Genomic DNA, 57,479 nt, shown 5'->3' with positions numbered 1-57,479 from the left:
CCGGGAGGTTGTCGTAGTTCTTGCGATCCTGGTGGTTTCCGCCATGATCATGATCCTCAATGAGACGATCCTGTCGGTGGCGTTGCCGGCCATCATGGAGGATTTCCAGATCCCGGAGACCACCGCCCAGTGGTTGACCACTGGTTTCATGCTCACCATGGCGGTGGTCATCCCGACCACCGGTTATCTGCTGGACCGTTTCAGCACCAAGACCATCTTCGTCACGGCATTGCTGTTCTTCCTGGTGGGTACCCTCGTGGCGGCCCTGGCACCGACTTTCGCCGTCCTGTTGACAGCCCGCATCATACAGGCGGTGGGCACCGCCCTGATCATGCCGTTGCTGATGACCGTCACCCTCACCGTGGTGCCGATGGAACGTCGTGGCGCGGTGATGGGCATCATCTCGATCGTCATCTCGGTGGCACCTGCCTTGGGGCCGACGGTCTCCGGTTTCATCCTCAATTCCCTGACCTGGCACTGGCTGTTCTGGATCATGCTCCCGATCGTCGCGGTGGCGTTCATCGTGGGCACCCTCCTGATTGAGAACATCGGCGAGAACAGGATCTCCCCGCTGGATATCCCGTCCGTGCTGTTGTCCGCGGTTGCCTTCGGTGGTCTGGTTTATGGGTTCAGTTCCATCGGCGCGGTCCTCAACGGCGACAGCACGACAGGCATTGTCGTCATCATCGTCGATGCCCTCGCCCTGGCCATCTTCATCCGTCGTCAGCTCCAGCTTGGTAGGCAGGATCGCGCACTGATGGACCTGCGCCCATTCCGCATCCGCAACTTCACCTTCGCCCTGGTGGCGATTCTGCTGGCTTTCGGTGCGATGCTGGGAACCGTGATGGTACTGCCGATCTACCTGCAGACCTCGCTGGGTGTCACGGCACTGGTCACCGGCCTGGTGGTCATGCCCGGTGGTCTGCTGCAGGGGTTGGTCGCCCCGTTCATCGGACGCTTCTACGACAAGGTCGGCCCACGCCCGCTGCTTATCCCGGGCGCCATCCTGCTCACCGCAGCCGCCTGGTCCTTCGCCCTGGTGACCAGCTCCACCCCGGTGGGAATGGTCGTCGGGCTGCACATCGTGTTCTCCATCGGTATGTGTCTGATGATGACCCCGCTGATGACCACCGCGCTGGGCTCACTGCCCCGGATCCTCTATGGACACGGTTCGGCGATCCTCAACACCCTGCAGCAGCTCGCCGGTGCCGCCGGTACCGCCATCATGATCGCGGCCCTGTCCCTGGGCACCGCACTGGCCGGCGGTGCCGAAGCCGAGGCGGTGGCCGCCGGTGCGCGTACCGCGTTTGTCGCGGGGGCGATCATTGCCACGATCGCGCTGGTCGCCTCACTGTTTGTGACCCGGGTGGAAGAAACCTAGCGCGACGCCCGTGGCTTGCCCTCGGCGTAGCCTTCAGTGGACTGCACACCCACCACGGCACGTTCCGCAAACGACGGGATGGAGTCCGCGCCCGCGTAGGTGAAGGCGGAGCGCACACCGGCGATGATGTCGTCCACCAGATCCTCCACACCACCGTTCTTCTCGTCGATGTAGATGCGGGCGGTGGAGATGCCCTCCTCGAACATGGCGCGCCGGGCCTTCTCGAAGGCCTCGACCTTCTGGTTGCGGTTCTCCACCGCGCGGCGCGAGGCCATGCCGAAGGATTCCTTGTACATCCGGCCGTCGGATTCCACGTGCAGGTCACCGGGGGATTCATAGGTGCCGGAGAACCAGGACCCGACCATCACATTCGAGGCTCCCGCGGCCAGGGCCAGCGCCACATCACGGGGATCACGCACGCCACCGTCGGCCCACACATGCGCGCCCAGCTCGCGGGCCGCGGCAGCACATTCCAGCACCGCGCTGAACTGGGGGCGGCCGACGCCGGTCTGCATGCGGGTGGTGCACATGGCACCCGGGCCGACGCCCACCTTCACGATGTCCGCGCCGGCCGCCACCAGGTCGCGCACACCAGCGGCGGTGACCACGTTGCCGGCGACCACGGGGACGTCGACGCCGACGGCACGGACGCGTCGTAAAGCATCGATCATGCCCTCCTGGTGCCCGTGGGCGGTGTCGACGACGAGGACGTCCGCACCGGCGTCGATAAGCGTGCGGGTACGCCCCTCGATGTCGCCGTTGATGCCGATCGCGGCGCCCACCCGGAGCCTGCCGGAGGAGTCGACCGCGGGGTCGTACATGGTGGCGCGCAGGGCGCCCGCGCGGGTGAGGATGCCGCGCAGACGGCCGCTGGAGGAGACGACGGGCGCGAGTTTGCGGCTCGCGCCGTGCAGGATCCCGAAGGCCTCCTCGGGGGCGATGTCATCGGGCAGGGTGAGCAGCGAGGTGCTCATCAGCGTGCCCACCTGCGTGAAATTATCCACCGCACGCAGGTCCTTGTCGGTGATCAGGCCGATCGGGGTCTCGCCCTCCACCACGATCGCGGCGCCGTGGGCGCGCTTGTGCAGCAGATTGCGCGCGTAACCGACGGTGTGGTGCGGCTTGATGGTGATCGGGGTGTCGAACACCAGATCCGCCTCCTTGACCTTCCCGATCGTCTCCGCGGCGATCTCGGCGGGTACATCCTGCGGCAGGATCGCGATGCCACCACGACGCGCAATCGTCTCCGCCATGCGTCGCCCGGCAACCGCGGTCATGTTCGACACCACCAGCGGGATCGTGGTGCCGGTGCCGTCCACGGTGCGCAGGTCAACCGACATCCGGGACCCCACATCGGAGCGCGACGGGACCATGAACACATCCGCGTAGGTCAGTTCATACGGCGGCGTGGAATCGTTGAGAAAACGCATGGTGCAAGCTCCCTGGGGTCGTCGGTCAGAACGCCCGCTAGGATACCCGCTCCCGCCGTTTTTGCTTGTCGACGCCCGCCCGAATCCCCGTACCCGACGTTGTTCGCTACAGGCGTACAGGGCCAAAACCCCTCAGGAAACACCACCTGACCTGCCAATACGGACGTTCTGTCCGGTCGTTGCACTCCTGCGTGGACAAAACAGGGGAAGTTTTGTCCGGTCCCCGCGTTAGAGTGGGTGAAAGTTAAAATTAGAGGAAATAAGTAAGGGGAGAACATGTTCGAAAGGTTTACCGATCGTGCACGCCGCGTGATTGTGCTCGCGCAGGAAGAGGCGCGCATGCTCAACCACAATTACATCGGCACCGAACACATCCTTCTTGGTCTCATCCATGAGGGTGAGGGTGTAGCAGCGAAGGCCCTGGAATCCATGGGCATTTCTCTCGATGCTGTTCGCCAGGAGGTCGAGGAGATCATCGGTCACGGCTCCAAGCCGACCACCGGTCACATCCCCTTTACCCCGCGTGCCAAGAAGGTCCTGGAGCTCTCCCTGCGTGAGGGGCTCCAGATGGGCCACAAGTACATCGGCACCGAGTTCCTGCTCCTCGGTCTCATCCGCGAGGGTGAGGGCGTGGCAGCCCAGGTGCTGGTCAAGCTCGGCGCTGATCTGCCGCGCGTGCGCCAGCAGGTTATCCAGCTTCTCTCCGGCTACGAGGGTGGCCAGGGTGGATCCCCGGATAGCCCGCAGGGTGGACAGGGTGGCGACGCTGTCGGCGCCGGTTCCGCCCCCGGTGGCCGCGCCACGGGCAGCGGTGCCGGTGAGCGTTCCAATTCGCTGGTCCTCGACCAGTTCGGCCGTAACCTGACCCAGGCCGCCAAGGACGGCAAGCTGGATCCGGTGGTGGGTCGTGACAAGGAGATCGAGCGCATCATGCAGGTGCTCTCGCGTCGTACCAAGAACAACCCGGTGCTCATCGGTGAGCCCGGTGTGGGTAAGACCGCCGTGGTCGAGGGCCTGGCCCTGGATATTGTCAACGGCAAGGTCCCGGAGACCCTGAAGGACAAGCAGGTCTACTCACTGGACCTTGGTTCCCTGGTCGCCGGTTCCCGTTACCGCGGTGACTTCGAGGAGCGTCTGAAGAAGGTGCTCAAGGAGATCAACCAGCGCGGCGATATCATCCTGTTCATCGATGAGATCCACACCCTCGTCGGTGCCGGTGCCGCCGAAGGCGCCATCGACGCGGCCTCGCTGCTGAAGCCGAAGCTGGCGCGTGGTGAGCTGCAGACCATCGGTGCCACCACCCTGGATGAGTACCGCAAGCACATCGAGAAGGACGCCGCCCTGGAGCGTCGTTTCCAGCCGGTGCAGGTTCCGGAGCCCTCGGTCGAGCTGTCCATCGAGATCCTCAAGGGTCTGCGTGACCGCTACGAGGCCCACCACCGGGTGTCCATCACCGATGGTGCCCTGGTCGCCGCAGCGCAGCTGTCGGACCGTTACATCAACGACCGTTTCCTGCCGGACAAGGCTGTCGACCTCATCGATGAGGCCGGCGCCCGCATGCGCATCAAGCGCATGACCGCCCCTGAATCCCTGCGTGAGGTCGACGAGCGTATCGCCGATGTCCGCCGTGAGAAGGAGGCGGCCATCGACGCCCAGGACTTCGAGAAGGCCGCCGGTCTGCGCGACAAGGAGCGCAAGCTGGGGGAGGAGCGCGCTGAGAAGGAGAAGCAGTGGCGTTCCGGTGATCTCGAGGAGATCGCGGAGGTCGGCGAGGAGCAGATCGCCGAGGTGCTGGCCACCTGGACCGGCATCCCGGTGTTCAAGCTGACCGAGGCCGAGTCCTCGCGTCTGCTCAACATGGAGGAGGAGCTGCACAAGCGCATCATCGGTCAGGACGAGGCCGTCAAGGCTGTCTCCCGTGCGATCCGCCGCACCCGCGCAGGTCTGAAGGACCCGAAGCGTCCGTCCGGATCCTTCATCTTCGCCGGCCCGTCCGGTGTGGGTAAGACCGAGCTGTCCAAGGCACTGGCCGAGTTCCTGTTCGGCGACGATGACTCCCTCATCCAGATCGACATGGGCGAGTTCCACGACCGCTTCACCGCCTCCCGTCTCTTCGGTGCACCTCCCGGATACGTCGGCTACGAGGAGGGCGGCCAGCTCACCGAGAAGGTCCGCCGCAAGCCGTTCTCGGTTGTGCTTTTCGACGAGATCGAGAAGGCCCACAAGGAGATCTACAACACCCTCCTGCAGGTGCTCGAGGATGGTCGTCTCACCGACGGCCAGGGCCGCATTGTGGACTTCAAGAACACCGTGCTCATCTTCACCTCGAACCTGGGCACCCAGGACATCTCCAAGGCTGTCGGCCTGGGCTTCAGCGGAAGCAACGAAACCGATTCCGATGCCCAGTACGACCGCATGAAGAACAAGGTCCACGACGAGCTGAAGAAGCACTTCCGCCCCGAGTTCCTCAACCGTATCGACGAGATCGTGGTATTCCACCAGCTGACCCGCGAACAGATCATCCAGATGGTGGAGCTGCTCATCGGCCGTGTCTCCCGCGCCCTGGCGGACAAGGACATGGGCATCGAGCTCACCGACAAGGCCAAGGCACTGCTGGCCTCCCGCGGTTTCGATCCGGTACTGGGTGCACGACCACTGCGTCGTACCATCCAGCGTGAGATCGAGGACGCCATGTCGGAGAAGATCCTCTTCGGCGAGATCGGTGCCGGCGAGATCGTCACCGTTGACGTCGACGGCTGGGATGGCGAGTCGAAGAACACCGACGGAGCGACCTTTACCTTCACCCCGCGCCCGAAGCCACTGCCGGACGGTAAGTTCTCCGAGATCTCCGTCGAGGCGGCCGAGGCCATCCAGGATGTCGACTCCGCAGCCGACGGCGATGTCCCGGAGACCGGTTCCCTCGATGGCATCGACCCGGAGACCCTCCGCGAGCTGGATGAGGATGCCTCCTCCAACCCCACGGAATCCGAGCGTGTCACCGGTGACTACTACGGCACCGATGACCAGCCGGGTGGTGCTGCACCACAGCGCGAGCAGTAGACCGCTTCACGACGAAACCCCGCATCGCTGGATGCGGGGTTTTGTTGTGCCGTAGCCACATTCACCGACGCCGAATCTTAACCCAGAGATCCTGTCTCCAGAGAGCACCAGTGATCTCTGGGTTAAGTATTGCGGTTTCTGGAAACAGGATCTCTGGGTTAACGCGGCAGGTGGAAGTTCCCGTCGGCGTCCTGCTCTGCGAGGCCATCGGACAACAGGGAGAACAGCGCCCGGGAGCGTTGTGCCTCGTCGGGCCAGACCACGTCGATGGCTGATTTCGCCACGGGTGCCTCGGCGCCGCGCAGCACATCCATGATCAGGCCACGTACCTGCCGGTCGGTTCCGGTGAATTTCTGCACGCGTTTCTTCGCGGAGGCGAGTTCCTCCTCGGAGGGGGCGGGGCAGTCCAGGCGTTGCCATTCGCACAGTTCCAACAGTGGGCACGAAGCACATTTCGGTGAGGTGGCAGTGCAGATCAGTGCGCCCAGTTCCATGATCCCGGCGGAGAATTCGGGGCCGGAGTCGGCGGGGAGAATGGCGGCGACGTCGACAAGCTCCTTTTTGGAGGCGGTTCCCTGCAGGAAGCGGCCCTCGACCGCGCGCCTGTACACGCGGCGCACGTTGGTGTCCACGACCGGAACATTCTGCCCGAACGCGAACGCCGCCACGGCGCGCGCGGTGTAGTCTCCGATGCCGGGCAGGGCGAGCAGTTCGTCGACGGTGTCCGGTACCCGGCCACCATGCTTGTCGACGATCACCCTCGCACACTCCAGCAACCGCAGGGCCCTACGCGGATACCCCAGTTTCCCCCAGGCGCGCAGCACCTCATCGGTGGAGGCCTCCGCGAACGCCTGCGGGGTGGGCCAGGTTGCCATCCATTCCAGCCAGATCGGCTCGACGCGGGCGACAGGGGTCTGTTGGCTCATCACCTCGGAGAGTAGGATTCCCCAGGCAGGGGTGTCGGGATCACGCCACGCCAGGTCGCGGGCGTTGAGGCGGAACCACCGGAGGACAGAAGACTGGAGAGCGTTATATGACATGTCCCCGAAAATTCTAATGCATGGGTCGGTTCGCATCCCAAACATCCATGATGGAAGAATAGAACCCATGCCATTGCGAAATGTAGAACGTACCCCCACGGGCGTCTGGGAGGCGCTGCAGGCCGGTAATCAGCGATTCATGGACCACCGGGGTGACCACCCCAACCAGGATGCCCCCCGCCGTGCGGCGCTGCGTGACGGTCAGAAACCCTCCGCCGTTGTCATCTCCTGCTCCGATTCCCGCGTTCCGGTTGAGATCATCTTCGACGTCGGACTGGGTGACCTCTTCGTGGTCCGCACCGCCGGGGAGATCCTCGACCAGGCTGTTTTCGGTTCCATCGAATACGCCATCGAAGCCCTCGATGTGCCACTGGTTGTCGTCATGGGACACGAGTCCTGTGGTGCTGTCGCCGCCACCGCCGCGGCTCTCGACGGCGGGGAGATCCCGGGTGGGTACCAGCGTGTGCTGATTGAGAAGGTCGCCCCCTCCATCCTGGAGGCACGGGGCCTGGGTAAGTCCACCGCTGAAGAGTACGAAGGCCATCACGTGCTGGCCACCGTGAACCAGATCCTGTCCCGCTCCCCGGAGATCGCCGAACGTGTTGAACAGGGCAAGGTGGGCATCGTCGGCCTGCGCTACCGTCTCTCCGACGGCTTCACCGAGCCTGTGATTACCCGCAACGTGGATTAACAGTAGGGGGTGAAAACCAACACGTTCACGTGTTGGTGCATCCCCGGTGGGTGAGCAAGGAATATGCTGATGCCTGTGGGAACTCCGAGACACAACGAAGTCATCTACAGGCGCCGTCGTATCGCCGCGCTTGTCATTCTGCTGGTCGTGATCGCCCTGGCCATCTGGGGTCTGACCTCCCTGGGTGGGGAGGAGACAGACACCGACCCCGCCGCGGCCACCACCACCTTGGACAACTCCGTGGATCTCACCCCGGAGACCACGACAGAGGAAACCACAGAAAAAACCACCGCAGCCTCCTCCAGCCCGGAAGATGCAGCCGGTTCCTCGGTGTCAGCCGCCGAGGGCACCACGGAGGAATCCCCGGAGCCGACCGGCGCGCCGAAGGACTCCTGCGAACTGTCGGATCTGATCATCACCGCCGGCAGTAACAAACCGAACTTCGCCCCCGGTGAGGAACCACAGCTGTACATGACGGTGGAGAACCCCACCGCCGCCGACTGCGAGGTCGACCTGGATGACGAGGTCCTGCGCTTCGAGGTCTATGACCTGGCCACCAACGCCCGTGTGTGGGCGGATGTGGACTGCAACCCGGCGGTGGAAACCGGCACCCGGGTCTTCCCTGCAGGCGAGGAGCGTTATTTCCAGGCCATCTGGTCACGCACCACCTCCGCACCGGAGCGGTGCTCCGACCGCCAGCCGGTGCCCGCGGGTGCCTACTTCCTGCACACCGTCATCGGGGACAACCCCTCCCAGGCACTGACCTTCAACCTGGGTTAGGTCAACCGGGCCAGCCCATCGGTGATGTGACGGGCCCACAGCGATCCGACACCGTCCACGGCACTGATCTCCTCCACGGAGGCGCTGGTCAGGGCATGCAGGTTGCCGAATTCGCCCACGAGTTTGTCCATGAGGAATTTCTGCACGCGGGGCACCCGGTTGAGGGTGCGGTAACCGCGGGGCACCACCGGTTCATCGAGTGCCTCCTCGGTGGGGGGAAGGCCGAGGATGCGGGCGATGTTGGAGGGCTTCATCAGGGATTTGTCATCGAGACCGGACACCGCCTCCAGAGCCTCGGTGATCGTCTCATCGGTGGGGATACCGTCGGTGACCAGGTAATCGGCGATGATGTAACCGCGTTCGCGGTCGTTATCGCCGCGCAGTTCGGTGAGCTGAATCTGGATCTGTTTGGCCTCCCGGCCCAGTTCGAGCACATTCGTGTCGATGGTCTCGCCGACACGGCGCAGCATCTCCTCACGCTGGATCACGGAGACCACATCGATCACCGTGGCGTAGTTGTGCAGCTCCGCCATGTGGAGCCGGGTGTTGACCTGATCGAGGCGGTCACGGTACCGCTCCATGGTGCCCAGCGCCTGATTCGCCCGGTTGAGCAGGGTGGAGGGCTCCTCCAGGATGTGGGACTTGCCCTCGACGTACAGGGTGATGGTGTTCTGGGATTCTGACACGGCGATCACCGGCACACCGGTCTGCAGGGCGGTGCGCTCCGCGGACCTGTGGCGGGTGCCTGATTCCTGGGTGGGCCAGGACGGCGAGGGGATCAGCTGCACATTGGCGCGTTTGATGCGTTCGCCATCCGAGGACAGGACCACGGCGCCGTCCATCTTGCACAGTTCGCGCAGGCGGGTGGCGGCGAAGGTGACATCGAATTCGAAGCCGCCGTCGCAGATGGAGGTGACATTCTCCTCATCGCCGAGAACGATGAGGGCGCCGGTGTGGCCACGGACGATACGGTCCAGGCCGTCGCGCAGTGGGGTGCCGGGTGCGAGACGTTGCAGGGTGTCACGCATGGTGTGGACATCCGGGAGGATATCGGTGGTGGTGCTCATGAATCACAACTTTACAGCTGCCAGGGCATCGACCAGCGTTGATGTCTCCATAACCTGCAGACCCGTCTTCTTCACCCCGGAACCCGCAGGTACAACGGCTTTTTCATATCCCAGGCGCTCAGCCTCCGCCAGGCGGCGTTCCACGTTGGGCACCCTTCTGATCTCACCGGCCAGACCAACTTCACCGAGCACCACCGTCTTGTCCGGAAGTGGTTTCTTGGCCAGCGCGGAGGCGGTCGCCAGCGCCACCGCGAGATCGGTGGCGGGTTCCCCTACCTTCATGCCACCGACGGTGGCCACATACGCGTCCTTGCCCTGGGTGGCGCGCCCGGCGCGCGCGGAGAGCACCGCCAGCACCATCGGAACCCGGTTGGCGTCGAGCCCCGTGACCACGCGTCGGGGGTTCTTGGAGGGGGCGTCGACAAGCAGGCTCTGCACCTCGGCCAACAGCGGGCGCACACCGTCCATGGCGACCGTCACGGCCGTGCCATCGGGGGTGGAACCGCGGTGGGAGAGGAACAATCCGGAGGGATCCGGGACCTCCTTGATGCCATCGGACTGCTGCTCGAAACAGCCCACCTCATCCGTGGCACCGAAGCGGTTCTTGATGCCGCGGAGCATGCGTAACGACGAATGCCGGTCACCCTCGAAGTTGAGCACCACATCCACCAGGTGCTCCAGCACGCGGGGGCCGGCGACATTGCCGTCCTTGGTCACGTGACCCACCAGCAGGATCGGCACCCCGGAGGTCTTGGCCAGGGTAGTCAGGGCAGCTGTGACGGCACGCGACTGGGCGACACCGCCCGCCACACCCTCCACGCCGGCGGCGTGCATGGTCTGCACCGAGTCGACGATGAGCAGGCTGGGTTTGAGCTGGTTGACATGTCCGAACACCACATCCAGATTCGATTCCGCCGCCAGGTACAGGGTGTCCTTGACCGCATTGGTGCGTTCCGCGCGCAGACGTACCTGGCCTGCGGATTCCTCGGCCGTGACATAGAGGGCGGTGCGGGTGCCATCCCCCTCCTTCATCGACGACCACCGGCTGGCCACCTCCAGCAGGAGCGTGGACTTACCCACGCCGGGCTCACCGGCCATGAGCACCACCGAACCCGGGACGATACCGCTGCCGAGCACGCGGTCGAGCTCCCCGATGCCGGTGGAGATGCTGGTGGCTGTGGACGCGACGATCCTACCGATCGGTACCGCCGGGGAGGTGGGTGTCAGGCCGGTGGGGGCGGCCCCGGACACAGCTGCCTTCGCGGCACCGGTGGTGGCGCCGACAGTGCGTTCCTCCATGGAACCCCAGGAACCACATTCCGGGCAGCGACCCAGCCACTTCGGACTGGAGTAACCACATTCGGAGCATTCATGCACACTGCGTGCCTTTTTAACCATGGCCACATCCTAAACGGTGGCCCGGACAAAAACATGTTCGAAAAGCACAAAACCCAGGCCGGAGCCTGGGGATCGTAGGATGTGGGAGCTCTAGTGGGAGCCCTCGTGTGCGCCGCCCTCACCCTGTTCACGGTTGAAGGTGCCGGACTCCAGCGGAGGTGCGGAGATGGCGGCATTAACGGTGATGGTGCCGGTGTCGAAGACGAACTCGACGGGCAGGTTACCGCCGTAGGCGAAGCCGGGGTTCTCCAGGGAGGTGGCCACGTGCTCGATGCAACCGACTTCCGGCTCGACGAGCTTGTCCAGCTCCTCCTGAATATCAGCGACGAGTACGCATTCGCGCTCCAGCGGAGATGGGTCATCCATCTCGACCTCAATGCCGTCAACGGTGACGCTCTCGAGGGTGTGGGTGGTGTGGCTGGTGTCCTGGTTGATGGCGGTGAACTTCAGGCCGGCCTCACCGTCTTCGGTGACATGGATGGTGACGTCGCGGACGGCGATCTCGCCATTTTCCGTGTCGGCGTTAGCGCCGTCAACAGCGGCTACCTGGGTCGAGGTCTGGGTGACCTGTCCTGCACTGCAGGAAGCAAGCGCAAGCGCCGACAGTGCAGCAACAGTCATGATCGCGCCGCGACGGGCAGCTGAATTCAGGGACTTCACGGATTCGTCCTCCACTTGGGTCTATATTCCAGGAACCATCCAGAAAAAACTGGATATGCTGCAGACAACCCTAGTCCGTTTCATCTGGTTCACACAGTTGGTTGGTTTAACCGAGGGTGTAAACGGGGGCAAACTAAAGGGGCATGTTCCGGAGCCCTGGGTGGATTGAGGTGGAAGGGTGCGGTGGCATTCCTGCTGTGTGGTTGCCCGTTCAGCCGTGACGTACCTAATTGGAAATACAAGACCATTTCAATGGAATTTGTCTGTGAGCTGCGTGGCAGTAGGCTGGGTGTTAGATTTCTTTCTGTGAAAAAATTCAAGCTCAGAACCGCTTATCTCTCAGGGATAGTCGCAATATCTTTAGTATTTGGTCAGGCCCAACCGGTGGCGGCGCAACCTATCCCCGAGGTTTCGAGTAGTGCGGTAGATGGTGTCTCTGCTCCCTCGATCGTGCCCCGGATTGAAAACGGCACACTGGTTATTGCTGGAAATCGTATTCCGCTGGCGCATCTCGGTTTTGCTGCAGGTGCCATCGCTGCTCTTGTCGCCGCACTATCTGGTTTAGGCGGTTCAAGTGGACGATCATCCACCCCGGAAGCAGATCCCCCTGAGGAAGAGCCGGATTGGTTGCCAAGTCGCCCCCTGGAGAACCGTGCGGTACCCAAGGAAGACACTGTCATCGCCGAACCCGGAGCGGTGCTGCATGTGTCGGCGGGCGTGGACCATCCCAAAATTGTTCTCATGAACCCGGAAATCATGACTGCGCCGGACGTTGGTGAAATTCTCGTCGTCAATGTCACTGCCAGCACGCCCATCGGAGTGGTTGGAAGAGTTACCCGTTCAGTAGTCCTGGACAACGGCCTGGTTGAACTCACGGTCGAGGCGGTATCCCTGGAAGATGCCTATGATGATTTTTCCTTCGATGTTGATTTCACGCTCCGGGATGCGATCATCTACGATGCCGGCGATGTGGCGGCTAACGCCCTACGACTGTTTGCTCGAGCGGCCGCGTCGCCATCCACCATGAACATTTCCCCCACTCAATCGATGTGGGAATGCGAGAGTAAGGCTCAGCCACGTGTGGAGATGGGTTCCGTCATGGAGCTCACCGGAAAGGCACAGTTTGATCTCTGGGATAGATACGCCAAAGTTGAAATCGAGCAGAAAAACGAGCTCTATCTCCAGATTCTCGGTGCACTGGAGGAAGAATGTGAGCTGGGAGAGCACATCCTTCCCCGTGTCTGGATTCCTATCTGGGGGCCACTGGGGCTCGAATTGGGACCCGAGGTTACCATCGCATTATCAGCGACAGGTGGTGCGACATTCTCCGTGGCTACTGAGACGACAGTAGGGGCAATTTTCGACGGGAACCAATCCAAGCCGATTTTTGAGCATAAGAATGAGCCCTTTGCTCCCGCAATGGAGGCGAATGTGGCTGCGGATGTCTTCGTGGGCATCAAGGGTGCTCTGAAGGGTGAGATCGGCGTGGCCGATGCAGGTCTCTTCGTGGAAGGTGGCCCTGGGGTGTCTGCTGAGGCCACCGTGAGCTCCACCCTGGAGGATAACTGTATTGAGGCATACCTTTATGGCGTGCTCAACGCGGGTATCGAGGCAGAGGTTTCGATGCTCTGGGATTGGGAGGCGAAACTTCCTGGGACCACAATTGCGAAATTTTCGATCTACGAACATTGCGTGGAAGTAGACAATCCTGACGGTGGTTCCGGTGAGGTAAGCCAGCCGACCCGGCCTCTACCACCGGTAGGTGAGTTTTATACCCGTCCGGGCGAACTGACCAACCTCACCATCTCTCCTCAACTGGCAACCCGCATCGACTCTGTCGAAGATGGGCGCAGTGTGTATTTCCAGAATTTCTGGGCTGGAACGAATCTGTTTGTGGGGGGCCGTTCCTATGGCGTGGCCGCTGACTGGATCAATAAGGAAAACGGTTTTGAGGTTGTCTCCGGGCCGGTGATAACGGGAACGGGGAGCGCCTGGGATCCCTTTGTTGTGAAGACATCAGTACGGGCTGGGGATTCCGGATTGCTTATTGAACAGTTGGATGTGTTTGAAGATCTGAATGGCCGCTATCACACCGCCATTTCCGTCACGAACACTTCTGAGAATGCCCACGATTTTGTGCTCTATCGGGGCGCTGACTGTTATCTCAACCGTGATGATTACGGGACCGGTGAGGTTTTTGACGGGGGTGCTTCATGCGTGGCATCCGACGGTCGACGGATCACACTCACTGACAACTCCGGCGATGTCAGGGCTGCAGCTGGCCGGTACCTCGATATCTGGCGCACCATCGTCGACGGCTCTGAATTCAATGATACGGCTGCGCCAGGTCGTTATGATAACGGCATGGGAATCAGCTGGTCCCGCACAGTCAATTCGGGCGAAACCCTCAGTTTTATTTCCACCTTCCAGCTGGAGGAGCCAGCTGGCCGGTGATGAGGGGACCTGTCCATCCGTGCCCCGTTTTGGCTGTTCATGCTAGAATCTGTGTGGTTAAGGTCTGTGCTCTGGCGCCTGAATTGGTTCGCCCGGGCGATGACATGGCTTAAGTGCCATGAAGAGGAGTGGGAATGGATTTCAAGGTCGGCGATACCGTCGTCTATCCGCATCACGGTGCTGCGATGATCACAGCCCTGGAACAGCGTGAGCTGAACGGTGAGACGATGGACTATCTGGTTCTCAAGATCAACCAGTCCGATCTCGTTGTCCGCGTTCCGGCCAAGAACGCCGAGCTCGTCGGTGTGCGTGATGTGGTCGGCGAGGAGGGCCTGCAGAAGGTCTTCTCCGTGCTGCGTGAAACCGATGTGGAGGAGGCCGGTAACTGGTCACGCCGCTACAAGGCGAACCAGGAGCGTCTGGCCTCCGGTGACGTGAACAAGGTGGCCGAGGTTGTGCGTGACCTGTGGCGTCGTGATCAGGACCGTGGCCTGTCCGCCGGTGAGAAGCGCATGCTGGCCAAGGCCCGTCAGGTGCTCGTCGGTGAGCTGGCACTGGCGGAGACGGTGGATGAGGCCAAGGCGGATGCCTTCCTCGCGGAGGTCGATGAGACCATCGCCCGCCACCGCGCTGATCTCCTCGGTGATGATGAGGAGAAGAAGGACGCGTTCGATGACTTCGATGATTCCGATGTGGATCTCGATGATCTGAGCTTCGACGACGAAGACTAGAACTTCCATGTCCAGGCTCCCCGTGGTCGCCCTCCTTGCGGCGGCCGGTCGAGGTACCCGGTTGGGTGGCCCGATCCCCAAGGCGTTCGTGACGCTGCGGGGCAGGTCACTGGTGGAACGCTCCCTCCGGGCGATGCTCACCTCGGAGGTGGTGGATGAGGTCATCATCCTGGTCAGCCCCGATATGGAGGACTACGCCCGGGAGCTGTTGACCCGACGTGGCCTGCTCAACGATCCGGAAGGTGTGCGCGTCCGCCTGGTTCACGGTGGTGGCGAACGCGCGGACTCCGTGTGGGCGGGTCTGCAGGCCATCGATCATGATGATGCGATCGTGCTCATCCATGACAGTGCCCGCGCCCTGACCCCTCCGGGGATGATCGCGCGGGTCGCGCGGATGGTTGCGGACGGTGCGCCCGCGGTGATCCCGGTGGTGCCGGTCGCCGATACGATCAAGCGTGTCGACGGATCGACAGTCGTCGACACGCCCAACAGGGCGGACCTCCGTGCGGTGCAGACCCCGCAGGGTTTCCTCCTGTCCCGGTTGCGCGCCGCCAACGAGAAATTCTTCGCCACCCCGGATCCGGGTTTCATCCCCACTGATGATGCCAGTCTGATGGAGTGGTACGGCGTGGAGGTCACCTGCGTGCAGGGCGATCCGATGGCTTTCAAGGTGACCACGCCGATTGACATGATGCTTGCCCAGCGGATCACCGATGAGGCAGAACCGACGATTTTTGAGGTGCCAGGTGACTGAACAGATCATCCCCCGGGTGGGAATCGCCTCCGATGCCCACCAGATCGAGGCAGGCAAACCGTGCTGGATCGCCTGTCTGCTTTTCGACGGCGTCGACGGCTGCGAGGGACACTCCGACGGTGATGTGGTCGCCCATGCCATCGTGGATGCCCTGCTGTCGGCCTCCGGACTGGGTGATCTCGGTTCCTTCGTCGGGGTGGGACGCCCCGAATATGACGGTGTCTCCGGAACACAGCTGCTCATCGAGGTACGGGAGCTTCTGATCACCCGTGGTTTCACCATCGGCAATGTGGCCGCGCAGCTGGTGGGGCAGACCCCGAAGTTCGGCCCGCGCCGGGAGGAGGCGCAGCAGGTGATCTCCGATATCCTCGGTGCCCCGTGCTTCCTGTCGGCCACCACCACCGATCACATGGGGTTCACCGGCCGCGGTGAGGGCAGGGCCGCGCTGGCCACCGCGGTGGTGTGGACCGGGTAGGGTTCTCACCCCCGTTTCGGTGTTCACAGTGTTTTCCTGCGTCCCACGGCCTAACTTGAATAACAACCAGTGGGATAACAGAAGGGCAGTGCCATGACTATAGCGCGCAGGCCATCGCGTTCCAGGTCCACCACCCAGGAGGCGGTGGCGGGTATCAAACGCTACATCCGGGAACAGGGGCTCCGGCGGGGTGACATGCTGCCGTCGGAAACCGTGTTGTGTGCGGTGATCGGATGCTCCCGGTCGGCGATCAGGGAGGCCATCAGGTCCCTGGTCACCCTGGACATTGTCGAGGTACGTCATGGTTACGGCACCTTCGTGTCTGATATGTCCCTGGAACCCCTGATCAACGGCATGGTCTTCCGGACCATCCTGAACACGGACACCTCCCTGAAGAATCTGCTGCATGTGGTTGAGACGAGGGAGATCCTCGACCTGGCCCTGGGTACGGAGTTGTTGCGCACCTTTGACGGGCAGCTGCGCAATGACCTGCTGGGGTACGTGGACCGCATGCGTGAGCACAGTGAGAAGGGGGAGTCCTTTGCGGCGGAGGACCGTTCCTTCCACCTGACGCTGGCGTCGAAGGTGGGGAACCCCCTGATCCGGGAACTCAATGACGCATTCTGGCGTATCCAGGCGGAATCACAGCCTCTGCTGAGTCTGCCGATGCCGGCTGATATCCACCAGACCATCGATGCCCACCAGGAGATTGTGGAGGCGTTGAACGCCGCGGATCCGGAGAGGTACGAGGCTGCGGTGAAGAATCACTATGCACCTTTCCGCAGGTTGCTCGCGCAGAAACTGGGGATGGAGTAGTCCGCGGGGATCATCATTCAACCCCGTATGCCCGCTGAAATATTGTGGTTGGGCAGCCAGGTGGCAGAATTAGGCGGGTTGTGGATCAAGCGAATCCACCCGAGACTTAAAAGGATTTCGAACATGGACATCATCATTCGGGCGGATGCCCAGGAGGTCGGCAAGGAAGCTGCGGCAATCATGGCACCCTTCATCAAACAGGGGCGCACCATCGGTCTTGCTACGGGATCATCCCCGCTGACCACCTACCGGGAACTGATCCGCATGTATGAGTCGGGGGAACTGACCTTCAAGACCATCCAGGCATTCCTGCTGGATGAGTATGTGGGTTTGGCCCGCGACGATAAGAACAGCTACTTCCGCACCATCCGCGATGAGTTCACCGCCCATGTCGATTTCGTGGATGCCAACGTCCACAGCCCGGACAGCACCGACCCGGATCCCTACCACGCCGCCGCCCTCTATGAGCAGAAGATCATCGACACCGGTGTTGCGATCCAGCTGCTCGGCGTGGGTGTGAACGGCCATATCGGTTTCAACGAACCGACCTCCGCGCTGCAGGGACCGACCAAGGTGCAGGCCCTGCACCCGCAGACCATCAAGGACAATGCGCGCTTCTTCAATGACTGCATTGAGAATGTGCCCACCCACGCCATGACCCAGGGGCTGGGAACCATCACCCGCGCCGAGAACATCATCATGGTGGCCACCGGCGAGGCCAAGGCCGATGCCATCCACCGCATCGTGGAGGGCCCGCTGACCGCCCTGTGCCCTGGTTCCGTGCTGCAACTGCACGCGGATGTCACCATCGTGGTGGACGAGGCGGCGGCCTCGAAGCTGGAACACGCGGATTACTACCGCACCATGGAGCGGATCCGCCTCTAGATAAAATCGGCCTTCCTGATCAGTCCGTGGACACCGGTCGTGCGGTCCACCACCTGTGAGATGGTGAAATCCGCGGCTGCAGACAGGTATGCATAAGCGACCGACCTGGTTATGTTCAGGTCAGATTCTAGGAAATCCAGCGCGTTGACGACTGCCCTGCGCATGGCCACGTTGAGATCACTGTTCTGGCCGCCTCCCTGTGAGCCGTCCGGGTCGGACAATCCAATTGGGATCCAGTGCTCATCGGTTTCCCCGAATGGATAGTTGAAGGCGATTGAGGGGGCATCGCCACTGCCGGGCTTGCAGACGGTGAGCTTGAAGGTGGTTCGTAGAGAACCCTCCATAGCGGTCAGTGCGACTTCGCCGTCACCCATCCCCATATGCGGATCGCCGGTATAGAACAGGGCTCCCTCCGTATTCACAGGTAGGTAGAAGGCAGAGCCGGCAGACAGGTGGCGAATGTCAATGTTGCCTCCACCCAGGGTCGGTGGAATGGAGTTGAGTTGTGGAGCGGTGGGATCCCCGTCTGCAAAAGCCACCCCCATCATGCCCATGAAAGGCCGAAGTGGAAAGCGGATCTTTGACTCCCCTCCATCCATGATCCCGTGGCCATCCTCCACGGGCGTGTAGACGGAGATATTCCCGTAGTCGGTGGGGATCCCGGTCTCGCGACCGTCAGTGTGAGTGGGGGGCATGACCTCCGAAATGTGGATTCCGGCCGGTGGGGTGCCGTCCGGTTTGATCCCGAGTGCACCCTTGCCGTGTCGACTGGAAACCACCCCGTACGGCACGCGTAGATCGGTTTGGAGCGTTTCCACTTTGAGTACGTCGCCGGGTTGTGCGCCTTCAACGAAAATCGGTCCGGTGACAACATGGGGCCCGTCGAGATCGAAGTCGCGGGGTGTACGCGAATAGGACGCTGCGATATCTTTAGCATCCTCCAGCACTTCCGAGGAAGCTACTCCATGGTGACCAAAAAACGTCTCTGGGTCTCTGCCCTGATCCTCCAGGAGTCCCTCGTGACTGACGGTGTCCACTGTGACCGTCTCTCCCGAACGGATTTGCAAGGTGGGTGGTGTGTGCAGACCCGGCACGTAGCCCCATAGAACCGTGTCCGGAGTGGAAGAGAGGTAGTGGTCTCCGGGGATCGGTCCCATGCCAGCATTGAGAATGCCTGCGGCGACGCTGCTTCGCGCGGGGGTAGCGTGTGAGCTGCAGCCACTAACCGCGCCAGCTGCGCCGAGGGCGAGGACTGCCTGAAGGAAATTGCGCCTTCCGAGCTTGAAACTGATGAGATCTGATATTTCCCTGCTAGTCATAAAACGCCTTTTCTATCGACTTATAGAAACTGTACCAGGGGGGATTCTATAACTCTATAGAATTGCAATGCAAGCATCCCTGGTGGAAATATTCAGAGGTGGGTGGTGGCCAGCTAGACTGAGGGGCGTGACTCTACGCATCTTTGACACCGCTACCCGTACGCTCCGAGAATTCATCCCGTTGAAGCCGGGACATGCCTCCGTGTACCTGTGTGGTGCCACCCCGCAGGCGCAGCCCCACATCGGCCATGTCCGCTCCGGGGTGGCCTTTGATATCCTGCGTCGTTGGCTGCTGGCCAAGGGGCTGGATGTGGCCTTCGTCCGGAATGTCACCGATATCGATGACAAGATCCTCACCAAGGCCGCTGAGCATGGTCGGCCATGGTGGGAGTGGGTGTCCACCTATGAGCGTGAGTTCACCTGGGCGTACAACACCCTGGGTGTGCTGCCTCCGAGCGTGGAACCACGCGCCACCGGCCATGTCACCCAGATGGTGCAGTACATGCAGAGGCTCATCGACAATGGTTTCGCCTATGAGGTCAACGGATCCGTCTACTTCGATGTCACCGCCTGGGTGGCGGCGGAGGGCTCCGATTATGGTTCCCTCTCCGGCAACCGGGTGGAGGACATGGAGCAGGGGGAGACCGACAACTTCGGTAAGCGTGGCCCCCAGGACTTCGCGCTCTGGAAGGCCGCCAAGCCGGGGGAGCCGTCCTGGCCCACCCCGTGGGGTGAGGGACGGCCCGGTTGGCACCTGGAATGCTCCGCCATGGCCACCTACTACCTGGGTGCGGAGTTCGATATCCACTGTGGTGGCCTGGACCTGCAGTTCCCCCACCATGAAAACGAGATCGCCCAGGCCCATGCTGCCGGTGATGGTTTCGCCCGGTACTGGATGCACAACCACTGGGTGACCATGGCGGGGGAGAAGATGTCGAAGTCCCTGGGCAATGTCCTCTCCGTCCCGAACATGCTGGAGAAGGTCCGCCCCGTCGAGCTGCGTTACTATCTCGGTTCCGCCCACTACCGCAGTGTCCTCGAGTACTCCGAGGGTGCACTGACCGAGGCGGCTGCCGGTTACCGTCGCATTGAGGCGTTCGTGGACCGGGTCGGTGAGGTGGAGGTGGGCACCTGGACCGCTGGTTTCGAGGCCGCCATGGATGAGGATCTGGCGGTGCCGAAGGCGCTGGCGGAGATCCACAACGCGGTGCGTGAGGGCAACAGTGCCCTGGCGGCCGGGGAAATGGAGAAGGCACGTGAGCTGGCTGGTGCTGTCCGGGCCATGACCGGTGTGCTCGGGTTTGATCCGGTGGAGTGGGGCACCCAGACCGATGACTCCGCGGCCCATGAGGCCCTGGAGGTGCTGGTCCATGCCGAACTGGAGCGCCGGGCCACAGCGCGGGCGGAGAAGGACTGGGCGGTAGCAGACGAGGTACGTGACCGCCTCGCGGCCGCTGGTATCGAGGTGGTGGACACCGCTGATGGCGTGTCCTGGAAACTGCAGTAGAGTGTGAGACTTCTAGGAAGGGAATTTTTTCACCATGGCAGGAAATGACGGCCGCCACGGCGGTGTGCGCAAGACAAACAAGAAGGGCGCCCAGAAGGGCAGTGGCGGCCAGATCCGGCGTGGCCTGAGGGGCAAGGGCCCGACCCCCAAGGCGGAGGACCGCGTCTACCACGCGGCACACAAGCGCAAGCTGGAACGACAGCGCCGGGAAAAGGGCCGTCACCAGCGGGAACAGACTGAACTGGTGGTGGGTCGCAACCCGGTCCTGGAGTGCCTCCACGCCCGGGTCCCGTCCACCGCACTGTATGTTGCGGAAGGTGCCGCCAATGATGAACGTCTGAGTGAATCGGTCCGTCTCGCAGCTGACCGTTCCATTCCGGTGCTCGAGGTGAACAAGCTGGAGCTTGATCGCATGACCGGTAACGGCATGCACCAGGGTATCGGCCTGGCCATCCCACCGTTCGAGTATGCGGACATCCACGACCTGCTTGCCGACGCAGCACAGTCCCCGAAGCCCGGCATGTTCGTCATCCTGGACAACATCACCGACCCCCGTAACCTCGGTGCGGTCATCCGCTCCGTGGGCGCCTTCGGTGGCAACGGTGTGATCATCCCGGAACGTCGGTCCGCATCGGTGACCGCCGTGGCATGGCGCACCTCCGCGGGTACCGCGGCGCGTGTCCCGGTGGCCAAGGAAACCAACATGACCCGCACCATCAAGGAGTTCCAGAAGAACGGCTACCAGGTCGTCGGTCTGGATGCCGGTGGGGACCACACCCTGGACACCTACGACGGCACCGACAATGTGGTCATCGTGGTCGGTTCCGAGGGCAAGGGCATCTCACGCCTGGTCCGTGAGAACTGCGACACCATCATGTCCATCCCCACCGAGCCGTGGGTGGAATCCCTCAACGCCTCGGTGGCGGCAGGTGTGGTGCTGTCGGAGTTCGCCCGTCAGCGCCGTCTGGCGCAGTAGAACCCTAGATGGAGGCGTGGAGCAGGCGGCGTCGATAAGCATCCTCGTCGCGCTGCGCCCCGCGCCCGCGCCACCAGCCGATCACCCTGCACACCAGGTAGATGATGAAGGAGATGGTGGTGACGAATACGCTCACCGGCAGTCCCGGCGCGAGGGAGAGCAGCAGGCCACCCACGGCCGCCACCTCCGCGAAGATCAGCGACAGGACCACCGCCGTGATCGGGTTGGATGTCACCTGCACCGCGGCCGCGCCGGGCACGATGAGCAGTGACATCACCAGCAGCGCGCCGACGATCTGAACGGACTGGGAGGTGGCCAGTCCCATGAGCACGGCGAAGCCGATGGCGATCATCCGCACGTTCAGCCCCGAGGCCCGCGCCAAGACCGGGTCCACGGAGGCGAACAGCAGCGGGCGCCAGAAGATGGCCACCGCCCCCACCACGATGACCGTCACCGCCACCAGGATCCACAGGGAGGCGGAGGACACGCCCACGATCTGACCTGTCAACAGGGAGAATGCCGTGGAGCTGCGCCCCGGGTAGAGGTGGATGAACAGCACGGCCAGACCGAGACCGAAGCTCATCACCACACCCACCGCGGCGTCCTGTTGTTTCATGCCCAGGACCGCCAGCAGGATGGCGGTGAGTACGGATCCGATGATCGCCCCGCCCCCGACGTTGAAGCCGAAGAGCAGTGCGGCGGCACCACCCATGAGGGCGAGTTCGGCGGTGGCGTGCACGGAGAATGACATCTGCCGCATCACGATCAGGGGGGCCATCACCCCGGAGAGCACACCGAGTACCGCCGCGGCGATCAGTGCGTGTTGCACGAAATCAACGGAGAGCAGGTACTGGGTATCTGTCAGCCAGGTGCCCATCTACACCACCACGATCCGGTCGTTGATATGCGCAACGGTCACCTGGGCGTCGTAGAGTTCGGACAGGCGGTCGGACTGCATGACCTCATCCATCCGCCCCAGGGTGTGGCCGTGGGGGGCCAGGTAGAGGATGCGGTCGACCAACCCGAGGAAGGGGTTGATGTCGTGGGTGATCACGATCTGTGCGACACCCTCGGCCTTCAGTTCCCCGAACAGCCTCACGGTGCGCTGCTGCACACCGGGGTCGAGGGAGAGCAGGGGTTCGTCGGCAAGCAGCACCTGAGGCTTCATCGCCAGCGCCTGCGCCTGCCGGATCAGCTGCTGTTGCCCACCGGACAGTTTACCCACCCGTCGCCCGGCCAGACCGGTGGCACCGACGCGTTCCAGCAGGGTATCCACCTCGGCCCTGTGCCCGCGCCGGAACACCCGGTGCTCGGCGACGAGGGAGACCAGGTCGCGTGCCCGCAGGGGCAGGTCGGGGAACATCTGCTGTTGGGGGATATAACCCAGCCGCGCCCCGACGGTGACGGTGCCTGAGGTCAGTTTGCGGGTGCCCAGGATGGTGCCCAGGAAGGTGGATTTTCCCACGCCGTTGGGACCCAGAACAGCGATGAATTCCCCCCTGCGGAGCTCAAGATTGAGGTCCTTCCAGAGGGGATCCACCGCCGCGTCGGTGAAGTTGACTAACATTGCGTCGATTCTACTGACCGGCCTGCTCGAGGTCCGCGACTGCCTTTTTGAAGGCCTCAAGGAAATTGGTACCGGGCTCCGGGGTCTCTGCGATCTCGACCACCGGAATGCCCTCCTGCTCTGCGAGTTCCCGGATGCCAGTGGACACGGAGGCCGCCGACTGGGGGTTGTGGATGAGAATGTCGATCTCACCGTTTCGAATCGCCTCATGGAACGCGGCGACGTCGGCTGCCGTCGGTTCGCCTTCACTCAGGGTGGTGGCACGGTAGCCGGCCGGGGTGGATTCAATCATGGCGGAGTGGGCCAGCAGATGGTCGGCGATCGGCTCGGTCTGTGCCACACGGGCTGCGGGCAGATCGGCGATGCGTGCAGCCAGGTCGGCCATCTGGGTGACCACCGCATCGGGGGAGACCCGGGTGTCGGGGGAGGTCTCCGTGACCTTCCCGGCCAGGTCCTCCGCGACGTGTGTCACCGCCTCCGGGGAGTACCAGATGTGTTCGTTGTCGGAGTCGTGGTCATGGTCATGGTCATGGTCATGGTCATGGTCGGAGTGGTCATGCGGCTCCAGGTCCATGGCGGAGATGATGCGGTCATCATCCTCGAGGGAGTCGTAGAGCCAGGAGTCATACCCACCCCCGCCGACGAGGATGATGTCAGCGGTTTCCACCCGGGCCATATCCGCAGCGGAGGGTTCGAAGGAGTGCGGGTCCTCGTCCCCCTGCACGATGGCGTGGATGTCGGCGTCCTCGACGACCGCCTCAGCCACATCCGCCCAGACCTGGGTGGAAGCGACGATGGTGAGGCCATCGGCGGCTGATTCCGCGGGAGCTGCGCAGGCGGTCAGGGGTAACACGAGAGCGAGGAGTCCGAGTTTCTTCATGACACCCAGTAAAATCTTATTGGAAACGATTGTCAACATGAAAATCTAATGAAAATGAAGGTAGGTTTAGGGGACTATGGCACGGCGACCTCAGCAGACCGGCACCCTCGCATCCCTCGCGGCGAAGTTGGGTGTCTCCCGAACCACCGTTTCAAACGCCTACAACCGGCCGGAGCAGTTGTCCGCGGAACTGCGGCAACGCATCCTCGACACCGCGGAGAAGATGGGTTATCCCGGGCCGGACCCCATGGCACGGTCGCTGCGCACCCGTCGTGCGGGCAGCATCGGTGTTCTGCTCACCGATCATCTCTCCTACGCCTTCGAGGATATGGCCTCGGTGGATTTCCTCGCCGGCATGGCGGAGGCGGCCTATGGCAACACCATGCTCACCCTGGTTCCGGCCAATCCGGAATCCTCGGTGGATCTCACCTCCGCGCAGCAGCTGGTGAGTCAGTCGGTGGTGGACGGTTTTGTCGTCTACTCGGTGGCCAAGGGTGATCCACACCTGCAGGCGGTCCGCCAGCGCGGGCTTCCCGTGGTGATCTGTGACCAGCCCGCGGATGAGGAGGATCTGCCGTTTGTGGGCATTGAGGACCGGCTGGCGATCGCCCCGGCGGCCCGCGCGCTGGTGGCGGCCGGACACCGCAACATCGGGATCCTGTCCATCCGCCTCGACCGTGAGCGCAATGATGGTCGCGTAACCCGCGAACGTCTGGATAATGCCCACCACCACGTGCAGCAGTCCCGGGTGCGGGGTGCTCTCGATATCTTCCGGGCAGCCGGGATCAACCCGGTGGATGTCCCCATCATGGAGTGCTGGCTCAATGACCGCCCCCATAACGTGGCGACGGCGAAGGCCCTGCTCGAGGCACACCCTGATCTCACCGCTGTCTTGTGTACCACCGACTCCCTGGCATTCGGTGTACTGGAGTACATGGCCTCGATCGGGAAATCGGTCCCGGAGGACCTGTCTGTCACCGGTTTCGACGGCACCCAGCTGGCGCTGGCACGCCACCTCACCACCGTCATCCAGCCGAATAGGCAGAAGGGGGTGGAGGCCGGCAAACTGCTCTCCAGCATGATCGAGGGCGGCGATGCCCGCCGTGTGCTGCTGGAGACAAGTTTCGCCCCGGGCAGCACTGTCAGGACACTCTAGAGGCCGAGGGCCTTCGCCTCGACGTGCTGCTGACGTTCATAGGCCAGTTCCTCCAGCATGATCCCGACATCATCGATGCTGTCGATGCGGGTCTTGGCCGCGGTCTCCCCCTCGCCGACCTTGACGGTCAGGGCGGTCGGGACGTCGGCAAGCATCTCGAAACCGTGCTCATCGGTGGTGTCGTCGCCGATGAAGATCACGCCGGTGGGCTCGGTGCGGCTGATGTGCTCGCGCAGCCATGATCCCTTGGTGGCCCGGCTGACGGAGTACTCGATGATGTTCTTACCCTTGGTCACCTTGAGATCACGGGTGTCAATGTCCGCTGCACGTGCCTGGATCCCGGCGATGGCATCAGGATCGGATACCCGGATGTAGTGGAGCACCCGGTGGAAGGGTTTGACCTCGACGTAGGCACCCTCGATGCCGTCGATGACGCGCTCGAGTTCGGTATGGATGCGCTCGAGTTCCTCACGCTCCCCCGGTGTGAGGGTGCGTGGCCGGGAGGAATCCTCGGAACCGTGGGAACCGACGGTGGTGATGTCGTAGGCACCCAGATCGAGCACCTGTGACAGGCCCTCGAGGTGACGGCCGGAGAGAATCACCACCCGGGTGTCCGCCAGACGGGACAGGTCCTTGATGGCCTTCAGCGACTTCTGGTTGATGGGAACCTGGTACGGGTCCTTGCTGAAACCCGCGATGGTGCCGTCGAAATCGGAGACAACGAGCAGGCTGCGGGTCCGTGCGATGTCTTGGATGGTCAGGTTGTCACTCATACATCCCGAGTGTACGGAAGCTACTCGGTCATCACCCAGGAGACCAGGCGTATCGACGGCCTGTCCAGCTCATCAACATCGCTTGTCAGTACGATTTCCGTGTCGCTGGTCCGGTTGATCTCAAAGGACCCGGGGAGCAGTTCCACCAACCTGTGGTGCACCAGGCGTTCCTGCCCCTGGCACCGGTCGGTGAGTTCATCGAACTCCAGCTCGGTGAAGGTGAGGTAATCGGCCTCCTCGGCGGTGCTGGGTTCCCCGTCGCGGGAGAATTCCGCCAACCCCTGGAAGGGCACGCACCCGGTGTGCCCGGACAGCGAGGACCGCCCGAAGTCCAGCGTGGGCTGGGTGACCACGAGATCACTGACCACATTGGGTTCATCGGGGCTGATATAGATATTGGTGACCATCCAGGTGGAATCGGTCATGCGGATGACGTCACCGGAGCACGCGGTGAGCGGGAGCACCAACAACAGTGCCCAGAGCTTTCTCACTTGAAGTCCTCCAGGCAGGTCAGGAAGCTGCTCGCCCACACATTGACATCGTGGGACAGCACCTGCTCACTGTTGGCACGCATGCGTTCGGCCGCATAATCCGGGTTGTGGCGCAGGTCGTGGACCGCAGCGAGCATCTGGCGTTTGATGGACTCCAGATCGAAGGGGTTGCAGAGATAGGCCTCGGTCAGTTCGTCGGCGGCACCGGCGAATTCACTGAGGATGAGTGCGCCCGTCCCGGAGCGGTGGGCGGCCACGTATTCCTTGGCCACCAGGTTCATACCGTCCTTGAATGGGGTGACCAGCATTACATCAGCAGCCGTGTAGAGGATCTGGAGGTCATCCTTGGGCAGTGACCGGTGGAGATAGTGCACCACGGGATGGCCCATGCGACCGAAGCGGCCGTTGATGCGGCCCACGGCCTCCTCGACCTGGGATCGGGACACGCGGTAGTGTTCGATGCGTTCCCGGGAGGGGGTGGCCACCTGCAGAAACACGGTGGTTGCCGGATCAAGTCCACCGGATTCCAGCAGCTCCTCGAAGGCCAGCAGCCGCTGCAGGATGCCCTTGGTGTAATCGAGGCGGTCGACGCCGAGGAAGACGATCTCCGGTGAGCCCAGGTCGGCGCGTAGCGCCTCCACGCTGCTTTGCGACGCCTGCTCCACCGCCCCGGTATCAATGGAGATGGGAAATGCCCCGACCCCGACCTTCCTGCCGTCGGCGGTGATCACATGGGCTTTGACCTCACGGATGGCTGCCTCACCCTCCACCTCGAGTTCATCGGGCTGGCCGGTGTGCGAACCGGCGGTGCCGGCGACCTGCCGGGTGAGACTGAGGAAGTTGTCGGCATTCTGGGGGAGGTGGAAACCGATGAGATCCGCGCCGAGCATGCCACGGACGATCTCCTCCCGCCAGGGCAACTGCCGGAACAGCTCCGGGTTGGGGAAGGGGATGTGCAGGAAGAAACCGATGCACAGGTCGGGCCGCATCTGACGCAGGATGCCCGGCACCAGCAGCAGCTGGTAGTCCTGCACCCAGACGGTGGCGTTCTCCGCGGCAACCTGGTTGACGGCCTCGGCGAACTTGAGATTGACCTCACGGAAATCGTGCCACCAGTCGACGTCATAGACAGGTGGCACGATGAGGTCATGGAACAGTGGCCACAGGGTGGCATTGGAGAACCCCTCGTAGAACCCCTCGAAATCACTCGCGGTGAGACGCACGGGGTGGAGGAGGATGCCGGTGTCAGTGCGGAAGGGGTCAGGGGCGACATCGACCGTTCCGGGCCATCCGACCCAGCATCCCCGGTGCTGCTCCAGCACCGGGGACAACCCGGTGACCAGCCCACCGGGGCTGGGGGTGATGCTGTAGGTGCCATCGGGGTGGGCGGTCATGTCCACCGGGAGGCGGTTGGCAACGACAACGAAACTGTTGAGTTCTTCCATGGGACCCCAGTTTAGGGCGTAGAAAGCCCTATGCCTTCTTGGTGGTCTTCTTGGTCGTCTTCTTCGCGGTGGTCTTCTTGGTTGTCTTCTTGGCCGTGGTCTTCTTCGCGGTGGTCTTCTTGGTGGCCTTGCGGGTGCGCTTGGTGGCCTTCTTCGGCTGCGCCTCCTCGTGCTCGGAGGCGACCTTGGTGTAGCGCAGACCGGCAGGTTCAACACCGAGCATGCACATGAGGGTCACGCCATCGAAGAAGTCCTTGGAATATGTGGCGACAATCCTGCGCGCACCTGCAGCGGTCTCCTCTTCAACAGCGTGAAGGGTTTCTGGGGTGGGGCGGGTGTCAGTGATCTTGGCCGGCAAGGATCCTCCTGGAGTTTTCTAAAGCGATCAGCCATCAAGTCTACTCCATTCCCGTACTGTTTACCGACGTGGTGGTTTGTTCCGGGAATCCTGGAACGAGAACTGGGTGGCCTTGATCAGTGCCCGGTAGGGGTTGATCCTCGGCGGGCGACGCAGTCTGCGTGCGAACCACTCACCGAAGACCACACCTGCCGCCAGGGCGGAGGCGGTGGCCAGCGCCACGGCGATGTTGGTGAAACCGATGAGGGCCTGATCGTTCAACGATGCGTACATGCCCCGGTAGATCGACAGGCCCGGCAGCATCGGGGTGATACCGGCGATGGAGACGATGAGCGGTGGGATGAGGTAACGACGCGCCAGGAGACCACCGGCGAAACCCACGGCCGTGGCAGCCGCGGCGGCAGCGACCACACCGCCGGCCCCGATGGACAGCATGAAATAGAAGAATGAGGAACCCACCAGCGCGGTCACACCGGCGATGAACACCGAGGACCACTCCGCGTAACAGGCGACGGTGAATCCCGCCGCCGCGACACCACCGGCGATCACCCGCACCGCGATCGACGCGGAATTGGGGGCGGTGGCTGTCTCCAGGGGCGGCAGCATCACCCCTATGGCCCCCGCGAGCTGGATGCCGATACCCACACCACCGACGATGCCGCCGGTGAACAACAGGGTCTCGAAGAACCGTGCGCTGGCGGTCACCGGAGCCCCGGTGATGCCGTCCTGCAGTGACTGGACCAGCGTCAGTCCAGCGAGCAGGACGATGATGCCCGAGGCGATGATCTGCGAGGGTTTGATCTCCAGCCCGTAGTCGAGGGCGAGCTGGTAGGCGACGGCCGCCGGCATGGTGGCGATGAACCCGCCCGTGACGTTCTGGAAGAACGTCGGCAGGCCAGCTCTACCCAGCAGTGTGGACACCCCGATGATGATGCCTGCGGTGAGAAACGCCACCAGGGCCACCAACCATCCACCGCCCAGCAGGGTGGCGACGGCACCGCCCAGCAGCGACCAGCCGAAAAGCGAGGTGACAAAGCCATACGAGGCCGGGGACTGTTCGATGTCGTCGAGGATCTTCTCCGCCACCTCGGGTGGCGTGGCGCCAGCCTGGATGGAGCGGATCAGGCGGTCAACCTCGGACAGTTTGGAGAAGTTGGTATCCAGCTTCCGGACGACACGGAAGATACTCACCGGGGTTTTACGCTCCACGCCGATGGTGGTGAAGATGGTGATGGTGTTGAGCGTGATATCCACATGGCAGTAGTACAGGCCGTATGCGGCGGTCACCGCATGGATCTGAACCTTGGTGTCACTGTTAGATGTCCCGGAGGACAGGAGGATGTCCCCGATCCGGGCGGCCAGGTCCATTACACCGGCCACCTGGGGATGATCGGTGAGGTCAATGGGGGCAAGGGGTGAAGGCGGGGGTGCTGCCTTGGCTGCATCGACGGTGGAGATGCGTCCCCTAAGCGTGGCGAAGCTCACCAGTCGCTGAAGAAATTCCTGCACGAGCTGGTCCAATCAGATCGATTCTGCGGTTTGTTTGTGGTTGATTACCGCCACCTTAGCTGTGGTCGGGGGTCGATTCCCACCACCGGCGATGTGTGCGCTACGATACGTTGTTGTATTTGACGTAACACCCTCACGGGGCGACGGCAGATGCGGTGCTGGAGTGGCGCAATCGGTAGCGCAACGCACTTGTAATGCGTAGGTTGCGAGTTCAAGTCTCGTCTCCAGCTCATTTTCCAACTGGGTGGAGTGGGAATCCTCCTGTTAGTGTCATTGCCATGGATATCCTTCACTCCCTTCTGATCTTCTTCCACATTCTGGGTACAGCGGCGCTGGTCGGTGGTTGGCTGGCAACGTTCAAGAACCCCACCGTGCTGCAGTGGCAGCATATCGGTGCCTGGGTTCAGCTGGTCACCGGCATTCTGCTGGTCGGCCTGCTGGAGATGAATGACGGTGATGTCAACCATATGAAGATCGGCATCAAGCTGGTCATTCTCATCGTCGTGCTGGTGGCAGCCATCATCGGTCGTCGTAAGGTTGCCCGCAATGAGCCGGTTTCCAAGGGGCTGGCTCATGCCGTCGGTGGTCTCGCCCTTATTAACATTGCTCTGGCTGTGTTCTGGTAAATCATTTCTGGAATTGAGAAAAGCGCCGGTTTTCCGGCGCTTTTGCATTTCCTGGGTGTGCTAGGAAGCGTTGTCCGACTTCAGTTTGGTGTCCAGGTTATTCAGGGCGCTGCGCACCGTCGCCGTGAGAATCCCGGTGGCCACGGCGGGGAGCGCGATCAGACCTGTGGCGGGGAGCAGACGTGAGGATGGTCGGGCGGCTGCAGCGAGGAGCAGCAGGGACATGGTCTGCAGACCCAGTGCCTGGGCGGCCAGGGTTACGTCGACACGCGGTGCGGCGGTGGCCCAGATGGCGGAACCGGCGGAGATGAGCACGGGTGGTGCCACCGCTGCCGGGGCGTTTGACCACCTGGCGGGTTTCATGGTCAGCCCCCAGTGTGAGGGGAGGCGGTCATGGGTGCGGGCGAGCTGGACGCCGGCCACGGTCACGGCCACCGCGCCGAGAATGGGCGCGATGCGCAGCGTGGTGCTCACCTCGTTGGGGATGTGTTCCTCAAGATCGGGCAGGGAATCATCCGGGCGGATCAGTCCCAGTTTGACCGCCACGGCCCCGATGTTGAGATCCCAGCCCAGGCCGATGGTGCGGGGAACCCATAGATTCGGGTTTTCCGGTTCGAAGTTGCGGAGACGGGGATTGGTGTTGAAGAACTTCATGGCGTGTCCTCTCTCAGGATGTTGGTGACGGTGGTGACCAGGGTGTCCCAGTCGTGACGGAGTGCTGTCAGACGCTGCTGACCCTGTGCTGTCAGGTGGTAGATCTTGCGTGGCGGACCGACGGGCGATTCCTCCCAGCGGGTCTCCAGGACGCCACTGCGACGCAATCTGGATAACAGTGGGTACAGGGTTCCGGAGGAGATGTCCGTTCCCCCTGTGCCGGTGAGGGTCTCCAGCAGGGCTCCGCCATAGGACGGTGTGCGGTTCAGGATGGCCAGGACCATCAGCTCCAGGACACCTTTACGCATCTGGGATTCAGACATGGGGCACCTTCTTGATTGTTTAACAAACTACTATGTCATACAAAGTACTGCGCCCACCGGGCTCCTGTAAAGAGGCGGGGCGCTACTTTTTCTCCGAAGGCACCAACTTCCCCGTCGGTTGCGAAGTGGTGGACTTGGCCTTGCCGGGTTTCGGGTCCAGCAGCCACGCCAGCAGGCATCCGAAGACAATGCCCCAGAATGGTGCGGAGATACCCAGGAGGGAGATCTCGGAGACAGTCACCAGGAAACACACCAACGCCCCGGTGGAAAATGCCCCGGAGAACCCCGCCACGAAGGCATTCTTCAGCGGGGTGAACATGGCGATGCCCGCGAGGGTGGCCACGAAGGAAACGGGCATGGCCAGCATGAAGCCAACGAAAGCCGGGGAGACCAGGCCAACACAGACCGCTCCGATCGCGGTAACCATCGCCGCTGCATAGTGGCGTTCCTTATTGGGGCCGGACACGATCAGCGCGTTGGTCGGGCCGGTCAGGCATGAGGTCACATTGCCGATGAAGGCCATCGGGATGGATACGAGCCCACTGGCCGCAGCCGCCAGATTCACAGCCGGTTTATGTCCAGCTGCGCTGAGCACTGCGATTCCCTGTCCGTTCTGGACGATGACCACGGTGATGGCCAGGGGAATGACAAGCTCGGTCATGGCAGCGAAGGAGAACACCGGGGTGATGAACACCGGGGTGGCGATGACGCCGTTGTCCAGGATGCCGGACCCGAGCGCACCCGAGAGGATCGCAACCACGGTTCCCACCACCGCAGCCATGGCCACAGGTGGTGCCACCGCGGCGATCTTCGGCATCATGCTCAGGACTACGAACAGAATGATCATGGGCAGGGCGATGAGGGGATCGCCGGTGGCGGCGGTGATGAGGTCGAGTCCGAACCGCAGGAAGATGCCGGCGACCATCGCCATGACGATGGTCGGCGGAAGTACCGCCATGATCCGGCCGATCAATCCCGTCCAGCCGAGTAGGAACACCACCACCGCCGTGGCCAGATAGGCGCCCACCACCTCCCCGAAACTCAGGTGGGTCAGGGCATCACCGGCCAGGACAGTGCCGGGTATGGTCCAGAAATAGGCCTGGGGGCTGCGGTAGAGGTAGGTCAGGAACAGTGTCAGCAGACCGTTGCCCAGGAAGGCACCGAGAATCCACGAGGAGGTTTCATCCGGTGTGAGATTCCCGGAGGCCGCGGCGGCGAGGATCACCGCGATGGGACCCGACGCGGAGAAGATCAGGGCCACCAGTCCATTGCCGATCTCCTGGGGGCCGGCGTCGCTGAGAAACTCCCTGAGGGTCGGTCGGGGCAGGTGGGGTTTTTCAATCGCCAGGAGCGGAGACATGGAAAATCCTAACAACTAAGGGGGCATGTTCCCGTAGATAGTAGTGTCCCAACTCACTTTGTGGGGGTTCCGGGTCTCCCCGGAAAAAGATGAAGAGCGTGACGACGAAGCGTCACGCTCTCCGGGGGCCGGAAATAATCCGATCTACAGGGCCGAGAAAATCCAGATGGCCAGCGCAATGATGGCCAGGATGCCGACGATGGTCCAGATGAGTCCACTTCCACGCATGTTCTTTCTCCTTTGTTCGATGTTAGGCCCGATTGTAGGTCCGTTTATCTGTGATTCCCTCTCAGGTATGTAACAGTTTGCGAACATCTAAGTGTCAGTTTGTAACTTTCCTGCTCTGACTAGGGAGATTGTCCCTGTGATGTGGTCTCGGCACGATGGAGCGTCGAAAAGCGTACGATTGTGGCATGGGAAACATACTTTTTGTCGACATCGGCGGAACGTTGATCGACTACACCAACCGGCTGCCCCATTCAGCGGTCGAGGCGCTCCGTGCAGCCCGCTCCAATGGGCACAAGGTCTACCTGAGCACGGGCCGAAGCATCGCTGAGGTCCCGCAGGAGCTGTGGAACATCGGCGTCGACGGCCTGATCGGAGCCCAGGGCGCCTATGTGGAGAGCCATCAGCAGGTGGTCTACCACCGTGGTCTGTCCGGGGAGGAGACCCGCCAGGTGGTGGACTGGCTGAAGCAGCGCGGATGCGAGTTCTACCTCGAATCAAATAACGGTCTCTACGCCAGCCCCAATTTCGAGGAGGAGGGTGACGCACTGCTGCGCCGGATGGCGGAGGAGAAGGGCATCGATGAGATGACCACCCGTGACTTCTACCCGGATATGATCTGGAACGAGAATCTCTACCGGGATGACGTGAACAAGATCAGCTACATCCTCAATTCCTACGATGACTTCGAGGCCACCCGCAGTCATTTCCCCAACCTGGAGCATTCCACGTGGGGCAACTTCGGCGAGGACGCTCTGTTCGGGTCCGTCGGCGTCGGTGGTGTGTCCAAGCGTGAGGCGGTCAACCGTCTCCTGAAATTCCTCAACGCACGTCGCGAGGACACCATCGCGTTCGGTGACAGTTCCCGTGACCTCTCTCTATTTGAGGCCAGTGCCCGGGGGGTCGCCGTGGGGCGCGCTTCCGTAGCACTCACCGAGGCGGCAGACCTGGTCACCGACAGTGCGGAGGAGGATGGACTGGCCAAGGCCTTCATCGAGCTGGGCCTGATTGAGAAGGACCAGGTCAGGATCTAGAGGCCGAAGAAATCGGCGATGACCTCCGCGGCGACGAGCTCATCGGTGGAGGGGCCGAGGAAATCCGGGTAATTCTTGTTGCTCGGAACCAGATGGCCCACCCCGATGAGCGTCCACAGCTCCACCGGTGACTCACCGTCCCACCGGTCGACGACGATGTTCCCCGCACGCCGGGTCTTCGTCGATTCCGTCAGCCCATTACGACCGGCGAAATACGCTGCCGAGTCATGGGCGGACATGCCGCGGCCACGTCGGTGGCTGGCACCAATGCCCGCATCCCCGCCGGAGTAGGGCGAGAAGGGATCCGCTGTGCCCGCCATGGCCAGATAGGGGACGGGGTGGGGCTTGTGGAGGAGCACCTCAGGGAGGGTGTTGTCGGGAACCGGCATGTTCGCCGCCACGGTGGCCGCACCTGACAACATCTTGGGTACCTCGTGCATGAGCCGAAGGACCATCTGGCCCCCGTTGGAGTAACCGGCCACAAACACACGGGTGATCCCGTGGTGCAGGTGCATGTATTCCACCAGTTTGATGAAGAAACCGACATCGTCGATGTTCATGTGCCGGGTCTTTTCATCCAGGCCGATACGCGCATCGTTGAAATGCTGCTCAACCCCGTCGGGGTAGACCACCACGCATCCCCGGTCTGTCAGCTCATCGAAGGTGAAGTTGGTGAACTTCCTGGTGACAGTTCCGGATTGTTGGGATCCGTGGAAGAACACCAGAAGGGTATCTGAGGGTTGTTCCGGCTCGATGATGGTGAAGGTGCGTTCGTGGCCCTGGTGTTCCAAAGATCCCCTGATCATGACACCAGTATGCACGGCAGTATGCTCGGGGGAGAAACTTGCCACCATCATCCTGGAGGATAGGAAATGTCGAAGATCCGCGCAGCAATCGTTGGTTATGGAAATCTGGGGAAGAGCGTCGAGAAGCTCATCGTCCAGCAACCGGACATGGAACTGGTGGGGATCTTCTCCCGCCGCGACACCCTGGACACCGACACCCCCGTGTTCAACGTCGCCGAGACGGAGAAGCACACCGGCGATGTTGATCTCCTCTTCCTCTGCATGGGTTCCGCCACTGACATCCCGGAGCAGGCCCCGGGTTTTGCGGCATTCGCCTGCACCGTGGACACCTATGACAACCACCGGGACATCCCGCGTCACCGTCAGGTGATGGATGAGGCCGCCCGTGCCGCCGGCAATGTCTCTGTTGTCGCCACCGGTTGGGATCCGGGGATGTTCTCCATCAACCGCGTGTACGGCGCAGCCCTGCTCGCCGATCACCAGCAGCACACCTTCTGGGGACCGGGTCTGTCCCAGGGCCACTCCGATGCCTTGCGACGCATCGACGGCGTCGAGAAGGCCGTCCAGTACACCCTGCCTTCCGAGGATGCCCTGGAGAAGGCACGCCGCGGTGAGGCTGAGGGGCTGACCGGTAAACAGACCCACAAGCGTCAGTGTTTCGTGGTCGCCCCGGAGTCCGAGCACGAGCGCATCGAGAATGAGATCCGCACCATGGCTGACTACTTCGTCGGCTATGAGGTGGAGGTCAACTTCATCGATGAGGCTACCTTCGATTCCGAGCACACCGGAATGCCCCACGGCGGTCATGTGATCACCACCGGTGACACCGGCGGTTTCCACCACACTGTGGAGTACACCCTGAAGCTGGATCGCAACCCTGACTTCACCGCCTCCTCCCAGATTGCGTTCGGACGTGCTGCCTACCGACTGAAGGAAGCAGGTCAGGCTGGGGCATTCACCGTTCTGGAGGTCGCTCCCTACCTCCTGTCCCCGACACCACTCGATGACCTGATCGCCCGCGACGTCTAGAACGGTGGCTCGTCGGCCTGGGTTTCAGCGGTTCCTTTCGCTGCCGCCCTCGCCTCGGCTCTAGCCTCAGCCGCCCAGCGCTTACGGTGCGCGGTGCGGTACTGGGAGACGGTCTGTGCCCACCTGGCGCTGGCCGGGGTCAATGGTCCTTCCGGCACATCGACCGCCCAGGATCCGTCCTCCAGTACCCACACGGTGATTCCGGTGACGGGATCCATGAGGTAAGCGATCCGACCGTTGGTCTTGGGGTTGTGGTGGTGTCTGCACAGCCGCTTGCAGTTGTGTCGGCATGTCGCACCACCATCAGCGTGGTTCACGCGGTGGTCACAGTCGCAATTCTCTGCCCTGACATTGCAGCCCGGGAAACCGCAGGTGCCATCCCGTCCGGTCAGTGCTGCAGCGATGTCCGGGGTTGGGTCGTGGCCGGAGGTGTGTTTGCCCATCGCCTCGTCCATATCCCGGAATCGGGTGGCGTGACCGACCCATTCCACTCCCGAGCAGGCATCCAGCCAGCCAACGCTGCTTGACCACACAGGGGCATCAGCGAGATCCTTCGCGGTGTAGAGGTTGACAGTGACATCGAGATTGATATGTTCCCGGATCAGGTCCACCAGGGCCTCGGATTCCGTCTTGCCGGTGTTGGCTGCGTGTTGTGTCACCGCATCCTGAATCATCTGGGCATCCATGGGGGAGACCTCCGCGTGGACTTCTGCGGTCCCGTCTGTGCCGACGGAGACGTTGAAGTTCTTCCGCACTCTGCTGCCGGTGGCCCGGGGATCATCGACCATATCCCTGATGGCGGCGATCTTCCGTTTGATCGCCCCGGTGGAGGGCAGCATCTGATTGGGAGCGCACGGCGTGAGGTACTCCGTGAGGTGCTCATCCACCGTGGGCAGGTGGTCGGGGTTCAGGCCGGCGAGCGCGGTGGAGATAGCAAGCAGCCGGTTCAGATCCAGGTGGAAGAACTCATGCTGGAGCGAGTGGAGGCGGGGAAGGTCCGCGAGCTGGTAGAACGCCATGATCAGTGATTGGACTCTGCCACGGCTTTCCCCGGTGCCGATTGACAGCGAAGCCACGGCGAGTTCCAGATCGGTATCTTCCTCCGGTATGAGTTCCTCCCAGTACAGGTGCCAGGCCCGCCGCATCGAAGTGCCGGCCACGGCCATGGGATTATTGACATTGTTGACGGAGTAATAATAAAGCTGATTAACGGGGCCATCGGCCCCTTGTTCGTCTGTCGGGTCGAACATCTGGTCAAACATGGTGTCACCCCCGAGGTAAAATTGATTAGTTCACATGTTCTAATCCCACTTTAGGGGCCGGGGTGGACACGGGTGCCCCCACTCGCTTAAAAATCCACTCTACCTGCGGTTATCTTCCCTGGCCGGGGGTTTCACCGCCATCAACAGGCCCGCACCCAGCAGCAGCAACAGACCGATACCCCAGATGCCCGCGCGGTCCTCACCGGTGATGGCCACGAACAGTCCGAACAGCGTCGGGGCCATCCAGCTCACGGCGCGCCCGGTGGTCGCGTAGAGGCCGAAGAGCTGGCCCTCCTGGCGGTCCGGGGACAGCCGGGTCAAAAAGCTTCTCGACGCCGATTGTGCCGGCCCCACGAACGCACACAGGATCAGGCCGAAGATCCAGAAGTTCTGCGGTCCATCCACGAAGTAGAGAATCACCACATCCACCACCATGATCAGCAGGGAGACGATGATGATGGGTTTGGGGCCGATCCGGTCGTCGAGAAAGCCCCCGAGCAGGGCACCCAGTGCGGAGACCACATTGGCTGCCACCCCGAACAACAGAACATCACCTGCGGAGAGCTCGTAGACGGTGACCGCCAGGATGGCACCGAAGGTGAACACCCCGGCCAGGCCATCACGGAACACCGCTGAGGCGATGAGGAAGAACACCGCGTTGCGGTTGCTCCGCCACAGTTTCCCGATCTGCCGGAACAGGTCGGCGTAGGCGGCCACGATGCCGCGGGGTTGGTGGCCGTCAACGGCCTGCGGGGTGATCTCCGGGATGCGAAACAGGGCGGGCAGCGCGGAGACCAGGAACCACACGGCGGCGAACACGGCCACCAGGCGGATATTCAGTCCCTCTTCTGTCGGGATGTTGAGGAAACCACGGGTGTCCCCCTCGCCCGCCACGAACCCGAAATAACAGATCAGCAGGAGGAAGATCCCGCCGAAATAACCCATCGACCACCCGAAGCCGGAGACCCGGCCCACGGTGTGGGGCGTCGAGACCTGCGAGAGTTGGGCATAGTACTGGACCTCCGCGAATTCGAAGGTCACATTGGCCACCGCCATGATGGCCACACCGATCCAGTAATACGCCGGATCGGTGTTCTTCACGGCAAAGAGGCTGAACATCAGGATGATGGTGACCAGTGTCCAGATACGCAGGGATGCCCGGCGGGTGCCCCAGATATCGGAGCGTCGTCCCATCACCGGGGCGACCACCGCCACCACCACACCGGCCAGGGCCACCGCCATGGAGTACAGGGGGGTGGCATTGCCCGAGGGCAGGGTCGATCCCACCGAGTCGGTGAGGTAGACCGAGAAGATGAAGGTCACCAGGACCGCGTTGAAGGCGGCGGAGCCCCAGTCCCAGAAGGCCCAGGAGATAACGGGGGGACGTTTGGCAACAGTCATGTCCACGACTCTAAGCCAGCGGGTAACTCCTGTCTCGGGGACAGAATGGGCCATCGGGTTTTTCGTCGACAAGCATCACCCGGGGCGCTTCGGGTTGTCGCGGAAGCACCACGCGGTGATGAAGGTGGTCACCAGGGCCACACCGAGGGCGATGAACAGGACGTTGACATAGGCCGAGTCCAGCGCGGCGCGGGCGGCCTCGCCGAACACCGCATGATCCACCCCGGTGGCGAAACTGTCGGCCACCTCGGCCGGTGCGGAGAGGGCGTAGAACGCGGGGAAGAGGCTGCCGAGGATCGCCACGGAGCACAACGTGCCGAACTCGTAGGACACCTCCTCGATGGAGGCGGCCATCCCGGCCTTGCGGACCGGCGCGGACCCGATGATGGCGGTGGAGGCGACAGAGATCGTGGCGCCGCTGCCGAGGCCGACGAGCACCAGGCCCACGACCAGGGGGATCAGGCTCACATCCAGCGCCCAGATGATCAGGGCGACACCGACCGTCGCGCTGAGGAAACCACCGCTGATCAGCGGCAGGAAGCCCCAGCGGTGTAGGTTGGCACCACCGATGACCGACATCGGGATGCTCGCCGCCGCCAGCGCCGTCATCAGGAAGCCGGCCTCCAGGGGGCTGAACCCCGCGGACAGCTGGAAGCGCTGCGTGGTGGTCATCTCCAGGCCGGCAACCACAAACATGGCCAGGCCGGCCGCGATCACGCCACCGGTGAACAGGCGGTTGCGGAAGAGCGAGAAGTCCAGGAGGGGTTCCGGCTGTGACGCCTGTCGACGCTGGAACAGCACCGCACCCACAACGGCAACCACCACCGCGAGCAGCCAGAGCTGCCCGGTGGGGGACACGGCCTCCTTGATCGCCATGACCAGACCGGTCAGGGCCAGGAGCGCATACACCGAGGAGAGCGCATCCCAGTGTTTGTCCGGGTTGGGCATATTGGGCGGGGCGACCAGCAGGGTGAGGACGAGTGCTATCAGAACCACCGGCACATTGATCAGGAACACCGAACCCCACCAGAAGAACTCAAGCAGCACACCGCCGAGAACCGGGCCGGCCGCCGCACCCGCGAGCGCCACCGATCCCCAGATGCCGATGGCGGTATTTCTCTCCCGCTCATCCTCAAAGGTGATCCGGATCAGTGCGAGTGTGGCGGGCATCATCGCCGCCGCACCGATCCCCAGCAAGGCGCGCGCGGCCACCAGCACCCATGCCGTTGGGGAGAAGGCGGCGGCCAGGGAGGCCACGCCAAAGACCGCCAGTCCGGTGAGGAACATCAGACGGTGCCCGATCTTGTCCCCGAGCGTGCCCGTACCCAGCAGCAGGCCAGCCAGCATCAGGGGGTAGGCATTGATGATCCACAGCCCCTGCAGCTCGGTGGCCTGCAGTTCCTCCCGCAACACCGGCAGCGCCGTATAGAGAATGGAATTATCCACGCCGATGAGAAACAGGCCAGCGCTGATCACGGCCAGGAAGGTCCAACGTTGCGAGGCTGTGGGATTCATGGAGCGTAACTCTAAGGGATTTCCGTTTTCCGGGCACAATCGAACAAAAATGTTTACAGTATTCTCACAGGAATCGGTCAGCTGGCCGCTATGGCCACGGTGTTGACTGGAGACAAGATCGCACCAGACACATACCCTTAGGAAGTGCTGAACCATATGGAAAACCAGACTGACGGACAGGTCAAGGTCCTTGTCGTCGATGATGAACCCAACATCGTGGAGCTGCTCACCGTGAGCCTCAAATTCCAGGGTTTCAACGTCATGACCGCCAGCGACGGCAATGAGGGGCTGAAAATCGCCCGCGAATTCCGTCCGGACGCCTACATCCTCGACGTGATGATGCCCGGCATGGACGGTTTCGAACTGCTCACCAAGCTCCGCGCGGAGGGACTGGACGGGCCGGTTCTCTACCTCACCGCCAAGGATGCCGTGGAAAACCGAATCCACGGCCTCACCATCGGCGCGGATGATTATGTGACCAAGCCGTTCTCCCTCGAGGAGGTGATCACCCGTCTGCGGGTGATCCTGCGCCGTGGTGGTTCCGTTGAATCCGAGAGCAATGACGCCACCCTCACCTACGCCGATCTCACCCTCAATGATGAGACCCACGAGGTGACCAAGGCCGGTGAGCTGGTTGATCTCTCCCCGACGGAGTTCAATCTGCTGCGTTATCTCATGCTCAACGCCGAGGTGGTGCTGTCCAAGGCGAAGATCCTGGACAATGTGTGGCACTACGACTTCGGTGGGGATGGAAACGTCGTCGAATCCTATATCTCCTACCTCCGCCGCAAGGTGGACACCCATGAGCCCCAGCTCATCCAGACCGTCCGAGGAGTGGGTTACGTCCTGCGCACCCCGCGCACCTAGGCTTGACGGCTAGTATGACAGCTCCCGAAAACCCCCATGCCCAGGTCACCCCGGTGGGTAGATTCCGTCAGGCTGCCCGCGGGGTACCCCTGCGCACCCGGATCATCCTCCTGGTGGTCGGCATCGCGGGGCTCGGGTTGCTGGTCAACGCCATCGCGGTGTCCAGTCTCATGCGCGAGGTGTCCTACTCGCGCATGGACCAGGAACTCGAGTCCGCCATGAACAGCTGGGCCCAGACAGCCGAGCTCTTCGGCAGCATCACCCTGGGCCCTCCCAGCGACTACTATGTGGTGCGGATTTTCCCCGATGGCTCCCACATGGTGTTCAACCAGTCCGACTCCGCCCCCGACCTGGGAGAGACCACCATCGGTATCGGTCCCCACACAGCCAGTGCCGCGCCGGGGTCATCCTCAAGTGTTCCGTGGCGCGTCATCGCCATCTCCGATAATGGGACCATCACCGTGGTGGGCAAGAGTCTGGCCCCGGAATCCATGCTGCTCTACCGACTGGTGATCGTGCAGCTTGTCATCGGCATGCTCATCGTGGTCGCCATTCTGTTAAGTTCCCTCTACCTGGTCAACCGTTCCCTCCGGCCGCTTCGGGAGGTGGAGAAGACCGCGAAGAGCATCGCTGGCGGCGACCTCGACCGGCGCGTACCGCAGTGGCCGATGACCACGGAGGTGGGACAGCTGGCCAATGCACTGAACATCATGCTCGAACAGCTGCAGGCCTCCATCCTGTCGGCCCAGGAGAAGGAATCACAGATGCGCCGCTTCGTCGGCGATGCCTCCCACGAACTCAGAACCCCGTTGACGTCCGTGAAAGGGTACTCGGAGCTGTATCACTCCGGCGCGACCCGTGATGCGGACTGGGTGTTGTCCAAGATCAGTGGCGAGGCACAACGGATGAGTGTGCTGGTTGAGGATCTGCTGTCACTGACCCGCGCCGAGGGGCAGCAGATGGAGAAACGGCCGGTGGATGTACTGGAGCTGTCGCTCTCCGTAGCCAGTTCCATGCGTGCGGCCTGGCCGGAGCGATCCATCACCGTGGTGAACAAAACGGGATCGCTCCCGGTGGTGGAGGGCGATGCCACCCGGTTGCATCAGGTCTTGACCAATCTGGTGAACAACGGACTCAACCACGGCGGTCCGGATGCCTCCGTGGAGATCGAGATCAGCGCCGAGGGCGGTTCCGTGCTGGTACGGGTCGTCGATGACGGCGTGGGCATGACCGCAGAGGATGCCCAGCACATCTTCGAACGTTTCTACCGGACGGACACCTCCCGATCCCGCGCCTCGGGCGGTTCCGGACTGGGACTGGCCATCACCAAGTCGCTGGTGGAGGGGCACCGTGGCACCATCACCGTGGACAGTGAGGTAGGTGAGGGGACAGTGTTCACCATCACCCTCCCGTCGCGGATGGAAGACTGAACGGGCTCATCCGGCCTATCCCAGGGGCCAGCCATCCTCATCGGTACCCAGGACCTCACGGATCTTCTGAGCGGCCTCATCCATCTTCTCCGGATCGGTCGCATCGGCTGCCATGGCGTTGGAGAAGCTGTAATCCGCCATCTTGTCGGTGGGGAAGAGGTGGATGTGGGTGTGGGGGACATCAAAGCCGGCGATGATATAGCCACAGCGTGGGGCGTTGAAAGCCTCACGGATGGCATCACCGATCAGTTGGGCCGCCTCATTGACCTCACCCCAGATATCCTGTGGCAGGTCGGTCCAGCGGTCCACCTCCATGACCGGAACCACCAGGGTGTGGCCGTAGGCCAGGGGTTCAATGCTGAGGAATGCCACGACACTGTCGGAACGGAAGACGAAGCGCCCCGGTAGGTCGCCGTCGATGATTTTGGTGAAAACGGTGCTCATGTGCCCAAGGTTACTAGTATCGGGTGGCATGAACCCGACGACATCAATCATCAGGCAGGTCAACCACGACAATCCTGAGGTCGTGGCCCATCATGTCGGTGCCAGGTTCCCCGTCCCGGCTGATGTGTTGTTCGCATACCTCACTCAGGAGAAACACCTGGAGCAGTGGTTCGGGAAGGTGACGCGGGATGAGTTCGTCTACGAGATCGAGGACACCGCGAGCGGGAGAATCGAATCATGTACGGATCATTCCTTCCTCATCACCTGGGAGAAGGGAGGGGATGTGGCCTTCCTCAATGTGGAGGTGACCCCGGATGGTGATGATTCACTCCTGGCCGCCGGGTACAGCACCCGCACGGAGGACCTCCGGGAGGATTTCGCCGACAGGTACGGGTCCGGTGCCACCGCGGTGGGATGGGACCTCACCCTCTGGGCACTCGACCGCTATATCGCCGGTGTCACCGCTGAGCCACCCCGGGAGGCCTACGCCGAGTTTGTCGCCAAAAGCGCACGCGGGTGGGCCGACGCGGATGCTGCGGCGGGTGTCGCCGGGGACCCGGAGACCATCGCGGACAACACCTACCGGTTCTATCTGGGGTTGGAGGACGGCTACGAGAAGAGGGAGAAATAGGCCGGGGGTAGTTTTGCAGGATAAACTCAACAACCATGCGCATTCTGGTAATCGGCTCGGGCGCCCGTGAGCACGCCCTCCTCCGTGGACTTTCCCAAGACCCTGCAACCACCGACCTCCATGTGGCACCCGGCAACGCCGGTCTCGGTGCCCTGGCCACCATCCACCCCGACATCAAGGCAGATGATGCTGACAGCGTCACCGCGCTGGCACGTGAACTGAACGTCGATCTGGTGGTCATCGGCCCAGAGATCCCTCTCGTGGCCGGTGTCGCCGATGCCCTGCGTGAGGCAGGCATCGCCGTCTTTGGTCCGGGTAAAGAGGCCGCCCGCATCGAGGGGTCCAAGGCGTTCGCCAAGGATGTCATGGCATCTGCCGGTGTTCTGACCGCCCACGCCGAGGCCATTCAGCCCGGAGCCACGGATGAGGCCATCGAAGCCGCCCTCGACCGTTTCGGCCCGACCTGGGTGGTCAAGGATGATGGCCTGGCCGCCGGTAAGGGAGTGGTGGTGACCCCGGATCGCGCTGCCGCACGGGAGCATGTCGACGCCGTACTGGCCGCCGGCAACCCGGTGTTGTTCGAGTCCTTCCTCGACGGTCCCGAGGTGTCCCTGTTCTGCCTTGTCGACGGCGAGACGGTCGTCCCCCTGCTGCCCGCCCAGGACCACAAGCGTGTCTTCAACAATGATGAGGGCCCGAACACCGGTGGCATGGGCGCCTACACACCGCTGCCCTGGCTGCCGGAGGACGGTGTGCAGCGCATCGTCGATGAGGTCTGCGTGCCGGTCGCCCGGGAGATGGCCAGGCGTGGGTGTGCGTACTCCGGTCTGCTCTACGCCGGCATCGCCTGGGGTGAGAAGGGCCCTGCCGTGGTGGAGTTCAACTGCCGCTTCGGTGACCCGGAGACCCAGGCGGTCCTGGCACTGCTCAAGACCCCGCTGGCGGGCCTGCTCAACTCCGTCGCCACCGGTACTCTCGCGCAGCAGCCCGAGCTCGAGTGGATCGACGGATATGCACTGACCGTGGTGCTGGCCTCCCACAACTACCCGGACACCCCACGCACCGGTGATGTCATCCGCAACGCCGACGCGGACAACATCCTCCACGCCGGCACCGCCCTCAACGACCGGGGCGAGCTGGTCTCCGCAGGTGGTCGCGTCCTCAATGTCATCGGCGTCGGTGAGACCCTCGAGGCGGCCCGCGACCAGGCCTATGCCACCATCGCCGACATCGAGCTCGACGGCAGCCACTACCGCACCGATATCGCCCTGCCCGCGGTGGAGGGACGTATCTCTATTCCACTTCCACGCGGGTAGGAACTACGCTGAGTGGTCATGAACCCCTCACCGCTCAGCAACCGAAGTAACGTCCCGCCGTTCCGGGTCATGCAGATGCTTGACCAGGTACACCGTCGCCGGCGTGAAGGTCACAGCATCATCATGCTGTGCGCCGGACAGCCCGCGACCGGTGCCCCGGAGGCGGTGCTCGCTGAGGCCGAGATCGTGCTGCGGTCCGGCCCCCTGGGGTACACCGAGGTGGTCGGCGACCGCGAATTCCGTGAGGCCGTGGCCGCCTGGCATTCCGCCACCTACGGTGTGCAGACCAGCGCGGACAATGTCATCATCACCACCGGCTCCTCCGGTGGTTTCATGGCGGCCTTCCTGGCCACCCTTGACCACGGTGACCGTGTGGCACTGTCGGTGCCGGGATATCCGGCCTACCGCAACATCCTCCAGACCCTCGGGGCGGAGATCCTTGATCTGCGCTGCACCGCTGAAACCCGTTTCCAGCCCACCGCCCAGATGCTGGAGGAGCTGCCGGAGGTCCCCAAGGCCGTCATCGTCACCAGCCCCGGCAACCCCACGGGCACCATCATCGACGTCGAGGAACTCGAACGCATCGCCCGGTGGTGTGATGCCAACGGCACCGTGCTCATCTCCGATGAGGACTACCACGGCATGAGCTTCGGGCGTCCGCTGGCCACCGCCCGGCAGTTCTCCGACAACGCCATCGTGGTGGGCACCCTGTCCAAGTACTTCTCCATGACCGGATGGCGCGTGGGCTGGATCATCGTCCCCGATGAACTGGTCACCCCCATCGAGAACATCCAGGCATCGGTATCCCTGTGCGCACCCGCGATCGGTCAGGCCGCGGGTAAGGCTGCCTTCACGCTCGAGGCCGCGGCCGAGCTGGACGCACATGTGGAGGTGTACCGCGAGGCGAGGGATATCTTCGTCGACAAGCTCCCCGAGATCGGCCTGGACACCTTCGCCGACCCCGACGGCGGGCTCTACCTGTGGGTGGATGTGTCGAAATACACCGATGACTCGGAGGCGTGGGCCCACGAACTCCTCGAGCAGGCCGGGGTGGCCGTGGCACCCGGTGTGGATTTCGATCCCACCGAGGGGCACAAATGGGTCCGATTGAGTCTGTGTGCCTCACCGGCGGACACACTCGAGGGGGTGCGCCGCATCGGGGAGTTCCTCAACAGGGTTGTTTAACTAGGTTAGTTCCGGTTGGTGGGGAATAATCAGTGTCGTGGCTGATAAGAAGAAGATTGCAAACGTCCTGTCCAACCGTTACGCCTCCGCGGAGCTGTCCAACCTCTGGAGCGCCGAAGAGAAGATCATCATGGAGCGCCAGCTGTGGATCGCCGTGATGAAAGCCCAGCAGGATCTGGGTGTGGAGATCCCCGCCGAGGCGATCACCGCCTACGAAGCAGTGATCGACCAGGTTGACCTGGCCTCCATCGCCGACCGTGAACGCGTCACCCGCCATGATGTCAAGGCCCGCATCGAGGAGTTCAACGCCCTCGCCGGCCATGAGCACATCCACAAGGGCATGACCTCCCGTGACCTCACCGAGAACGTCGAGCAGCTCCAGATCCACCGCTCGCTGGAACTGGTGCGCAACAAGGCCATCGCCGTGGTCGCCGCGATCGGCAACCGTGCCGCCCAGTACCAGAGCCTGGTCATGGCCGGTCGCTCCCACAACGTCGCCGCGCAGGCTACCACCCTGGGTAAGCGTTTCGCCACCGCCGCCGATGAGATGCTGGTGGCCATCGAGCGCACCGATGACCTGCTCGGACGCTACCCACTGCGTGGCATCAAGGGCCCCATGGGCACCGCACAGGACATGCTGGATCTCATGGACGGCGATGAGTCCCGCCTGTCCGAACTGGAGAACCGCATCGCCTCCCACCTCGGTTTTGACCGCGTCTTCGACTCCGTCGGCCAGGTCTACCCGCGTTCCCTCGACTTCGATGCCGTCTCGGCGCTGGTGCAGCTGGGTGCGGGCCCGTCATCGCTGTCCCACACCATCCGCCTCATGGCCGGCACCGAGACCGTCACGGAGGGCTTCAAGGAGGGGCAGGTCGGTTCCTCCGCCATGCCACACAAGATGAACGCCCGTTCCTGCGAGCGCGTCGGTGGCCTCCAGGTGATCCTGCGCGGTTACCTGACCATGGTTGCCGACCTGTCCGGCCAGCAGTGGAACGAGGGGGATGTGTTCTGCTCCGTCATCCGCCGCGTGGCGCTGCCGGATGCCTTCTTCGCCCTGGACGGCATGTTCGAAACCTTCCTCACCGTCCTCGACGAGTTCGGTGCCTTCCCCGCCATGATCGAGCGTGAGCTCGAGCGTTACCTGCCGTTCCTGGCCACCACCCGCATCCTCATGGCCGCTGTCCGCGCGGGCGTGGGCCGTGAGACCGCCCATGAGGTGATCAAGGAAAACGCGGTTGCCGTTGCGCTGAACATGCGTGAAAACGGTGGCGGGCAGGATCTGATCCAGCGCCTGGCCGCCGATGAGCGCCTGCCGATGGATGAGGCTGCCCTCACCGAGGCGCTCGCGGATCGCCACGCCTTCATCGGGGCTGCCGAGTCTCAGGTTGCGCGCGTCCTGGATCGCATCCAGGTGCTTGTCGACGCCCACCCCGACGCCGCTGCCTACCGTCCGGGTGAGATCCTCTAGGGACCTCTGAAACGACCGCCCTAGTCGCTCAAAACCGGATTTTGAGCCATTTTTGGAAAAAATTTAGATAAATTTTTCATGATGAATAAAACCCTCATGAACTTAAATTTTCCTTAAAGGCACTAGCTTTCAATTGGTCAGAATTCGGCATTTGTGCGGGTGGGGAGCTTGCACTCCTGTGTGAGCTTCGACAGACTTGAGTTATCCCAGCCGGACAGCAAGAGTCTGGCACCAATCGAAAGGAGCTCATCATGGGCGACGTTCAGAATGTTATCGAGACCATCTACAACAGCATCGTGGCACTTGGTTCCGCCATCGTCAACGGTGTTTCCAACTTCTTCGGCACCGGCGCAGCTGCCGGCGGCGAGGTTCTCGACTCCTTCTTCCAGCTCTCCTCTTAATTAGGAGAGTTCCTGAAGGAACTCGGAAATTAGCACCCACCAGACGGTGGGTGCTTTTTTGTTTTCCCAACAATTTTCCGAACGTTCCCGGTGGGTCTAGACTCTCCTGATATGCGTCCTGAACTCTCCCAGTACAAGCACCTTTCCGCCGGTAAGGTCCGCGAGATCTACGAGATCGATGAGCACCATATCCTCATGGTGGCCTCCGACCGGATCTCCGCCTATGACTTCATCCTGGACACCGAGATCCCCGACAAGGGTCGGGTGCTCACCGCGATGAGTCAGTTCTTCTTCGATGCCATCGATTTCCCGAACCACCTCGCCGGCCCCATCGATGATCCCCGCATCCCCGAGGAGGTCCTGGGACGTGCGATGGTGTGCAAGAAGCTCGCCATGATGCCCTTCGAATGCGTGGTGCGCGGCTACCTCACCGGCTCCGGCCTGGAGGAGTACCGCCAGACCGGAACCGTCTGCGGCATCACCCTGCCCGAGGGACTGGTCGAGTCCTCCCGCCTGCCCGAACCGATCTTCACCCCGGCCACCAAGGCCGATGTGGGTGACCACGACATCAACGTCTCCTTCGACGTGGTGGAGGAGCGACTCGGTGAGGCCCGCGCCAACCAGCTGCGGGATGCCTCCATCGCCATCTACTCCCGTGCCGCCGAGATCGCCCTGGAGCGCGGTGTGATCCTGGCTGACACCAAGTTCGAGTTCGGCCTCGATGAGAACGGGGAACTGGTCCTCGGCGATGAGGTCCTCACCCCCGACTCCTCCCGCTACTGGCCGGCCGAGGGATACGAGGCAGGCCATGTGCAGCCGTCCTTCGACAAGCAGTATGTGCGCAACTGGCTGACCGGGCCGAAGTCCGGCTGGGATAAAAACAGTGGGGTGCAGCCACCCGCCCTGCCCGGATCCGTGGTCGAGGCAACCCGCGAGCGCTATATCGAGGCCTATGAGCTGATCTCCGGGAACAAGTTCTCCACCTGGATCGGCTGCTGCGTCTAGCCCGACTATGATCGTGGCTTATGTCTTCTGAACGTCTCACCCCACCGGTGGCCGCTGTCCGACCCACCACCCGTACCGTCCACGACATCAACTTCGTGGACGACTATGAGTGGCTCCGCGACAAGGAATCCCGCGACACCCTCGACTACCTCGAGGCGGAGAACGCCTACACCGACCAGCAGACCGCCCACCTGAGCGGGCTCCGCGAGAATATCTACAACGAGATCAAGTCACGCATCAAGGAAACCGACATGTCGGTGCCCGTGCGTAACGGCCGCTACTGGTATTTCGGACGCACGGAGGAGGGAAAGAGCTACGGCATCTACTGCCGCATCCCCGTCGGCGATGAGCCCTGGGTGGCACCGGAGATCCCCGTGGAACCGGCTCCGGAGGAGGAGGTCTTCCTCAACGCCAATGAGCTCGCCGAGGGTCATGAGTTCTTCTCCCTGGGCACGGCCACCGTGACCACCTCGGGGCGGTACCTGGCCTATTCCACGGATACCTCCGGTGATGAACGTTTCACCCTGCGCATCAGGGACCTCCACACCGGGGAACACCTCGGCGACACCATCACGGGCATCTTCTACGGAGCCACCTGGGTGGGGGAGGAATACCTCTTCTATCAGCGCGTCGATGATGCCTGGCGTCCGGACACCATCTGGCGGCACAAGATCGGTACCTCCGTCGAGGATGACGTTCTGGTCTACCGCGAGGCCGATGAACGTTACTCCACCTGGATCGGCACCACCCGTTCCGACCGGTTCATCCTCCTCGGGTCTGCCTCCAAGGTGACCTCCGAGGTGCAGTACATCCCCTTCGAGGATCCCGAGGCCGAGCCCGTGGTGCTCATCCCCCGTGAGGAGGGCGTGGAGTACGACGTCGATCACGCGGTCATCGCCGGCACCGATACCTGGCTGGTGGTGCACAACCAGAACGGTCCCAACTTCGAGGTGGGGCACGCGCCCGTCGGCAAGCTCTCCTCGCTGGCCGCGCTCGAACCGCTGGTTCCCCACCGCGATGATGTGCGCATCGAGGGCGTGGACGCCTACCGCGACCACCTCACCCTCGGGTACCGCTCGGGTGCCATCGGGCAGGTTGCGGTAATGAAGCTTGACGACGCCGGATTCACCCGCTTCGAGGAACTCAGGTTCGATGAGGAGCTCTACACCGTCGCCTCCTCCGGCAACCCCGAATGGGATGCCCCCGTGATCCGCGTGAGCTATGGATCCTTCACCACCCCCGGCCAGCTGTTCGACTACTGGGTGGAGTCCGGGGAGAAGGTGCTGCTCAAACAGCAGGAGGTCCTTGGCGGGTACAACCGGGAGGACTACACCGCGTCCCGGATGTGGGTGACCGCCCGTGACGGCGAACAGGTTCCCGTCTCCCTGGTCCACCGCGCGGACCTGGAGCTCAATAACGTTCCGGTGCTGCTCTACGGCTACGGTTCCTATGAATCCTCCATCGACCCCGGTTTCTCCGTCGCCAGGTTGTCCCTGCTCGACCGCGGCATGGTCTTTGCGGTGGCACATGTCCGCGGTGGTGGTGAGATGGGGCGTCGCTGGTATGATAACGGCAAGACGCTGACCAAGAAGAACACCTTCACAGACTTCATCGATGTCGCCGATGCCCTGATCGAGCAGGGGATCACCTCCCCGGACCGCCTGGTGGCCGAGGGCGGATCCGCCGGCGGCATGCTCATGGGCGCCATCGCCAACATGGCCCCCGACCGCTTCAAGGCAATCGAGGCGGTGGTTCCCTTCGTTGATCCGCTGACCTCCATGCTCATGCCGGAGCTGCCACTGACCGTCATCGAATGGGATGAGTGGGGCAATCCCCTCGAGGACAGGGAGGTCTATGACTACATGGCCTCCTACGCACCCTATGAGAATGTGGAGGCGAAGAACTACCCCAATATCCTCGCTGTGACCTCGCTCAATGACACCCGGGTGCTCTATGTCGAACCCGCGAAGTGGATCGCCCGCCTGCGCGCGACCGCCACCGGTGGGCAGTTCCTGCTGAAGACCGAGATGTCCGCCGGCCACGGTGGTGTATCCGGACGTTATGAGAAGTGGCGCCAGACCGCCTTCGAATACGCCTGGATTGTGAATCAGGCGACAGGCCTGACGCAGTAATCCCGTTCAACATGACGGAAACGGCCGGACGTGGGACAATGCCCTCATGTCCGGCCGTTTGCTAGTCTCCGTCTCCAGTATCTTCGACCAGACCCGGAAGGCCACGGACGCGCTGGTGAAAGACCTGCACGCCGAGGGCATCGGGGTCTCGCTGCTGGTGGCACCGCATATCGACGGCAACTGGAAACTGGCGAAGGACAAGGCCACCCGCGCCTGGTTGGAGGACCAGCTCGGCCAGGGCCGCGAACTGATCCTCAACGGATTCGACCAGCCGGTCCAGGGCCGACGCTCCGAATTCGCCACCCTGGAAAAGCACGAGGCGCGCCTCCGGCTCACCGGAGCCATCCGTCAGATGGAACGCATCGGTTTCACCTTCACCGTGTTCGCCCCACCCAGGTGGCGCATGTCCGAGGGCACCTCACAGGTCCTGCCGGAGTTCGATTTCAAGGTGGCGGCGTCCAGCAGGGGACTCCACGACCTGCGCACGGGGGAGTTCCTGCAGTGCAGGAACCTGTCCGTGGGCGAGGGGTTCGGGGCGGCGAAATGGTGGCGGCAGAATGTGCTCGCCGCAGCCACCCGCGGTGCCTCCCGGGGAAACACCATCCGCCTGTCGGTGTCGGGTCGCAACCTGGTCAACCCGAAGGTGGCGCGTGACTTCCGGGCCGCCGCCCTGGCAGCCCTGGAGCAGGGTGCCCAGCCCAGGACCTACATGACGGCCATCTGATCAGCTGGACAGTGACCTGATGATGGGCAGCTGCTGGAACCAGGACAGGATCTGACCCAGGACACCCGCAACCATCGCGAAAATACCGCCGGTGGACGGGGCGTCGTCCTCTTCAGTGCTCTCCAGATTGAAACCGACCTTGATGGGGTCATGGTCGGAGGACCGGAACACATTGTCCGCCTCGAAGACATCCACCGTGTTGTAGTTGCGGCGGGAGTACTCGAAGGCGATGGACTCATCGGCGTTGATGTCCCACACCTCGGCATCCACGACACGGTTCATGGCGGCGTCATTGCCCAGGGCGTGGTCGAGGGAACCGATGCGACCGGAGAACTGGTAGCTGTACCCGGCATCGTACTCGGCGGCAATGTTGCTGTACCCGGCGCCAGCCAGGGTGGAGAGGACGGTTTCCCTCGAGTAGGCGTTGAGATCACCGAGGATGAACACCGGTTTGTCAGCCCAGTCGTCCTGGTTCTCCAGGTGATCGATCAGGGCCTGTGCCTGGGCGAGGCGGACATTCGCAGAATGGCCCTGGCCGTCGCCGGTGTCCGCATCGCCGTTAACGGGGGAACCCTTGGACTTGAAGTGGTTGACCACGCCGACGAAGGATTCCTTCGTCTCATCCAGCGGCTGGAATTCCTGCGCGAGGGGCTGGCGGGCGGTGCCGGTGTAGGCGGGGTCATCGAAGATACGGGATTCACCGACGGGCTTGACGGTGGTGACATCGTAGATGAAGGCCACCCGGATGACATCCTCGTCGGTGCCCAGCTGCAGTGGGGACTCCACAGCGGCCCAGCGGGTGGATCCGTGGGCGGTGTTGAGGGCGTCGACAAGCGCGTTGAGGGCTTCGTCACGACGGGAGACATCGCCGGTGACCGCCGCGGTGTTCTCGATCTCCTCCAGCCCCAGCACGTCAACGTCGAGCCTGTTGATGGCCGCGACGATCTTGCCCTGCTGATCCTCGAAGGCCTGCTGGCTGTAGGCACCACGGACATCACAGTTGCGGGCGGAGATGGGATTGCCGTTGATGTCGGTGTAGGCATCGCAGTCGTAATCCTCACCCAGGGAGGTGAAGTAGTTCAACACATTGAAGCTGGCGATGTGGAAATCACCCTCGACAGCGTCAATGGCTGCCAGTGCCGACGGGCGGGAATCCTCCCAGGTGATCGGCAGCTCCACGCCCGCGGTGTTGCCGGTGACCGGGGCGGTCGGCTGGAAACGCCACAGATCGAAGCGGTAGTCGAAGACCACCGGGTGCTGGAAATCAACCTGATCACCGGTGCGTAGTGACTTGATGGTGTCACCATCCTGCACGATCCACGGCATGGGGACATCCTTGTCGCCCTGCATATACCGGCCGGAACGACCATCATCCAGGGTGACCAGTTCAGCCTGGTTCGTCGCCTCATAGGCGATGGCCTCCGCGCCGGGGGTGACCTTCTCAGTGGCCTGGTAGTAGGGCTCGGTGCCCGCGGCCAGGCCGATCTCACCGAAGTCGTTGAGGGAGTAGTTGTTGGTCACGGTGTAATCACCGGTCGGTTGCACGAGCATGCCCTCATAGGCCTCGCGGATGTCCGGGTCGGCGGGCATGGTGTCGATGGCCACGGGGGTGACCGCCTCGAACTCGGTTGCCGCCTCGGTGAAGGTGGCGGAACCCAGCTGGGTCATGCCGTAATACTCGGCCGGGGTGCCGGTCACGGTGATGGAATCACCGATCTCCGGGTAGATGCCGTTTGCACCGACGTAGACGAAGACGCCGTCGGAGGCGTCGCCTGCGGACTTGGGCTCCCCGGTGCCGGGGGTCTGCATGTAGTAGCCGTTGAAACCACCCTCATCGAATACGGCGGTGACCACGCCTTCGGTGACCACGGTCTGACCCGCCAGGGGAGTGGTGTCACCGGTGCCCTGGATCTCGGCGATGGTGACGGTGACCGGATCAACCGGTGTGGTCGGAGCCGTCGGAGTCTCAGCGCCACCGGACTGCGGGGTGGGCGTATCGACGAAAAAATCCACCGAATTGTCATCGGAGTCCACGGCGGAATCGACACGCTGGGCTGATGTGCCATTCGCGGTACGGGGTGCGGGGGACCCCTCGGTGAGGGTGGCGTCGCCCCACCCGACCAGGTCTACGCGGGTGGAGGCGTCGTCGACAAGCGCGACGGACCCCTGGGAGCCGGACATGTTCGCGGTACCGACCGCGTCCGGCGAGGGAAGCCCCGGCAGGCTGGTGTTGGCACCGGGATTCTGCTGGATCAGATAGTAACCGCCGGCGGGGATGGTGCCGGTCAGGGGCGTGGTGTTGCCGAGGTTGCCACCCGCGGAGAAGTACTGGACCGCCCAGCCATCGAGGTCAACGTCCTCAGCGGTCGGGTTGAACAGCTCGATGAAATCATGGGAGTAGACGGCCCCGTTGTTGCCGCCACCTCCGTAGACCTCGGAGATGACGGGGAGGGAACCGTCGGGGGCCGCAGCCGCATTCGGGGCTGCCAGCAGGCTGGTTGCGGTGACACCGGCGAGGGCGATCGCCAGCGCACGCGCGGGGATGTGCTTCATTCACATGACCTTTGAATAGAGAGGAAAGTGGGATACCACCCTTATCCACTACCGCAGATTATGTGCCCCCGCTGATGAGCAGATCAGCTCATGCTGGGAGTTCACCTGCACATAGACGAAAGTTCATGAATATGTCAGTTTCCGGGACGCTAGGGTGGAGGCCATGACTTCCATCCATGACATCCCTGTAACGCTCACCGACGGAACGGAAACCACCATGGCTGATTGGGCCGGTCACCTCGTGATGGTGGTCAATGTGGCCTCCAGGTGTGGCCTGACCCCACAGTATGAGGGGCTGCAGCGGCTCTTCGAGGACTACCAGGACCGTGGTTTCTTCGTGATCGGGGTGCCCTGTAACCAGTTCATGGGCCAGGAGCCCGGCACCGACGCCGAGATCTGTACCTTTGCCCAGGAGAAGTACGACGTCACCTTCCCATTGCTGGCCAAGACCGACGTCAACGGTGAAAATGAACACCCCCTGTATACCGAGCTCAAACGCTTCGGGGAGGGCGGCGATATCGAGTGGAATTTCGAGAAGTTCCTCATCAATGCCGATGGTGAGACCATTGCCCGTTTCGGTCCGCGGATGGATCCGGAGGATGACGAGGTCACCTCGGTGATTGAGGACAATCTCCCCGTGTGACACCGGGCTAGGTTGTTGCGGGATCAGGCGATACACTGTGCAGGTAAAACATTGTCGCCTTGAGTTAGGGAAAATACGTGGCCCGTGTAGTTGTCAATGTCATGCCGAAGGCGGAAATTCTGGATCCCCAGGGACAAGCGGTCCACCGCGCCCTGGGCCGTATCGGGGTAACCGGAGTTTCCGATGTCCGTCAGGGTAAGCGCTTCGAGCTGGAGGTCGATGATTCCGTCTCCACCGCCGACCTGGAGAAGATCGCCGAGACCCTTCTTGCCAACACCGTCATCGAGGACTTCGATGTGGTGGGAGTAGAGGTCGCCAAGTGAGTGCCAAGATCGGTGTCATCACCTTCCCCGGCACCCTCGATGATGTCGATGCGCTGCGCGCCGTCCGCATCGCAGGTGCCGAGCCGGTCAACCTCTGGCACGCCGACGAGGATCTCAGGGGCGTTGACGCCGTTGTGGTCCCCGGTGGTTTCTCCTACGGTGACTACCTGCGCACCGGTGCCATCTCCGCACTGGCACCCGTCATGCAGTCCGTCATCGAGGCCGCAGGCAGGGGCATGCCTGTCCTCGGTATCTGCAACGGTTTCCAGATCCTCACCGAGGCACGCCTGCTGCCCGGTGCCCTGACCCGTAACCAGGGTCTGCACTTCCACTGTGTGGACACCCACCTCGAGGTGGTCAACACTGACACCGCCTGGACCGGCACCCTCGAACAGGGGCAGAAGATCCTGGTCCCCGCCAAGCACGGTGAGGGTCGCTTCCAGGCGGAGCCGGACACCATCAGGATGTTGGAGGAGGAGGGCCGTGTGGTCTTCCGTTACACCGACAACTTCAACGGCTCCATCAACGGCATCGCCGGTATCACCAACGAAACCGGCCGCGTCGTCGGCCTCATGCCACACCCGGAGCACGCCGTCGAGACGCTCACCGGACCGTCCGTGGATGGTCTCGAGCTGTTCCTGTCCGCCATCGGCACCATCGCTGCCTAAGGAGTCTGAAGATAACAATGAGCACGATTTTCAACGACACCGTCGAGGCAGCAGCCGAGAACCCCGATCTCGAGCAGCCCTACGCCGAACTCGGCCTCAAGGACGATGAGTACGCCCGCATCAAGGAGATCCTGGGACGCCGCCCCACCGATGCGGAGCTGACCGTCTACTCCGTCATGTGGTCCGAGCACTGCTCCTACAAGTCCTCCAAGGTGCACCTGCGCTACTTCGGTGAGACCACCACCCCGGAGATGGCCGAGAAGATCCTCGCCGGCATCGGCGAGAACGCCGGCGTGGTCGACATCGGAGACGGCAACGCCGTGACCTTCCGCGTGGAATCCCACAACCACCCCTCCTTCGTCGAACCCCACCAGGGTGCCGCAACCGGCATCGGTGGCATCGTCCGCGACATCATGGCCATGGGTGCACGCCCGATCGCAGTCATGGACCAGCTGCGTTTCGGCGCCATGGACAACCCGGACACCCAGCGTGTGCTGCCCGGCGTGGTCAGCGGCATCTCCCACTACGGCAACTGCCTCGGCCTGCCCAACATCGGTGGCGAGACCGTCTTCGACGATTCCTACGCCGGTAACCCCCTGGTCAACGCCCTGGCCGTGGGTACCCTCAAGGTCGATGACCTGAAGTTGGCCTTCGCCTCCGGCGCCGGCAACAAGGTCATGCTGTTCGGTTCCCGCACCGGCCTCGACGGCATCGGTGGCGTCTCTGTCCTGGGTTCCGCCTCCTTCGAGGAGGGCGAGGAGCGCAAGCTTCCGGCCGTCCAGGTCGGTGACCCCTTCGCCGAGAAGGTCCTCATCGAATGCTGCCTGGAGCTGTACCAGGCCGGAGTGGTCGTGGGTATCCAGGACCTCGGTGGCGGTGGCCTTGCGTGCGCCACCTCCGAGCTGGCCGCCGCCGGTGACGGTGGCATGCGCGTCAACCTCGACGCCGTGCCCCTGCGCGCCGAGAAGATGTCCGCAGCCGAGATCCTCGCCTCCGAGTCCCAGGAGCGCATGTGCGCCGTGGTCACCCCGGAGAACGTGGAGAAGTTCAAGCAGATCTGTGCCAAGTGGGATGTCACCGTCGCCGAGATCGGTGAGGTCACCGACGAGAAGGACCGCTACCTCGTGGTCCACAACGGTCAGACCGTCATCGACGCACCGGCCTCCACCATCGATGAGGGCCCGGTGTACAACCGCCCCGTCGAGCGCCCCGCCAACCAGGATGAGATCCAGACCCTCGGTGGGCTTGAGCGCCCGGACACCGCCGAGGGTATCCGTGACGCCTGGTTCAAGCTCGTGTCCTCCCCGGCACTGTGCTCCCGCGCGTTCATCACCGAGCAGTACGACCGCTACGTCCGCGGCAACACCGTCCAGGCAAAGGATGCCAACGCCGGTGTGCTGCGTATCGACGAAGAGACCAACCGCGGCGTCGCCATCTCCGCCGACGCCTCCGGCCGGTACACCCGCCTCGACCCCCGCACCGGCGCACGCCTGGCACTCGCCGAGGCCTACCGCAACGTGGTCTCCACCGGTGCCCGTCCGGTCGCCGTGACCAACTGCCTCAACTTCGGTTCCCCCGAGAACGCCGGCGTCATGTGGCAGTTCAAGGAGGCCGTCCACGGGCTTGCCGACGGTGCCAAGGAGATGGGTATCCCCGTCTCCGGCGGTAACGTCTCCTTCTACAACCAGACCGGCGACGAGCCGATCCTCCCGACCCCGGTCGTGGGTGTCCTCGGTGTCCTGGATGATGTGGAAAAGACCATCGGCAACCGCCTGCCTGCCGGTGAGCAGGAGCTGTACCTGCTGGGTGAGACCCTCGACGAGTTCGGTGGATCCATCTGGCAGCAGGTCT

53 protein-coding genes and 1 tRNA gene (2 of these 54 only partly in view) are annotated in these 57,479 nt (G+C 62.8%); 31 read left to right on the top strand and 23 right to left on the bottom strand.

Annotation, left to right across the window (positions count from 1 at the left end; translation table 11 throughout):
• Window positions 1-1,381 carry the 3' portion of a DHA2 family efflux MFS transporter permease subunit gene (locus CE_RS12555; RefSeq protein WP_006769106.1) on the top strand. The gene continues 47 nt to the left of window position 1, outside the view, so the window shows 1,381 of its 1,428 coding nt (coding positions 48-1,428); the start codon falls outside the window, past its left edge; its stop codon occupies window positions 1,379-1,381.
• Here the strand turns inward: CE_RS12555 and CE_RS12550 are convergent.
• Window positions 1,378-2,811, bottom strand: a complete 1,434-nt coding sequence (locus CE_RS12550) for a GuaB1 family IMP dehydrogenase-related protein (protein ID WP_041628382.1) — start codon at window positions 2,809-2,811, stop codon at window positions 1,378-1,380. The genes CE_RS12555 and CE_RS12550 overlap by 4 nt on opposite strands.
• Window positions 2,812-3,087: 276 nt before the next feature.
• Here CE_RS12550 and CE_RS12545 point away from each other — a divergent pair, with 276 nt between their 5' ends.
• Window positions 3,088-5,871: an ATP-dependent Clp protease ATP-binding subunit gene (locus CE_RS12545; RefSeq protein WP_006769109.1), complete on the top strand. Its 2,784-nt coding sequence runs from the start codon at window positions 3,088-3,090 to the stop codon at window positions 5,869-5,871.
• 158 nt (window positions 5,872-6,029) lie between these two features.
• On the opposite strand, the gene CE_RS12540 is transcribed toward CE_RS12545, so the two are convergent.
• Window positions 6,030-6,911, bottom strand: a complete 882-nt coding sequence (locus CE_RS12540) for an A/G-specific adenine glycosylase (RefSeq protein ID WP_035109334.1) — start codon at window positions 6,909-6,911, stop codon at window positions 6,030-6,032.
• A gap of 67 nt (window positions 6,912-6,978) precedes the next feature.
• Here CE_RS12540 and CE_RS12535 point away from each other — a divergent pair, with 67 nt between their 5' ends.
• On the top strand, window positions 6,979-7,602 hold the full coding sequence (locus tag CE_RS12535; protein WP_006769111.1) for a carbonic anhydrase: 624 nt from the start codon (window positions 6,979-6,981) through the stop codon (window positions 7,600-7,602).
• A gap of 63 nt (window positions 7,603-7,665) precedes the next feature.
• The gene (locus CE_RS12530; protein WP_006769112.1) at window positions 7,666-8,382 is read left to right on the top strand and encodes a hypothetical protein; all 717 of its coding nucleotides are present in this window, start codon (window positions 7,666-7,668) and stop codon (window positions 8,380-8,382) included.
• Here CE_RS12530 and disA read toward each other — a convergent pair.
• The 3 genes from disA to CE_RS12515 form a co-directional block, all read right to left on the bottom strand.
• Complete coding sequence (gene disA / locus CE_RS12525; protein ID WP_006769113.1) at window positions 8,379-9,449, bottom strand: DNA integrity scanning diadenylate cyclase DisA; 1,071 nt, start codon at window positions 9,447-9,449, stop codon at window positions 8,379-8,381. The two genes, CE_RS12530 and disA, sit on opposite strands and share 4 nt — an antisense overlap.
• Before the next feature lie 3 nt (window positions 9,450-9,452).
• Window positions 9,453-10,847 carry a DNA repair protein RadA gene (gene radA / locus CE_RS12520; protein WP_035109336.1) on the bottom strand — a complete coding sequence of 465 codons (1,395 nt, stop codon included), beginning with the start codon at window positions 10,845-10,847 and terminating at the stop codon, window positions 9,453-9,455.
• 90 nt (window positions 10,848-10,937) lie between these two features.
• Window positions 10,938-11,522: a hypothetical protein gene (locus CE_RS12515; protein WP_035109338.1), complete on the bottom strand. Its 585-nt coding sequence runs from the start codon at window positions 11,520-11,522 to the stop codon at window positions 10,938-10,940.
• Window positions 11,523-11,813: 291 nt separating this feature from the next.
• On the opposite strand from CE_RS12515, the gene CE_RS12510 reads away from it, so the two are divergent.
• From CE_RS12510 to CE_RS12485, 6 genes are all read left to right on the top strand, one after another.
• On the top strand, window positions 11,814-13,961 hold the full coding sequence (locus CE_RS12510; protein WP_155808178.1) for a hypothetical protein: 2,148 nt from the start codon (window positions 11,814-11,816) through the stop codon (window positions 13,959-13,961).
• A gap of 134 nt (window positions 13,962-14,095) precedes the next feature.
• Window positions 14,096-14,692: a CarD family transcriptional regulator gene (locus CE_RS12505; RefSeq protein ID WP_006769119.1), complete on the top strand. Its 597-nt coding sequence runs from the start codon at window positions 14,096-14,098 to the stop codon at window positions 14,690-14,692.
• A gap of 7 nt (window positions 14,693-14,699) precedes the next feature.
• Window positions 14,700-15,446: a 2-C-methyl-D-erythritol 4-phosphate cytidylyltransferase gene (ispD, locus tag CE_RS12500; RefSeq protein ID WP_006769120.1), complete on the top strand. Its 747-nt coding sequence runs from the start codon at window positions 14,700-14,702 to the stop codon at window positions 15,444-15,446.
• Window positions 15,439-15,921: a 2-C-methyl-D-erythritol 2,4-cyclodiphosphate synthase gene (ispF, locus tag CE_RS12495; RefSeq protein ID WP_006769121.1), complete on the top strand. Its 483-nt coding sequence runs from the start codon at window positions 15,439-15,441 to the stop codon at window positions 15,919-15,921. Before ispD ends, ispF begins: the two co-directional genes overlap by 8 nt.
• A gap of 93 nt (window positions 15,922-16,014) precedes the next feature.
• Window positions 16,015-16,737 carry a FadR/GntR family transcriptional regulator gene (locus CE_RS12490; RefSeq protein WP_006769122.1) on the top strand — a complete coding sequence of 241 codons (723 nt, stop codon included), beginning with the start codon at window positions 16,015-16,017 and terminating at the stop codon, window positions 16,735-16,737.
• A gap of 123 nt (window positions 16,738-16,860) precedes the next feature.
• Window positions 16,861-17,622: a glucosamine-6-phosphate deaminase gene (locus CE_RS12485; RefSeq protein WP_035109340.1), complete on the top strand. Its 762-nt coding sequence runs from the start codon at window positions 16,861-16,863 to the stop codon at window positions 17,620-17,622.
• Here the strand turns inward: CE_RS12485 and CE_RS12480 are convergent.
• Window positions 17,619-18,941, bottom strand: coding sequence for an acetamidase/formamidase family protein (locus tag CE_RS12480; protein WP_006769124.1), 1,323 nt, complete (start codon window positions 18,939-18,941; stop codon window positions 17,619-17,621). The genes CE_RS12485 and CE_RS12480 overlap by 4 nt on opposite strands.
• Window positions 18,942-19,068: 127 nt before the next feature.
• On the opposite strand from CE_RS12480, the gene cysS reads away from it, so the two are divergent.
• Both cysS and rlmB read left to right on the top strand, forming a co-directional pair.
• Window positions 19,069-20,448: a cysteine--tRNA ligase gene (gene cysS, locus CE_RS12475; RefSeq protein WP_035109344.1), complete on the top strand. Its 1,380-nt coding sequence runs from the start codon at window positions 19,069-19,071 to the stop codon at window positions 20,446-20,448.
• Between the two features lie 34 nt (window positions 20,449-20,482).
• Window positions 20,483-21,424: a 23S rRNA (guanosine(2251)-2'-O)-methyltransferase RlmB gene (gene rlmB, locus CE_RS12470; protein WP_006769126.1), complete on the top strand. Its 942-nt coding sequence runs from the start codon at window positions 20,483-20,485 to the stop codon at window positions 21,422-21,424.
• Between the two features lie 4 nt (window positions 21,425-21,428).
• Here rlmB and CE_RS12465 read toward each other — a convergent pair whose 3' ends face one another.
• The 3 genes from CE_RS12465 to CE_RS12455 are packed head-to-tail and all read right to left on the bottom strand — an operon-like array spanning window position 21,429 to window position 23,880.
• Entirely contained in the window at window positions 21,429-22,301 is an 873-nt protein-coding gene (locus CE_RS12465) for a metal ABC transporter permease (RefSeq protein ID WP_006769127.1), read from the bottom strand.
• On the bottom strand, window positions 22,302-22,991 hold the full coding sequence (locus CE_RS12460) for a metal ABC transporter ATP-binding protein (RefSeq protein ID WP_006769128.1): 690 nt from the start codon (window positions 22,989-22,991) through the stop codon (window positions 22,302-22,304).
• Between the two features lie 10 nt (window positions 22,992-23,001).
• Window positions 23,002-23,880: a metal ABC transporter solute-binding protein, Zn/Mn family gene (locus tag CE_RS12455; protein ID WP_407921261.1), complete on the bottom strand. Its 879-nt coding sequence runs from the start codon at window positions 23,878-23,880 to the stop codon at window positions 23,002-23,004.
• A gap of 67 nt (window positions 23,881-23,947) precedes the next feature.
• On the opposite strand from CE_RS12455, the gene CE_RS12450 reads away from it, so the two are divergent.
• Window positions 23,948-25,027 (top strand): LacI family DNA-binding transcriptional regulator, encoded by a 1,080-nt coding sequence (locus tag CE_RS12450; protein ID WP_006769130.1) that lies wholly within the window; start codon window positions 23,948-23,950, stop codon window positions 25,025-25,027.
• On the opposite strand, the gene otsB is transcribed toward CE_RS12450, so the two are convergent.
• The 5 genes from otsB to thrE are packed head-to-tail and all read right to left on the bottom strand — an operon-like array spanning window position 25,024 to window position 29,582.
• Window positions 25,024-25,800, bottom strand: a complete 777-nt coding sequence (gene otsB / locus CE_RS12445) for a trehalose-phosphatase (protein WP_006769131.1) — start codon at window positions 25,798-25,800, stop codon at window positions 25,024-25,026. The two genes, CE_RS12450 and otsB, sit on opposite strands and share 4 nt — an antisense overlap.
• Before the next feature lie 20 nt (window positions 25,801-25,820).
• The gene (locus CE_RS12440; protein ID WP_006769132.1) at window positions 25,821-26,291 is read right to left on the bottom strand and encodes a hypothetical protein; all 471 of its coding nucleotides are present in this window, start codon (window positions 26,289-26,291) and stop codon (window positions 25,821-25,823) included.
• A complete protein-coding gene (locus CE_RS12435; RefSeq protein ID WP_006769133.1) occupies window positions 26,288-27,736 on the bottom strand; it encodes an alpha,alpha-trehalose-phosphate synthase (UDP-forming) in 1,449 nt (482 codons plus the stop codon). Before CE_RS12435 ends, CE_RS12440 begins: the two co-directional genes overlap by 4 nt.
• Window positions 27,737-27,764: 28 nt before the next feature.
• Window positions 27,765-28,094 (bottom strand): hypothetical protein, encoded by a 330-nt coding sequence (locus tag CE_RS12430; RefSeq protein WP_006769134.1) that lies wholly within the window; start codon window positions 28,092-28,094, stop codon window positions 27,765-27,767.
• A 60-nt stretch (window positions 28,095-28,154) separates the two neighbouring features.
• On the bottom strand, window positions 28,155-29,582 hold the full coding sequence (gene thrE, locus CE_RS12425) for a threonine/serine exporter ThrE (protein ID WP_143758549.1): 1,428 nt from the start codon (window positions 29,580-29,582) through the stop codon (window positions 28,155-28,157).
• Between the two features lie 178 nt (window positions 29,583-29,760).
• Here thrE and CE_RS12420 point away from each other — a divergent pair.
• Together CE_RS12420 and CE_RS12415 are read left to right on the top strand one after the other, a co-directional pair.
• A tRNA-Thr gene (locus CE_RS12420) sits at window positions 29,761-29,833 on the top strand.
• Window positions 29,834-29,881: 48 nt separating this feature from the next.
• Window positions 29,882-30,229: a hypothetical protein gene (locus CE_RS12415; RefSeq protein WP_006769136.1), complete on the top strand. Its 348-nt coding sequence runs from the start codon at window positions 29,882-29,884 to the stop codon at window positions 30,227-30,229.
• Window positions 30,230-30,289: 60 nt separating this feature from the next.
• Here the strand turns inward: CE_RS12415 and CE_RS12410 are convergent, their stop codons facing one another.
• The 3 genes from CE_RS12410 to CE_RS12400 form a co-directional block, all read right to left on the bottom strand.
• Complete coding sequence (locus CE_RS12410; RefSeq protein WP_006769137.1) at window positions 30,290-30,883, bottom strand: DUF5808 domain-containing protein; 594 nt, start codon at window positions 30,881-30,883, stop codon at window positions 30,290-30,292.
• Entirely contained in the window at window positions 30,880-31,206 is a 327-nt protein-coding gene (locus tag CE_RS12405; protein ID WP_006769138.1) for a PadR family transcriptional regulator, read from the bottom strand. The genes CE_RS12410 and CE_RS12405 overlap by 4 nt, the downstream gene beginning before the upstream one ends.
• An 82-nt stretch (window positions 31,207-31,288) precedes the next feature.
• On the bottom strand, window positions 31,289-32,566 hold the full coding sequence (locus CE_RS12400) for a benzoate/H(+) symporter BenE family transporter (RefSeq protein ID WP_006769139.1): 1,278 nt from the start codon (window positions 32,564-32,566) through the stop codon (window positions 31,289-31,291).
• 413 nt (window positions 32,567-32,979) lie between these two features.
• Between CE_RS12400 and CE_RS12395 the strand changes: the two genes are divergently transcribed.
• Window positions 32,980-33,825, top strand: a complete 846-nt coding sequence (locus tag CE_RS12395) for a Cof-type HAD-IIB family hydrolase (RefSeq protein ID WP_006769141.1) — start codon at window positions 32,980-32,982, stop codon at window positions 33,823-33,825.
• Here the strand turns inward: CE_RS12395 and CE_RS12390 are convergent.
• Window positions 33,822-34,631: an alpha/beta hydrolase family esterase gene (locus tag CE_RS12390; RefSeq protein WP_035109349.1), complete on the bottom strand. Its 810-nt coding sequence runs from the start codon at window positions 34,629-34,631 to the stop codon at window positions 33,822-33,824. The two genes, CE_RS12395 and CE_RS12390, sit on opposite strands and share 4 nt — an antisense overlap.
• A gap of 66 nt (window positions 34,632-34,697) precedes the next feature.
• Here CE_RS12390 and CE_RS12385 point away from each other — a divergent pair, with 66 nt between their 5' ends.
• Window positions 34,698-35,660, top strand: coding sequence for a diaminopimelate dehydrogenase (locus CE_RS12385; RefSeq protein ID WP_006769143.1), 963 nt, complete (start codon window positions 34,698-34,700; stop codon window positions 35,658-35,660).
• Here CE_RS12385 and CE_RS12380 read toward each other — a convergent pair.
• The 3 genes from CE_RS12380 to CE_RS12370 form a co-directional block, all read right to left on the bottom strand.
• Window positions 35,657-36,922, bottom strand: coding sequence for an HNH endonuclease signature motif containing protein (locus tag CE_RS12380; RefSeq protein ID WP_006769144.1), 1,266 nt, complete (start codon window positions 36,920-36,922; stop codon window positions 35,657-35,659). The two genes, CE_RS12385 and CE_RS12380, sit on opposite strands and share 4 nt — an antisense overlap.
• 99 nt (window positions 36,923-37,021) lie before the next feature.
• Window positions 37,022-38,323, bottom strand: coding sequence for an MFS transporter (locus CE_RS12375; RefSeq protein ID WP_035109353.1), 1,302 nt, complete (start codon window positions 38,321-38,323; stop codon window positions 37,022-37,024).
• A 75-nt stretch (window positions 38,324-38,398) separates the two neighbouring features.
• Complete coding sequence (locus tag CE_RS12370; protein ID WP_006769146.1) at window positions 38,399-39,838, bottom strand: MFS transporter; 1,440 nt, start codon at window positions 39,836-39,838, stop codon at window positions 38,399-38,401.
• Window positions 39,839-39,994: 156 nt separating this feature from the next.
• Between CE_RS12370 and CE_RS12365 the strand changes: the two genes are divergently transcribed.
• Entirely contained in the window at window positions 39,995-40,705 is a 711-nt protein-coding gene (locus tag CE_RS12365; RefSeq protein ID WP_006769147.1) for a response regulator transcription factor, read from the top strand.
• A gap of 14 nt (window positions 40,706-40,719) precedes the next feature.
• Window positions 40,720-42,135 (top strand): sensor histidine kinase, encoded by a 1,416-nt coding sequence (locus CE_RS12360; RefSeq protein ID WP_006769148.1) that lies wholly within the window; start codon window positions 40,720-40,722, stop codon window positions 42,133-42,135.
• A gap of 15 nt (window positions 42,136-42,150) precedes the next feature.
• Here the strand turns inward: CE_RS12360 and CE_RS12355 are convergent, their stop codons facing one another.
• Entirely contained in the window at window positions 42,151-42,579 is a 429-nt protein-coding gene (locus tag CE_RS12355) for an HIT family protein (protein ID WP_006769149.1), read from the bottom strand.
• Window positions 42,580-42,607: 28 nt separating this feature from the next.
• Between CE_RS12355 and CE_RS12350 the strand changes: the two genes are divergently transcribed.
• The 8 genes from CE_RS12350 to CE_RS12320 all read left to right on the top strand — a co-directional run bounded on the left by CE_RS12350 (window position 42,608) and on the right by CE_RS12320 (window position 51,441).
• A complete protein-coding gene (locus tag CE_RS12350; protein WP_006769150.1) occupies window positions 42,608-43,210 on the top strand; it encodes a hypothetical protein in 603 nt (200 codons plus the stop codon).
• Between the two features lie 35 nt (window positions 43,211-43,245).
• On the top strand, window positions 43,246-44,526 hold the full coding sequence (gene purD, locus CE_RS12345) for a phosphoribosylamine--glycine ligase (RefSeq protein WP_006769151.1): 1,281 nt from the start codon (window positions 43,246-43,248) through the stop codon (window positions 44,524-44,526).
• Window positions 44,527-44,595: 69 nt separating this feature from the next.
• Window positions 44,596-45,711, top strand: a complete 1,116-nt coding sequence (locus CE_RS12340) for a pyridoxal phosphate-dependent aminotransferase (protein ID WP_006769152.1) — start codon at window positions 44,596-44,598, stop codon at window positions 45,709-45,711.
• A 28-nt stretch (window positions 45,712-45,739) separates the two neighbouring features.
• Complete coding sequence (gene purB / locus CE_RS12335; protein WP_173362617.1) at window positions 45,740-47,179, top strand: adenylosuccinate lyase; 1,440 nt, start codon at window positions 45,740-45,742, stop codon at window positions 47,177-47,179.
• A 251-nt stretch (window positions 47,180-47,430) separates the two neighbouring features.
• Entirely contained in the window at window positions 47,431-47,580 is a 150-nt protein-coding gene (locus tag CE_RS15385) for a hypothetical protein (RefSeq protein WP_006769154.1), read from the top strand.
• 111 nt (window positions 47,581-47,691) lie between these two features.
• Window positions 47,692-48,585 (top strand): phosphoribosylaminoimidazolesuccinocarboxamide synthase, encoded by an 894-nt coding sequence (locus CE_RS12330; RefSeq protein WP_006769155.1) that lies wholly within the window; start codon window positions 47,692-47,694, stop codon window positions 48,583-48,585.
• Between the two features lie 20 nt (window positions 48,586-48,605).
• Complete coding sequence (locus tag CE_RS12325; protein ID WP_011075950.1) at window positions 48,606-50,717, top strand: S9 family peptidase; 2,112 nt, start codon at window positions 48,606-48,608, stop codon at window positions 50,715-50,717.
• A 46-nt stretch (window positions 50,718-50,763) separates the two neighbouring features.
• On the top strand, window positions 50,764-51,441 hold the full coding sequence (locus CE_RS12320; protein WP_006769157.1) for a DUF2334 domain-containing protein: 678 nt from the start codon (window positions 50,764-50,766) through the stop codon (window positions 51,439-51,441).
• Here the strand turns inward: CE_RS12320 and CE_RS12315 are convergent, their stop codons facing one another.
• Window positions 51,442-53,994 carry an ExeM/NucH family extracellular endonuclease gene (locus CE_RS12315; protein WP_006769158.1) on the bottom strand — a complete coding sequence of 851 codons (2,553 nt, stop codon included), beginning with the start codon at window positions 53,992-53,994 and terminating at the stop codon, window positions 51,442-51,444. It lies immediately after the preceding gene.
• 163 nt (window positions 53,995-54,157) lie between these two features.
• Here CE_RS12315 and CE_RS12310 point away from each other — a divergent pair, with 163 nt between their 5' ends.
• The 4 genes from CE_RS12310 to purL form a co-directional block, all read left to right on the top strand.
• The gene (locus CE_RS12310; protein WP_006769159.1) at window positions 54,158-54,637 is read left to right on the top strand and encodes a glutathione peroxidase; all 480 of its coding nucleotides are present in this window, start codon (window positions 54,158-54,160) and stop codon (window positions 54,635-54,637) included.
• A 77-nt stretch (window positions 54,638-54,714) separates the two neighbouring features.
• Window positions 54,715-54,960 (top strand): phosphoribosylformylglycinamidine synthase subunit PurS, encoded by a 246-nt coding sequence (purS, locus tag CE_RS12305; protein ID WP_011075948.1) that lies wholly within the window; start codon window positions 54,715-54,717, stop codon window positions 54,958-54,960.
• Complete coding sequence (gene purQ / locus CE_RS12300) at window positions 54,957-55,628, top strand: phosphoribosylformylglycinamidine synthase subunit PurQ (protein WP_006769161.1); 672 nt, start codon at window positions 54,957-54,959, stop codon at window positions 55,626-55,628. Before purS ends, purQ begins: the two co-directional genes overlap by 4 nt.
• Before the next feature lie 17 nt (window positions 55,629-55,645).
• Window positions 55,646-57,479, top strand: the 5' portion of a protein-coding gene (gene purL, locus CE_RS12295; RefSeq protein WP_006769162.1) for a phosphoribosylformylglycinamidine synthase subunit PurL. It continues 458 nt past the right edge of the window; the window shows 1,834 of its 2,292 coding nt (coding positions 1-1,834); it begins with the start codon at window positions 55,646-55,648; its stop codon lies off the right edge, out of view.

Origin of the sequence: Corynebacterium efficiens YS-314 (genome assembly GCF_000011305.1) — a bacterium.
GTDB lineage: Bacteria > Actinomycetota > Actinomycetes > Mycobacteriales > Mycobacteriaceae > Corynebacterium > Corynebacterium efficiens.
The sequence above is the reverse complement of the archived record's forward strand: the minus strand, read 5'-3'. Positions and strand labels throughout refer to the sequence as shown.

Coding starts and splice junctions, on each gene's coding strand:
- CE_RS12550 (WP_041628382.1), bottom strand. CDS start 2,811: ATGCGTTTTCTCAACGATTCCACGCCGCCGTATGAACTGACCTACGCG.
- CE_RS12545 (WP_006769109.1), top strand. CDS start 3,088: ATGTTCGAAAGGTTTACCGATCGTGCACGCCGCGTGATTGTGCTCGCG.
- CE_RS12540 (WP_035109334.1), bottom strand. CDS start 6,911: ATGTCATATAACGCTCTCCAGTCTTCTGTCCTCCGGTGGTTCCGCCTC.
- CE_RS12535 (WP_006769111.1), top strand. CDS start 6,979: ATGCCATTGCGAAATGTAGAACGTACCCCCACGGGCGTCTGGGAGGCG.
- CE_RS12530 (WP_006769112.1), top strand. CDS start 7,666: ATGCTGATGCCTGTGGGAACTCCGAGACACAACGAAGTCATCTACAGG.
- disA (WP_006769113.1), bottom strand. CDS start 9,449: ATGAGCACCACCACCGATATCCTCCCGGATGTCCACACCATGCGTGAC.
- radA (WP_035109336.1), bottom strand. CDS start 10,847: ATGGTTAAAAAGGCACGCAGTGTGCATGAATGCTCCGAATGTGGTTAC.
- CE_RS12505 (WP_006769119.1), top strand. CDS start 14,096: ATGGATTTCAAGGTCGGCGATACCGTCGTCTATCCGCATCACGGTGCT.
- ispD (WP_006769120.1), top strand. CDS start 14,700: ATGTCCAGGCTCCCCGTGGTCGCCCTCCTTGCGGCGGCCGGTCGAGGT.
- CE_RS12490 (WP_006769122.1), top strand. CDS start 16,015: ATGACTATAGCGCGCAGGCCATCGCGTTCCAGGTCCACCACCCAGGAG.
- CE_RS12485 (WP_035109340.1), top strand. CDS start 16,861: ATGGACATCATCATTCGGGCGGATGCCCAGGAGGTCGGCAAGGAAGCT.
- CE_RS12480 (WP_006769124.1), bottom strand. CDS start 18,941: ATGACTAGCAGGGAAATATCAGATCTCATCAGTTTCAAGCTCGGAAGG.
- rlmB (WP_006769126.1), top strand. CDS start 20,483: ATGGCAGGAAATGACGGCCGCCACGGCGGTGTGCGCAAGACAAACAAG.
- CE_RS12465 (WP_006769127.1), bottom strand. CDS start 22,301: ATGGGCACCTGGCTGACAGATACCCAGTACCTGCTCTCCGTTGATTTC.
- CE_RS12460 (WP_006769128.1), bottom strand. CDS start 22,991: ATGTTAGTCAACTTCACCGACGCGGCGGTGGATCCCCTCTGGAAGGAC.
- CE_RS12450 (WP_006769130.1), top strand. CDS start 23,948: ATGGCACGGCGACCTCAGCAGACCGGCACCCTCGCATCCCTCGCGGCG.
- otsB (WP_006769131.1), bottom strand. CDS start 25,800: ATGAGTGACAACCTGACCATCCAAGACATCGCACGGACCCGCAGCCTG.
- CE_RS12435 (WP_006769133.1), bottom strand. CDS start 27,736: ATGGAAGAACTCAACAGTTTCGTTGTCGTTGCCAACCGCCTCCCGGTG.
- CE_RS12415 (WP_006769136.1), top strand. CDS start 29,882: ATGGATATCCTTCACTCCCTTCTGATCTTCTTCCACATTCTGGGTACA.
- CE_RS12410 (WP_006769137.1), bottom strand. CDS start 30,883: ATGAAGTTCTTCAACACCAATCCCCGTCTCCGCAACTTCGAACCGGAA.
- CE_RS12405 (WP_006769138.1), bottom strand. CDS start 31,206: ATGTCTGAATCCCAGATGCGTAAAGGTGTCCTGGAGCTGATGGTCCTG.
- CE_RS12400 (WP_006769139.1), bottom strand. CDS start 32,566: ATGTCTCCGCTCCTGGCGATTGAAAAACCCCACCTGCCCCGACCGACC.
- CE_RS12395 (WP_006769141.1), top strand. CDS start 32,980: ATGGGAAACATACTTTTTGTCGACATCGGCGGAACGTTGATCGACTAC.
- CE_RS12390 (WP_035109349.1), bottom strand. CDS start 34,631: ATGATCAGGGGATCTTTGGAACACCAGGGCCACGAACGCACCTTCACC.
- CE_RS12385 (WP_006769143.1), top strand. CDS start 34,698: ATGTCGAAGATCCGCGCAGCAATCGTTGGTTATGGAAATCTGGGGAAG.
- CE_RS12380 (WP_006769144.1), bottom strand. CDS start 36,922: ATGTTTGACCAGATGTTCGACCCGACAGACGAACAAGGGGCCGATGGC.
- CE_RS12375 (WP_035109353.1), bottom strand. CDS start 38,323: ATGACTGTTGCCAAACGTCCCCCCGTTATCTCCTGGGCCTTCTGGGAC.
- CE_RS12370 (WP_006769146.1), bottom strand. CDS start 39,838: ATGAATCCCACAGCCTCGCAACGTTGGACCTTCCTGGCCGTGATCAGC.
- CE_RS12365 (WP_006769147.1), top strand. CDS start 39,995: ATGGAAAACCAGACTGACGGACAGGTCAAGGTCCTTGTCGTCGATGAT.
- CE_RS12360 (WP_006769148.1), top strand. CDS start 40,720: ATGACAGCTCCCGAAAACCCCCATGCCCAGGTCACCCCGGTGGGTAGA.
- CE_RS12355 (WP_006769149.1), bottom strand. CDS start 42,579: ATGAGCACCGTTTTCACCAAAATCATCGACGGCGACCTACCGGGGCGC.
- CE_RS12350 (WP_006769150.1), top strand. CDS start 42,608: ATGAACCCGACGACATCAATCATCAGGCAGGTCAACCACGACAATCCT.
- purD (WP_006769151.1), top strand. CDS start 43,246: ATGCGCATTCTGGTAATCGGCTCGGGCGCCCGTGAGCACGCCCTCCTC.
- CE_RS12340 (WP_006769152.1), top strand. CDS start 44,596: ATGCAGATGCTTGACCAGGTACACCGTCGCCGGCGTGAAGGTCACAGC.
- CE_RS15385 (WP_006769154.1), top strand. CDS start 47,431: ATGGGCGACGTTCAGAATGTTATCGAGACCATCTACAACAGCATCGTG.
- CE_RS12330 (WP_006769155.1), top strand. CDS start 47,692: ATGCGTCCTGAACTCTCCCAGTACAAGCACCTTTCCGCCGGTAAGGTC.
- CE_RS12325 (WP_011075950.1), top strand. CDS start 48,606: ATGTCTTCTGAACGTCTCACCCCACCGGTGGCCGCTGTCCGACCCACC.
- CE_RS12320 (WP_006769157.1), top strand. CDS start 50,764: ATGTCCGGCCGTTTGCTAGTCTCCGTCTCCAGTATCTTCGACCAGACC.
- CE_RS12315 (WP_006769158.1), bottom strand. CDS start 53,994: ATGAAGCACATCCCCGCGCGTGCGCTGGCGATCGCCCTCGCCGGTGTC.
- CE_RS12310 (WP_006769159.1), top strand. CDS start 54,158: ATGACTTCCATCCATGACATCCCTGTAACGCTCACCGACGGAACGGAA.